52 protein-coding genes, 1 tRNA gene and 2 pseudogenes (1 of these 55 cut by a window edge) are annotated in these 56122 nt (G+C 57.6%); 38 read left to right on the top strand and 17 right to left on the bottom strand.

The genetic code is table 11. From position 1 onward, the window contains the following. From NHF56_RS12325 to NHF56_RS12305, 5 genes are all read left to right on the top strand, one after another. Positions 1-1395 carry the 3' portion of an FAD-binding oxidoreductase gene (locus NHF56_RS12325; protein WP_252804704.1) on the top strand. Its footprint begins 42 nt before the window's first position, so only the last 1395 of its 1437 coding nucleotides appear in the window; its start codon lies off the left edge, out of view; its stop codon occupies positions 1393-1395. Further along, positions 1392-2708: an FAD-binding protein gene (locus NHF56_RS12320; RefSeq protein ID WP_252804702.1), complete on the top strand. Its 1317-nt coding sequence runs from the start codon at positions 1392-1394 to the stop codon at positions 2706-2708. The genes NHF56_RS12325 and NHF56_RS12320 overlap by 4 nt, the downstream gene beginning before the upstream one ends. A 16-nt stretch (positions 2709-2724) precedes the next feature. Then, a complete protein-coding gene (locus NHF56_RS12315) occupies positions 2725-3096 on the top strand; it encodes a hypothetical protein (protein ID WP_252804700.1) in 372 nt (123 codons plus the stop codon). A 37-nt stretch (positions 3097-3133) separates the two neighbouring features. Beyond that, complete coding sequence (gene glcF, locus NHF56_RS12310) at positions 3134-4432, top strand: glycolate oxidase subunit GlcF (RefSeq protein ID WP_252804698.1); 1299 nt, start codon at positions 3134-3136, stop codon at positions 4430-4432. 306 nt (positions 4433-4738) lie between these two features. Continuing rightward, positions 4739-5674, top strand: coding sequence for an NAD-dependent epimerase/dehydratase family protein (locus NHF56_RS12305; RefSeq protein WP_252804695.1), 936 nt, complete (start codon positions 4739-4741; stop codon positions 5672-5674). On the opposite strand, the gene hisG is transcribed toward NHF56_RS12305, so the two are convergent. The 3 genes from hisG to hisS form a co-directional block, all read right to left on the bottom strand. Further along, positions 5671-6366 carry an ATP phosphoribosyltransferase gene (gene hisG / locus NHF56_RS12300; RefSeq protein WP_252804693.1) on the bottom strand — a complete coding sequence of 232 codons (696 nt, stop codon included), beginning with the start codon at positions 6364-6366 and terminating at the stop codon, positions 5671-5673. The two genes, NHF56_RS12305 and hisG, sit on opposite strands and share 4 nt — an antisense overlap. Beyond that, positions 6363-7484 carry an ATP phosphoribosyltransferase regulatory subunit gene (locus tag NHF56_RS12295; RefSeq protein WP_252804691.1) on the bottom strand — a complete coding sequence of 374 codons (1122 nt, stop codon included), beginning with the start codon at positions 7482-7484 and terminating at the stop codon, positions 6363-6365. Before NHF56_RS12295 ends, hisG begins: the two co-directional genes overlap by 4 nt. Before the next feature lie 195 nt (positions 7485-7679). Next, positions 7680-9290, bottom strand: a complete 1611-nt coding sequence (gene hisS / locus NHF56_RS12290; RefSeq protein WP_252804689.1) for a histidine--tRNA ligase — start codon at positions 9288-9290, stop codon at positions 7680-7682. Between the two features lie 191 nt (positions 9291-9481). On the opposite strand from hisS, the gene NHF56_RS12285 reads away from it, so the two are divergent. The 5 genes from NHF56_RS12285 to NHF56_RS12265 all read left to right on the top strand — a co-directional run bounded on the left by NHF56_RS12285 (position 9482) and on the right by NHF56_RS12265 (position 13824). Next, on the top strand, positions 9482-10594 hold the full coding sequence (locus tag NHF56_RS12285; RefSeq protein WP_252804687.1) for a glycosyltransferase family 4 protein: 1113 nt from the start codon (positions 9482-9484) through the stop codon (positions 10592-10594). A 125-nt stretch (positions 10595-10719) separates the two neighbouring features. After that, the gene (locus NHF56_RS12280) at positions 10720-11430 is read left to right on the top strand and encodes a hypothetical protein (RefSeq protein ID WP_252804685.1); all 711 of its coding nucleotides are present in this window, start codon (positions 10720-10722) and stop codon (positions 11428-11430) included. Between the two features lie 12 nt (positions 11431-11442). Next, a complete protein-coding gene (locus tag NHF56_RS12275; protein ID WP_252804683.1) occupies positions 11443-12150 on the top strand; it encodes an HAD family hydrolase in 708 nt (235 codons plus the stop codon). A 5-nt stretch (positions 12151-12155) separates the two neighbouring features. Beyond that, a complete protein-coding gene (locus tag NHF56_RS12270; RefSeq protein ID WP_252804681.1) occupies positions 12156-12824 on the top strand; it encodes a DNA-3-methyladenine glycosylase I in 669 nt (222 codons plus the stop codon). Positions 12825-12894: 70 nt separating this feature from the next. Beyond that, complete coding sequence (locus NHF56_RS12265) at positions 12895-13824, top strand: DMT family transporter (protein WP_252804679.1); 930 nt, start codon at positions 12895-12897, stop codon at positions 13822-13824. A 14-nt stretch (positions 13825-13838) separates the two neighbouring features. On the opposite strand, the gene NHF56_RS12260 is transcribed toward NHF56_RS12265, so the two are convergent. Continuing rightward, positions 13839-14468 (bottom strand): DNA-3-methyladenine glycosylase I, encoded by a 630-nt coding sequence (locus tag NHF56_RS12260; protein ID WP_252804677.1) that lies wholly within the window; start codon positions 14466-14468, stop codon positions 13839-13841. A 172-nt stretch (positions 14469-14640) separates the two neighbouring features. On the opposite strand from NHF56_RS12260, the gene NHF56_RS12255 reads away from it, so the two are divergent. Beyond that, positions 14641-15414 carry a L,D-transpeptidase gene (locus tag NHF56_RS12255; RefSeq protein WP_252804675.1) on the top strand — a complete coding sequence of 258 codons (774 nt, stop codon included), beginning with the start codon at positions 14641-14643 and terminating at the stop codon, positions 15412-15414. Positions 15415-15599: 185 nt separating this feature from the next. After that, positions 15600-16292 carry a L,D-transpeptidase family protein gene (locus NHF56_RS12250; protein ID WP_252804999.1) on the top strand — a complete coding sequence of 231 codons (693 nt, stop codon included), beginning with the start codon at positions 15600-15602 and terminating at the stop codon, positions 16290-16292. A gap of 79 nt (positions 16293-16371) precedes the next feature. On the opposite strand, the gene NHF56_RS12245 is transcribed toward NHF56_RS12250, so the two are convergent. Then, the gene (locus tag NHF56_RS12245; protein WP_252804673.1) at positions 16372-16815 is read right to left on the bottom strand and encodes a DoxX family protein; all 444 of its coding nucleotides are present in this window, start codon (positions 16813-16815) and stop codon (positions 16372-16374) included. 249 nt (positions 16816-17064) lie between these two features. Between NHF56_RS12245 and NHF56_RS12240 the strand changes: the two genes are divergently transcribed. Continuing rightward, positions 17065-17769, top strand: a complete 705-nt coding sequence (locus NHF56_RS12240) for a glutathione S-transferase family protein (RefSeq protein WP_252804671.1) — start codon at positions 17065-17067, stop codon at positions 17767-17769. 16 nt (positions 17770-17785) lie between these two features. Here NHF56_RS12240 and NHF56_RS12235 read toward each other — a convergent pair whose 3' ends face one another. The 3 genes from NHF56_RS12235 to groES all read right to left on the bottom strand — a co-directional run bounded on the left by NHF56_RS12235 (position 17786) and on the right by groES (position 20940). Then, positions 17786-18238, bottom strand: a complete 453-nt coding sequence (locus NHF56_RS12235; protein WP_252804669.1) for a hypothetical protein — start codon at positions 18236-18238, stop codon at positions 17786-17788. Between the two features lie 700 nt (positions 18239-18938). Then, complete coding sequence (groL, locus tag NHF56_RS12230; RefSeq protein ID WP_252804666.1) at positions 18939-20576, bottom strand: chaperonin GroEL; 1638 nt, start codon at positions 20574-20576, stop codon at positions 18939-18941. Positions 20577-20643: 67 nt separating this feature from the next. After that, a complete protein-coding gene (gene groES, locus NHF56_RS12225) occupies positions 20644-20940 on the bottom strand; it encodes a co-chaperone GroES (RefSeq protein WP_252804664.1) in 297 nt (98 codons plus the stop codon). A 240-nt stretch (positions 20941-21180) separates the two neighbouring features. On the opposite strand from groES, the gene chrA reads away from it, so the two are divergent. Next, positions 21181-22551, top strand: a complete 1371-nt coding sequence (gene chrA / locus NHF56_RS12220) for a chromate efflux transporter (RefSeq protein ID WP_252804662.1) — start codon at positions 21181-21183, stop codon at positions 22549-22551. A gap of 26 nt (positions 22552-22577) precedes the next feature. Here chrA and NHF56_RS12215 read toward each other — a convergent pair whose 3' ends face one another. Continuing rightward, complete coding sequence (locus NHF56_RS12215) at positions 22578-22730, bottom strand: hypothetical protein (RefSeq protein ID WP_252804660.1); 153 nt, start codon at positions 22728-22730, stop codon at positions 22578-22580. A gap of 168 nt (positions 22731-22898) precedes the next feature. Between NHF56_RS12215 and NHF56_RS12210 the strand changes: the two genes are divergently transcribed. The 8 genes from NHF56_RS12210 to NHF56_RS12175 all read left to right on the top strand — a co-directional run bounded on the left by NHF56_RS12210 (position 22899) and on the right by NHF56_RS12175 (position 31327). Continuing rightward, entirely contained in the window at positions 22899-23747 is an 849-nt protein-coding gene (locus NHF56_RS12210) for a TIGR01459 family HAD-type hydrolase (protein ID WP_252804659.1), read from the top strand. Positions 23748-23755: 8 nt separating this feature from the next. Beyond that, the gene (locus tag NHF56_RS12205; RefSeq protein ID WP_252804657.1) at positions 23756-24736 is read left to right on the top strand and encodes a bifunctional riboflavin kinase/FAD synthetase; all 981 of its coding nucleotides are present in this window, start codon (positions 23756-23758) and stop codon (positions 24734-24736) included. 167 nt (positions 24737-24903) lie between these two features. Further along, complete coding sequence (locus NHF56_RS12200; protein ID WP_252804655.1) at positions 24904-25332, top strand: YeeE/YedE family protein; 429 nt, start codon at positions 24904-24906, stop codon at positions 25330-25332. Beyond that, entirely contained in the window at positions 25332-25775 is a 444-nt protein-coding gene (locus NHF56_RS12195) for a DUF6691 family protein (RefSeq protein ID WP_252804653.1), read from the top strand. Before NHF56_RS12200 ends, NHF56_RS12195 begins: the two co-directional genes overlap by 1 nt. Positions 25776-26070: 295 nt before the next feature. Then, positions 26071-29025: an isoleucine--tRNA ligase gene (gene ileS, locus NHF56_RS12190; RefSeq protein WP_252804651.1), complete on the top strand. Its 2955-nt coding sequence runs from the start codon at positions 26071-26073 to the stop codon at positions 29023-29025. Between the two features lie 154 nt (positions 29026-29179). After that, positions 29180-29794, top strand: coding sequence for a hypothetical protein (locus NHF56_RS12185; protein ID WP_252804649.1), 615 nt, complete (start codon positions 29180-29182; stop codon positions 29792-29794). A 211-nt stretch (positions 29795-30005) separates the two neighbouring features. Continuing rightward, positions 30006-30692, top strand: a complete 687-nt coding sequence (locus NHF56_RS12180) for a GGDEF domain-containing protein (RefSeq protein ID WP_252804647.1) — start codon at positions 30006-30008, stop codon at positions 30690-30692. A gap of 152 nt (positions 30693-30844) precedes the next feature. Then, entirely contained in the window at positions 30845-31327 is a 483-nt protein-coding gene (locus NHF56_RS12175; RefSeq protein WP_252804645.1) for a GNAT family N-acetyltransferase, read from the top strand. Here NHF56_RS12175 and NHF56_RS12170 read toward each other — a convergent pair. After that, positions 31324-31752: a nucleoside deaminase gene (locus NHF56_RS12170; protein ID WP_252804643.1), complete on the bottom strand. Its 429-nt coding sequence runs from the start codon at positions 31750-31752 to the stop codon at positions 31324-31326. The two genes, NHF56_RS12175 and NHF56_RS12170, sit on opposite strands and share 4 nt — an antisense overlap. An 89-nt stretch (positions 31753-31841) precedes the next feature. On the opposite strand from NHF56_RS12170, the pseudogene NHF56_RS12165 reads away from it, so the two are divergent. From NHF56_RS12165 to NHF56_RS12155, 3 genes and pseudogenes are all read left to right on the top strand, one after another. Next, positions 31842-33221 (top strand): annotated as a pseudogene (locus NHF56_RS12165) (pseudouridine synthase); the annotation flags it as partial. A 10-nt stretch (positions 33222-33231) separates the two neighbouring features. Next, positions 33232-33789 (top strand): 16S rRNA (guanine(966)-N(2))-methyltransferase RsmD, encoded by a 558-nt coding sequence (gene rsmD, locus NHF56_RS12160; RefSeq protein ID WP_252804641.1) that lies wholly within the window; start codon positions 33232-33234, stop codon positions 33787-33789. A gap of 5 nt (positions 33790-33794) precedes the next feature. Next, on the top strand, positions 33795-34676 hold the full coding sequence (locus tag NHF56_RS12155) for a patatin-like phospholipase family protein (RefSeq protein ID WP_252804639.1): 882 nt from the start codon (positions 33795-33797) through the stop codon (positions 34674-34676). A 168-nt stretch (positions 34677-34844) separates the two neighbouring features. Here the strand turns inward: NHF56_RS12155 and NHF56_RS12150 are convergent, their stop codons facing one another. Further along, positions 34845-36620 carry a monovalent cation:proton antiporter-2 (CPA2) family protein gene (locus tag NHF56_RS12150; RefSeq protein WP_252804638.1) on the bottom strand — a complete coding sequence of 592 codons (1776 nt, stop codon included), beginning with the start codon at positions 36618-36620 and terminating at the stop codon, positions 34845-34847. A 115-nt stretch (positions 36621-36735) separates the two neighbouring features. Between NHF56_RS12150 and NHF56_RS12145 the strand changes: the two genes are divergently transcribed. From NHF56_RS12145 to lpxK, 6 genes are all read left to right on the top strand, one after another. Beyond that, positions 36736-38082 (top strand): TldD/PmbA family protein, encoded by a 1347-nt coding sequence (locus tag NHF56_RS12145; RefSeq protein WP_252804636.1) that lies wholly within the window; start codon positions 36736-36738, stop codon positions 38080-38082. A gap of 16 nt (positions 38083-38098) precedes the next feature. Next, positions 38099-38905, top strand: coding sequence for a 3'(2'),5'-bisphosphate nucleotidase CysQ (locus NHF56_RS12140; RefSeq protein WP_252804634.1), 807 nt, complete (start codon positions 38099-38101; stop codon positions 38903-38905). A 63-nt stretch (positions 38906-38968) separates the two neighbouring features. After that, the gene (locus NHF56_RS12135) at positions 38969-39205 is read left to right on the top strand and encodes a DUF4170 domain-containing protein (RefSeq protein ID WP_252804632.1); all 237 of its coding nucleotides are present in this window, start codon (positions 38969-38971) and stop codon (positions 39203-39205) included. A 75-nt stretch (positions 39206-39280) separates the two neighbouring features. Beyond that, the gene (gene waaA, locus NHF56_RS12130) at positions 39281-40588 is read left to right on the top strand and encodes a lipid IV(A) 3-deoxy-D-manno-octulosonic acid transferase (RefSeq protein ID WP_252804631.1); all 1308 of its coding nucleotides are present in this window, start codon (positions 39281-39283) and stop codon (positions 40586-40588) included. A 6-nt stretch (positions 40589-40594) separates the two neighbouring features. Beyond that, a complete protein-coding gene (locus tag NHF56_RS12125) occupies positions 40595-41296 on the top strand; it encodes an HAD family hydrolase (RefSeq protein WP_252804629.1) in 702 nt (233 codons plus the stop codon). 93 nt (positions 41297-41389) lie between these two features. Continuing rightward, the gene (lpxK, locus tag NHF56_RS12120; RefSeq protein WP_252804627.1) at positions 41390-42430 is read left to right on the top strand and encodes a tetraacyldisaccharide 4'-kinase; all 1041 of its coding nucleotides are present in this window, start codon (positions 41390-41392) and stop codon (positions 42428-42430) included. 6 nt (positions 42431-42436) lie between these two features. On the opposite strand, the gene NHF56_RS12115 is transcribed toward lpxK, so the two are convergent. Then, on the bottom strand, positions 42437-42667 hold the full coding sequence (locus tag NHF56_RS12115; RefSeq protein ID WP_252804625.1) for a DUF2093 domain-containing protein: 231 nt from the start codon (positions 42665-42667) through the stop codon (positions 42437-42439). A gap of 231 nt (positions 42668-42898) precedes the next feature. Between NHF56_RS12115 and ppdK the strand changes: the two genes are divergently transcribed. Continuing rightward, complete coding sequence (gene ppdK / locus NHF56_RS12110) at positions 42899-45586, top strand: pyruvate, phosphate dikinase (RefSeq protein WP_252804623.1); 2688 nt, start codon at positions 42899-42901, stop codon at positions 45584-45586. 7 nt (positions 45587-45593) lie between these two features. Here ppdK and NHF56_RS12105 read toward each other — a convergent pair whose 3' ends face one another. Continuing rightward, entirely contained in the window at positions 45594-46037 is a 444-nt protein-coding gene (locus tag NHF56_RS12105) for a hypothetical protein (protein ID WP_252804621.1), read from the bottom strand. Positions 46038-46265: 228 nt separating this feature from the next. Here NHF56_RS12105 and NHF56_RS12100 point away from each other — a divergent pair, with 228 nt between their 5' ends. Next, positions 46266-47180: a DUF1499 domain-containing protein gene (locus NHF56_RS12100; RefSeq protein WP_252804619.1), complete on the top strand. Its 915-nt coding sequence runs from the start codon at positions 46266-46268 to the stop codon at positions 47178-47180. Here NHF56_RS12100 and NHF56_RS12095 read toward each other — a convergent pair. Both NHF56_RS12095 and NHF56_RS12090 read right to left on the bottom strand, forming a co-directional pair. Continuing rightward, positions 47177-48091, bottom strand: a complete 915-nt coding sequence (locus NHF56_RS12095; RefSeq protein WP_252804618.1) for an MBL fold metallo-hydrolase — start codon at positions 48089-48091, stop codon at positions 47177-47179. The genes NHF56_RS12100 and NHF56_RS12095 overlap by 4 nt on opposite strands. Next, positions 48088-48174: pseudogene (locus NHF56_RS12090) on the bottom strand (cupin); the annotation flags it as partial. The pseudogene NHF56_RS12090 and the gene NHF56_RS12095, both read right to left, overlap by 4 nt. 150 nt (positions 48175-48324) lie before the next feature. Between NHF56_RS12090 and NHF56_RS12085 the strand changes: the two are divergent. Next, positions 48325-48399 (top strand) — tRNA-Gln (locus tag NHF56_RS12085). A gap of 121 nt (positions 48400-48520) precedes the next feature. After that, positions 48521-48697 carry a YegP family protein gene (locus tag NHF56_RS12080; RefSeq protein ID WP_252804616.1) on the top strand — a complete coding sequence of 59 codons (177 nt, stop codon included), beginning with the start codon at positions 48521-48523 and terminating at the stop codon, positions 48695-48697. Positions 48698-48761: 64 nt separating this feature from the next. On the opposite strand, the gene mutL is transcribed toward NHF56_RS12080, so the two are convergent. After that, complete coding sequence (gene mutL / locus NHF56_RS12075) at positions 48762-50561, bottom strand: DNA mismatch repair endonuclease MutL (RefSeq protein ID WP_252804614.1); 1800 nt, start codon at positions 50559-50561, stop codon at positions 48762-48764. 332 nt (positions 50562-50893) lie between these two features. On the opposite strand from mutL, the gene NHF56_RS12070 reads away from it, so the two are divergent. Further along, complete coding sequence (locus NHF56_RS12070; protein ID WP_252804610.1) at positions 50894-52618, top strand: response regulator; 1725 nt, start codon at positions 50894-50896, stop codon at positions 52616-52618. Positions 52619-52958: 340 nt separating this feature from the next. After that, positions 52959-54251 (top strand): bifunctional diguanylate cyclase/phosphodiesterase, encoded by a 1293-nt coding sequence (locus tag NHF56_RS12065; protein WP_252804608.1) that lies wholly within the window; start codon positions 52959-52961, stop codon positions 54249-54251. A gap of 109 nt (positions 54252-54360) precedes the next feature. Here the strand turns inward: NHF56_RS12065 and NHF56_RS12060 are convergent, their stop codons facing one another. Then, positions 54361-54552: a DUF2735 domain-containing protein gene (locus tag NHF56_RS12060; protein ID WP_252804606.1), complete on the bottom strand. Its 192-nt coding sequence runs from the start codon at positions 54550-54552 to the stop codon at positions 54361-54363. Between the two features lie 395 nt (positions 54553-54947). Here NHF56_RS12060 and NHF56_RS12055 point away from each other — a divergent pair, with 395 nt between their 5' ends. Beyond that, positions 54948-55982: a glutamine synthetase beta-grasp domain-containing protein gene (locus NHF56_RS12055; RefSeq protein ID WP_252804604.1), complete on the top strand. Its 1035-nt coding sequence runs from the start codon at positions 54948-54950 to the stop codon at positions 55980-55982. Positions 55983-56122 lie beyond the last annotated feature (140 nt).

Below are 56122 nucleotides of genomic sequence, written 5' to 3'. Positions count from 1 at the left end.
CTCGAACGCCGCAAACAGATCGTGGATGATCTCACCGACCTGCTGCCCCCGGGCACGGTGATTTCCGACAAACACGAACTCGTTCCCTTCGAAACCGATGGCTTCATCGCCTATCGCCAATTGCCACTAGTGGTAACACTTCCGCGCACCACGGAAGAAGTATCGAAAATCCTGAAATATTGCGCCAGATACAAATTGCCGGTCGTCCCGCGCGGGGCGGGTACGTCGCTGTCCGGCGGTGCCATCCCCCAAGGCGACGCTGTGGTGGTTGGCCTTTCACGCATGAACCGCATCCTCGATATCGACTTTGAAAACCGCGCCGCCGTTGTTCAGTCCGGCGTCACCAATCTGGCGATTTCGGATGCGGTTTCCGCCGACGGCTTTTTCTACGCGCCTGATCCGTCTTCACAGCTTGCCTGCACCATTGGCGGCAATATCGGCATGAATTCCGGTGGTCCGCACTGTCTGAAATACGGTGTCACCACCAACAATCTGCTCGGCGTCAAAATGGTGCTCTTCGACGGCACGATTATCGAACTCGGCGGCAAGGCGCTGGACAGCGCCGGTTATGATCTCTTGGGCCTGGTTTGTGGTTCCGAAGGACAGCTTGGTATTGTTACAGAAGCGACCGTGCGACTGATAGCGAAAGCCGAAGGAGCGCGGCCCGTTCTCTTTGGTTTCGAAACCTCTGAAGGGGCCGCAGCCTGCGTTGCCGATATTATCGGCGCGGGCCTCATCCCGGTCGCCATTGAGTTCATGGACAAGCCGGCAATAGAAATCTGCGAAGCCTTCGCCAAGGCCGGTTATCCGCTGGACGTCGAGGCGCTGCTGATCGTCGAGGTGGAAGGTTCCGAGGCCGAGATGGAAACCATGCTCGCCGCAGTGATCGAGATCGCCAAACGCCACGGCGTGAAAACCATCAAGGAAAGCCAGTCGCCCACCGAAGCTGCGCAAATCTGGAAGGGCCGCAAGTCCGCCTTCGGTGCCACGGGTCGCATTGCCGATTATATCTGCATGGACGGCACCGTTCCGCTTTCCAAACTCACCGAAGTTCTGCGCAAGACCGGCGAAATCGTCGCCTCCTACGGCCTGCGTGTCGCCAATGTTTTCCATGCAGGTGACGGTAACATGCATCCGCTGATCCTCTATAATATCAACGACCCGCAAGATGCAGCAAAGGCCGAGGAAGCGGGCAATGATATTCTCAAACTCTGCGTCGATGCAGGCGGTTGTCTCACCGGCGAACACGGTGTGGGTATCGAAAAGCGCGATCTGATGCGCCATCAATATTCCGAAGCCGATCTCAACCAGCAGATGGCCGTGCGCGCCGCCTTTGATCCCGACTGGATTTTGAACCCCTCGAAAGTCTTTCCGCTGGAGGGACGCCCGCAATGAGCGATATCATGACGCCGCAAAGCGAGGATGAAGCCGCAAGCCTCATCCGGGAGGCCGCGAATACGGGAGCGCCTCTGAACATTTTTGGTGGTAACACGCGCTCCGGGTTCGGGAATATCCCTTCTCCCCTTGGGGAGAAGGTGGCCGAAGGCCGGATGAGGGGTTCTCAATCGAGCGCTGAGGGAACCCCTCATCGCCTCGCTTCGCTTGGCACTTCTCCCCAAAGGGAGAAGAGGGAGCCATTGGCGCTCTCATCACGTGGCCTCAGCGGCATTGTCGCCTACAATCCTGCCGAAATGACCTTGACGGCTAAAGCTGGAACGCCGGTTGCGGAAATTGAAGCCGCGCTCGCCGATGGCGGTCAGGCCATGATGTTTGAACCCGCCGACCATCGCATGATGATGGGTACGGAAGGTACGCCCACCATTGGCGGCATATTCGCGGCCAATGTTTCCGGCCCGCGCCGTATTGTGTCTGGCGCCGCGCGCGATGCTCTTCTCGGCGTGCGTTTCATCAATGGTCAGGGTGAGGTCATCAAGTCCGGCGGGCGGGTGATGAAGAATGTCACCGGGCTCGATCTCGTCAAGCTGCTGGCTGGTTCTTACGGCACGCTCGGACTGATCACAGAGGTCACATTCAAGGTTCTGCCGGCACCGCGGGCGGAAGAAACAGTCGTCGTTTCCGGTCTCAATGATGCCGAGGCCGCTCATTGCATGGCCGCGGCCATGGGCACCACATGCGAGGTATCGGGTGCTGCCCATCTGCCGGAAAGCGTGCGCTGGCTCTTCGGCCAGAACGGCCTGCCGGACGGCCCCGCCACCATATTGCGGGTCGAGGGCCTGCCTGAATCGGTCGCGGCCCGCGCCCAAAAGCTCGCTAACGCGATGTCGGTTCATGGCCCGGTTTCGCAGCTTGATAGCGGCGACAGCCAGCAGCTCTGGCGCGAGGTGCGCGATGTCACGCCCTTTGCTGAAGATGGCCGTTGCCGCCCGCTCTGGCGTGTTTCGGTTGCCCCGATGGCCGGTCATCAATTGCTGGCCGCATTGCGCCTGCAAACGGGCGTCAACGCCTTTTTTGACTGGCAGGGCGGTCTCCTGTGGCTGCAGATGGAAGCAGACGCGGAAGCAGACATGATCCGCAGCTTCATCTCCCGTCTCGGCGGTGGGCATGCTACGCTTGTTCGCGCCAGACCGGAGGTGCGCGCAAGCATCGCCACTTTTGAACCGCTGGAAAAGAATGTCGCGACGCTCTCGCAGGCGGTCAAAACCAAGCTCGATCCCATGGGCGTGCTCAATCCGGGCCGCATGGGCTAAAAAAGGAGGATATGCAATGTCGGAAAATCAGCCTCAGTCATTCGATGCGCAAGGCCTGCTTGAGCCGGGCAAAAGCAATATCCAGCTCATTTACGCGCTTTATCTGCTCGGTTTCATCGTCGGCATCACGCCGCTGATTGCGGTCGTTCTCGCCTATCTCAACCGCGGCAAGGCAAGTGGCATCTATGAAAGCCACTACATATGGGCCATCCGCACCTTCTGGATCGGTCTGCTTTTTGCGCTCATTTCGGGCGTGCTGACACTGATTGTGATTGGTGTGCTGGCAGCCATTGCAACGGCAGTCTGGATGATCGTGCGCTGCGTCATCGGCCTGCAGAAAATCGGACGCAATGAGGCGATTGACAACCCGCAAAGCTGGCTGATTTGAAGCCGGGCAATTTTATCGAAAGCGTGATGGTCTAACCGTGCAGACAAACTTCTCTCTTGCCCAGCTTGCTGATCCTGAGATCGCGGATGCTGAAAAGATCTTGCGCAAATGCGTGCATTGCGGGCTCTGCACGGCGACCTGTCCCACCTATGTGACGCTTGGCAACGAGCTGGACAGCCCGCGCGGGCGCATTTACCAGATCAAGGATATGCTGGAAAATGACCGCCCGGCGGACGAAAAGACGGTGACGCATATCGACCGCTGTCTGTCCTGTCTTTCCTGCACCACCACCTGTCCCTCCGGTGTCGACTATATGCACCTGATCGACCAGACCCGCGCCTATATCGACAAGACCTATAAACGTCCGTTTGCCGACCGTTTCGTGCGCGGTGTTCTGGCCTTTGTCCTGCCCTATCCGGCGCGTTTTCGCCTTGCTCTCAAGGCCGCAAGCCTTGGCCGACCCTTCGCAGGCATCATGAAGCGCATACCCGCCACCAAGGCCTTCGGCCATATGCTGGATCTTGCGCCGAAAAAGGTTCCCGCACCGGACAAATATGTCAGGCCTGGCACCCATCCGGCGCAATCCAAAAAGAGGGCCCGTGTCGCCATTCTCTCAGGCTGTGCGCAGCCGGTCCTCAAGCCAGAGATCAATGCCGCTGCCATCGAACTGCTGACCCGTCTGGGTGTCGAAGTCGTCGCGCCTCAAGGCGAAGTCTGCTGCGGTTCGCTCACCCACCATATGGGCAAGGAAAAGGATGCATTGGCCAATGTGCGCGCCAATGTCGATGTTTGGACGCGCGAGATTGAAACCGGTGGTCTGGACGCCATCATCATCACCGCATCCGGCTGCGGCACCACCATCAAGGACTACGGCCACATGCTGGCCCGCGATCCCGCCTATGCCGAAAAGGCCGCGCGTGTGGCAGCGCTGGCCAAGGATGTGACCGAATATCTGGCGACGCTCGATCTGCCGGAAGGAAAGAGCGAAGGCCTGACTGTGGCTTATCATTCCGCCTGTTCCATGCAGCACGGCCAGAAGATCACCGATCTGCCCAAGCAGCTTCTCCAGAAGGCCGGCTTCAAGGTCAAGAGCCCTGCCGAAGGCCATCTCTGCTGCGGTTCGGCCGGCACTTACAACATGCTGCAGCCCGAGATTTCGGCGGAACTCAAGGTCCGCAAGGTGCGCAACATCGAAGCCACCAAAGCCGACCTCATTGCCACCGGAAATATAGGCTGCATCACCCAAATCGCCACTGGCACCGCAATGCCGATTGTGCATACGGTGGAATTGTTGAACTGGGCCTATGGCGGCAAAAAGCCAGCGGAACTGCACTAGGTCACGGACCCATAAATGAGGTTGTTTTGGTAAGCCAAATTTGGTCAGCGACTAGGCGCAAGGGCGCAGGAAATGCCGATCATTTTCAAGCCGTTGCAACGCAGTGGCTGATCAAATTTGGCTTATCCGGAGGACGGTAAAATGACTGCAATCTGCAACGTCAATGGTTTCAACCGGGCCGCAAGGCCCGCTTTTCAACCATTTCCTAGCATATTTTTGTCATTTTGCCGCCAAAACAGCCTCATTTATGGGTCCGTGACCTAAAGCCCTCTCGGCGAACCGGCAATATGCAGGGAAGGATGTTTCTTGGATAGCGTAATTGTGACCGGTGCAAACGGCTTTGTTGGTCGCCATCTTTGTGGCCGCCTTTCCAGTGACGGAAAGCCGTTTCTGACCCTTGCACGAAGCAGTCAGCCGGAAGACGGCAGCGGTATATTTGATGTCCAGAATGGAAAAATAGAGTTGGCCTGGCCAAAGATTGAGGCAGGTCAGGTGACGACGCTCTTTCATCTTGCAGCATTGGCCCACCGGCGCAGCGACGACAAAGGCGAATTGCACAGGGTCAATGTCGAAGCGGCGGTGAAGCTGGCCCAGTTGGCGGCAGAAAACGGTGTCAGACGCATTGTTTTCATGTCCTCAATCGGGGTTCACGGCGGAGCAACGCCGCCGGGAAAACCGTTGACTGAAGAAAGTCCGATAAATCCGCATACGCCTTATGCCGCCTCAAAGGCCGAGGCTGAAACGGCATTGGCTGAAACCTGCCGAAAGCGGGACCTTGAATTGGTCATCGTGCGCGCGCCGATGGTCTACGGACACGGAGCAAAGGGAAGTTTCAAACAGCTCGCTTCAGCCTTGAAAAAAGGCATTCCGCTGCCTTTGAAGAGCACTGGAAACTTGAGAAGCTACATCGGCGTTCAAAATCTGGTCGATTTCCTGATCCATGCATCCGAGTGCAAGGAAGCGGCCAACCAGGCATTTCTTGTCTCGGATGGTGAAGATGTTTCGACAACTGATTTTGTGCGGAAACTGGCGGGCGCAATGGGCGTGAAGCCGCGGCTTTTTTATTGCCCACCGGGACCTGCAATGCAGCTTCTGGGGCTTCTGAAAAAGGGCGACATGGCCCAGAGCCTTTATGGCTCATTACAGCTTGATGATTCCAAAGCGCGGAATATTGCGGCGTGGACGCCGGGATTTTCAATGACAGAGCAACTGAACAACGCTTTTCGCGAGCAGGGCGCTTAAAGAACCCTGCGCACCGCTTCGATAATCTTCTGCACGGTCGCATTGCCCTCATGCTCCGGCTTGCGGGCGCGCACCAGGCAGGCTTCCGATTTCAGGATCACGCCGTCATCAAGCACCTTCAGGTGGTTGGCGCGCAGTGTGGAGCCGGTGGAAGTGATATCAACGATGATATCGGCTTGTCCCGCAGCCGGTGCGCCTTCGGTTGCGCCGAGGCTTTCCACGATCCGGTAAAGCTGGATGCCGTGCAGGGATGAAAAGTGCTGTTGGGTAAGCCGCCAGTATTTTGTGGCAATCTCCAGCCGACGCCCATGCTGAGCGCGGAAATCGGCGGCAACGTCACCCAGATCGGCCATCGTATCGACATCCATCCAGATTTCCGGCACGGCGACGATCACGTCCGCCCGACCAAATCCGAGGCGGGCCTCAAAGGCAACGCGCGAATCGACTTCAGCCCATTCCTCGCGCATCAGGTCTTCGCCCGTCACGCCGAAATCAACCAGACCGCTGCCCACCTCGCGGGAAATTTCAGAGGCCGAAAGAAAGGCGATTTCCACATCGTCCCAACCGTCCACGCGGCCGCGATAGGAGCGGTCATTGCCCACACTCTCAATCTTCATGCCCGCGCGCTCGAAGATTGCCGAGGCATCGTCCTTCATGCGGCCCTTGGAGGGCAGTGCAATGGTGATCGTCATAGCACGGCTCCTTGTTGCGCCTCGATCCGGTCGAGCCAGAGCGAGAAGCCGACAGCGGGAATATGGTCTTTCGCGCCAAGCAGGGTGAGCATGCGGTCGTAACGCCCGCCGCCCACGAGCACTGCGCCGCTGGGTGAAATGAGCTCAAACACCAGCCCGGTATAATAATCGAGCGGTCGGCCAAAGGCCGCGCGATAGGTAATGCGCTCCAGCGAAACACCTGCATTGGCAATGGCCGCAGCGCGCGCATCAAACCGCGAAATTGCCTTTTCCAGTTTCAGGCCCGCCGCATCGGCAAAGCCCGAAAGGGCTGCGGGAGCCTCTGCAAAGGGAACCTCAAGGGCTAGAAATTCCTCCAGTGCGGCAAGCGCCTTGGGGTCCAGTGTTGCATTGGCAAGCCTGCGCTTTTCAGCAAGCCGCGCGGCAATTTCTTTTGGCGTGCGCGAGGCATTGGTGAGATAGCCGGTCGCCTCCATGGTTTCGGCAATCTGCGCGGCAATGCCGTCCAGATCACCTTCTGCCAGCATGGCTTCGATTTCGCTTGAAAGCGGCGAAACGTGGCGGGGTGCTGCCAACTCTTCCAGCAGTCGCTTCAGCTTGGCCGTATTGCCAAAAGCCTGCACCAGCCGCTTCTGCCAGCCATCGGGAAGGCCAAGCGCTTTGACAACAGCCTCGAAAACCGCCTGATCGCCCAGCATCACGGTAAAGGGCGCGCCGGGCAGGGCAAGCTTGATGCAGGAGACGGCGTCATAAACGGCGCGTGCATCGGCACTGGCAAGATCCTTGTCGCCCAGGTCTTCGATCCCCGCCTGATAAAACTCATTGCCGCCCTCGCGTCGCTGGCGGAAAACCTGACCCAGATAGGCATAGCGCTGCGGCGTGCCGGTGGCGGTTTCAATGTGGCGCAGACAGACGGGAATCGTGAATTCCGGCCGCAGACACAGGCTTTCACCCGTCTCGCTCTCCGTCAGAAAAATCCGCCGCCGCAGGTCTTCCCCGGTAATATCCAGAAAGGGTGCCGCTGGCTGGATGACGGGCGTATCAACGCGCAGCGCACCCGCTTTCTCAAACAGCGCGGTCAGGTCGGATGCAATGGTCGGCAGGCTCGTTGCTGGCATGATCAGGCCCCACCCTTCCTTCTCCCCTTGGGGAGAAGGTGCCCGGAGGGCGGATGAGGGGTTTTCAAAAGACAGCGATGAGAACCCCTCATCCGGCCTTTCAGGCCACCTTCTCCCCAAGGGGAGAAGAGGGGGGAACCGGCAGAGATCAAGCCCGGCTCCATAACCGTTGTCGTATCAAAAACTGCGTTCATCTCAGCCCTGCCGCTTGCGGTCTTCAGCTTGGGCGGCCAGTATTTCCTTCACCTTGGCCACCAGTTCGGCCTCGGGAACGATCTCCTGGGCCACGCGGGCCTCGCGCCATTCGGTATTGTCGGTAATCTCGCCGGAAAGCCGCTTGCCCTCGATCAGGTCCTTGATCTGCACAACGCCCTCAGCACGTTCGTCGCCACCCTGGATGATCGCAATCGGGCAGCCGCGGCGGTCGGCATATTTCAGCTGGTTGCCAAACTTTTTCCAGTTGCCCTGATACATCTCGGCGCGAATGCCTTCATTGCGCAGCGCCTGGGTAAAGCGCTGATAGCGCCCCATGGCCTCAGAATCGCCATCCATCACGGTCACCAGAACCGGCTCGATCACCTCGGAGGCCCCAAGCTTGCCAAGGTTCTTCAACGCCGTCATCAGACGCGAAACACCAATGGAAAACCCCGTGGCCGGAACCGGCTGACCCATGAAACGCGACACAAGCCCATCATAACGCCCGCCACCGCCGACAGAGCCGAAGACAACCTTCTCGCCCTTTTCATTGGTGACCGCAAATTGTAACTCTGCCTCAAAAACTGGACCGGTATAATATTCCAAGCCCCGAACGCATGACGGATCTATTTTTATTCGGCGACTTTCATAGCCGCTGGCCGCAAAAATTTCAGCCATCAAAAGGAGTTCCTCTGCTCCCTGACGACCTAAATCGGTTTCGGCGGCACTCAACAAGCTCCGGCAGTCTTCGATGTTGTCTGCATAAGACGATGGCTCTGAATCGCCTGGGTTGGAATAAAACGGCTCCATATCTTCGATGTTTCGAGAGCCATCGTCATCGACCCAAACGGCTCCAGAAGCAGCAAGAATAGTGACTAGCAATCTGTTTATTTGGCCTGTTTCAAGTCCTGCACCTTTGGTAAAATCGCCACTCTCGTCCTTGCGACCTTCACCGAGCAACAACCTCACACCTTCCGGTCCAAACTTATCCAACTTATCAATCGCCCGCAGCACCGTCAGCCGCCGCTCAGCATTCTCCTCGCCACCAAGCCCAATCGCCTCCAGCACCCCATCCAGAACCTTCCGGTTATTCACCCGGATCACATAATCCCCGCGCTGGATACCCAGCGCTTCCATCACATCGGCCATCATCATGCACATTTCGGCATCGGCCTGCACGCCGGGCGCACCAACGGTGTCGGCGTCGAACTGCATGAACTGGCGGAAACGGCCCGGTCCGGGCTTTTCGTTGCGGAATACGTAGCCCGCGCGATAGGTGCGGTAGGGAAGCTGGATTTCGTTGAAATTCTCGGCCACATGGCGGGCAAGCGGCGCGGTCAGATCGTAGCGGAGCGACATCCACTGATCATCATCATCCTGCAGCGAGAACACGCCCTCATTCGGGCGGTCGCTGTCGGGCAGGAATTTGCCGAGCGCATCGGTATATTCGAAGAGCGGCGTTTCCACCGGGTCGAAGCCGTAGCGCTCGTAAACCTCGCGGATTTTCGCGGTCATCTCGTTGACGGCGCGGATATCGGCAGCCTGACGGTCCACAAAGCCGCGCGGCAGGCGGGCTTTCAGCTTCTGTTGCTTTTTCTTCTTGTCGCTCATGGGTGGTTTCGCCTGAGAAGTAAGTGCTTGGTGATCATCGTATTGTGGCGATGCTCTAACGGATTGCGGCGGGAGGGACAAGAGTTTGGCACCCCAATTGGCGCGCCTTCTGCCCCCGCTTTCGCTTTTTCGTGGTCCGGGCAGCCAGTTTCGGCGAGACTGCCGATGTCTGCTGATTGATTCGAGATACCATGCATATCTTTTTCTTCGACCTGATTGATGTTCCCTACAACCCGCACACGCCGGGACAGGCTGCCCTGGGCGGAACCCAGGCCGCAACGGCATTTTTGACGGCAGCACTTGTCAGGAAAGGGGTGCAGGTCACGCTCTGCAATGCCAGCCCGCAGGAGGCAATGGTCGAGGGCGTCCATGTCACGCCGCCGGGACCAGCCGCCATGGCGCTGGCGCAACAGGCCGATATGGTGGTGATAATCGGCACGCCGGTTGCCAAACAGCTCACGGCGCGCCTTTCTTTCAATGGCCCGCTTGTGCTCTGGAGCCATCTTGCCACCAATCAGGCCGTCAACCGCCCCTTGGCCGAGCCGGATGAACAGGCGCTGTGGGATGCCATTGTCACCGTCAGCCAGTGGCACCGCAGTGATCTCGTCAACGGGTTCAAGCTTCGCGCAGATCGTGTCCACGTGATCGGCAATGCCATTGCGCCGTTTTTCAAAAGTATCGAGATCGCCCCCGCCTGGTTCGAGACCGGCGAACCGCCAACCCTGATCTATTCCAGCGCACCCTTCCGCGGCCTGCAGATTCTCCTCGATATTTTCCCCACCATCCGCGCCAAGGTGCCGGACGTCCGGCTGAAGGTGTTTTCCAGCCTCAAAATGTATCCCTCCATGCTGCAGAATGGAGAAGACCCTTACCGCTTTCTCTATGAACTGGCCCGTGCGCTGCCGGGCGTCGACTATGTGGATGTCTTGCCGCAAAATGAGCTCGCCGCTGAGATGGCAGGTGCAGCGGCCTTCACCTATCCCGCAACGATTGAAGAAACCGCCTGTATCGCGGCCATGGAGGCGATGGCGCTGGGTGCCATGCCGCTCACCACCGATATCGGCGCATTGAGCGAAACGACCGCCGGTTTCGGCGAACTCACCCCGGCGGGACTGGGCGGTTACCAGCTTCTTTATGCCTATGGCGACCTGGTGGCGGATGCCTTGAACATGGCACGCAGCAATCCGGCAAAGGCGGCAGAGACGCGTGCACGTCAAATTGCCTTTGCACGGGAAACCTATTCCTGGGATGCTCGCGCCGGGGAATGGATCGCCTTTGCCGAAAAACTGATCGCAGGGCGATAATCCGAGCTTGACATGATTTTGCGCTGCGCTTTGCGGTCTGCTATCGTTTGACCCGCACCCGCCCTGCAATATCAACCTGTTAGGTTGTGCGATAGGGCCAAACATATTGCAAAGGAGAGGCCAGCTTGCTTCTGGAGGCAGCGCATTACACCTTGGCGATGGCGCTTTCCAAACGCCGCAAGGCCGATGAGGTGCGCGATGCGGTATCATTGTGGTCGCGGGCGCGGCGGTGCTTCCGCGCATGGCGTCCGCATGAGGAGGCCTGCCGCGTTTTCGTGCGCGACCATGTGGAGAAAATGGCGCCGCGCCGCACGGTGGCGGTTCTGGGCTCCGGGCTCTTGCGCGATGTGCCGATGAATACGCTGTCGAAAATGTTCGACAAGGTCTACCTTTACGATCTCGTTCATCTGCCATCAGTCCGGCTCCGCGCATTCCTGCGCGGCTGGCGCAATGTCGAATTCGTTGAATGCGATCTGGCAGACGAGGTGAACCTCGATTTTCTGAAAAAGATGCCTGACGTCGATCTTGTCATCTCCGCCAACCTTCTGTCGCAAATGACTGTTGAACTGCTGGATGATGGCCTGAGGCTTGAGGCCGAAGATCTGGCGCGCGCCCATATGGCCAATCTTTTCATGGGGCCGTGGAAAGGCTGCCTCCTCTCAGACATTATCTTTGAGGAGAAAGACCGGCAGGGCGCGGTCATCAAAAGCGGCGACCTTCTGGCTGGCGTGGAACCCCCCGCCGCCGATCAGATCTGGCACTGGACAGTGGTTCCCTTCGGTGAGGTCGATGATCAGCACGAAACGGTGCATACCGTGATTGCAGTCTGGAAATAGGAATTCTGGGTTATGAGTTCGCGTTACATCACCACCCTCGGAATCGATGCCGACGATACGCTCTGGCAAAACGAGCAATTTTTCCGCTTCACCGAAACGCAGTTTCAGGCGTTGCTCGCTGATTATGCCGAAGGCGATCATATTGCCGAGCGCCTGCTGGAAGCGGAAAAACGCAATCTCCAGCACTATGGTTTCGGCATCAAGGGTTTCACGCTTTCGATGATTGAAACGGCGATCGAGGTAACGGAGGGAGCCGTTCCCGCCAGTGTCATCGAGCAGATTTTGAACACCGGCCGCGATATGCTCTCCCACCCGGTGGAAACACTGCCGCATGTGCCGGAAACACTGGAGCGCCTCGCAAATGATTATGTGCTGGTTCTGATTACCAAGGGCGACCTTTTTGACCAGGAGCGCAAGCTTGCCCAATCCGGCCTTGGCGAATTGTTCAAGGCGGTGGAAATCGTCTCCGACAAAAGCGCATCCACCTATCGGCGCATCTTCCGCGATATCGGCAGCGGCCCCGAAAGGGCGGCCATGGTGGGCAACTCGTTGAAATCGGATATCGTGCCGGCCATCGCCGCCGGCAGTTTCGGCATTTACATCCCGCACGAATTGACCTGGGCATACGAACATGTCGAGCCGCCGCGAGAGACGCCGCGGTTCCGGGAAATTGTTGATTTTGCCGAATTGCCCACGCTGCTCGGCACGCTGGAGACGTGACGTTTATGCACACATTTGAAGAAATCTGGAATATTGCCGTCAGCCGCAAAGGCAGTGCAGCGGAAGTGGAAAAACAGCTGCAAATGCCGAAGTCGTCAAAGGAAATCGAAGAGACCCCGGACGACCGCTATCTGGCCCTGATGACGCGCTGCATTTTTCAGGCAGGCTTCAACTGGAAGGTCATCGAGGCTATGTGGCAGGGCTTTGAAGAGGCGTTTGACGGTTTCGACATCGCCCGTTGCGCCATGCTGCATGATGAGGATTTCGAGCGCCTCGTCTCCAACAAGGCCATCGTGCGCCATGGGCCGAAGATCAAGACCGTACAGGAAAACGCCCGCTTCATCGGTGGAATCGCCGATGAACACGGCTCCTTTGGCAAATTCCTCGCTGCATGGCCGGCGGACGACTATATCGGGCTGCTGGAACTGCTGAAAAAGAAGGGCGCGCGGCTCGGCGGCAATACCGGCCAATATTTTCTGCGCTTTTCAGGTGTGGAAAGTTTCATCCTGTCGCAAAGTACAGTCAACCGGCTGATCGCCGAGGGCGTGGTGGACAAACAGCCAAGCGCGAAAAAGGACATGGTTGCCGTTCAGGCCGCCTTCAATGAATGGCGCACGCAGTCTGGCCGTTCACTCACCGAGATCAGCCGCGTTCTGGCGATGAGTATCGATTGAATTCTGTGCACCGATCTGATTTTGTTGTTGCGCGAGCGAATTCTGCTTCGCGCTGTCTTCAGGAGATCACATGACCACCTCACCGACCGGGGGCAACCTGCGGCGCACCGAAAACCTGCGCGGCGTCATCCTCATGGCCATGGCCTTTCTGTCACTGTCCGTCTGCGACATGCTGGCAAAGCTCGCCACGAGTGAGTTTCCCCCCTTGCAGATTGCCTGGACGCGACAGCTTGCGCTTCTCACAGGCGTACTGATTGCCCTGTCGTTTCGCGGACCCATCCTCCTCAAAACGAAAAATCCGGGCATGCAGGTGGCGCGCGGGGCGCTCGCCGTTACGTCTGCGGTGTGCTTCATCTTCGGCGTCAAATATGTGCCGCTCGCTGATGCGGTGGCTGTCACCTTCGTCGCGCCATTTGTTGTCACCGCCGTTAGCGGTCTGCTGCTGGGCGAAAAGGTCGGGCCGCGCCGCTGGACGGCTGTCATTTTCGGCTTTATCGGCGTGCTGATCATTCTGCGCCCGGGCTTTGGCACAGTGCATCCTGCAGCGCTGCTTCTTGTTCTGGCTGCAACCGCCTTTGCCATGCGGCAGGTCTTGTCACGCCGCCTGGCCGGTGTCGACAAGACCGGCACAACTGTTGCCTACACCGCGCTGGTCAGCGTCTTTCTGCTGTCCCTGCCGCTCGCCTTTGTCTGGCAGACGCCGGTGAAAGGTGAACATATCCTCTGGCTTGCCGGCATGACACTGGCGGCTGCCATGGGCGAAATGTTCCTGATCACGGCTCTGGAAATCGGCGAGGCAGCCGTGCTGGCACCGGTTCAATATTCGCTTATCATCTGGAGCACGCTGTGGGGCTGGCTGGTCTTCGGTGACCTCCCGGACATGTGGACAGGTGTGGGTGCCGCCGTCATCGTGGCAACCGGCCTTTATATTTTCCAGCGCGAGCGGACCGTTCAACGCAAAAAGCCGCGTCCGGAAGACATCAACACGAGTTCGATGTAGCCGCACAAGCCTCTTTACGGGCGCTGAAAGGCCAGCCTCGCCGCCTCGAGCTTCTGTCGGCAGAAGCAACCTTCAATATGGTCGTTGACCATACCCATGGCCTGCATGAATGCGTAAACGGTGGTCGGGCCGACAAAGGTCCAGCCGCGCTTCTTGAGGTCTTTCGAAAGCCGCTTTGAAGCCTCCGTCACCGGATTTGCTTTCAGCGTCGCCCAATCCATGGTCGCCGGGCGTTCCGCTGCAGATGGTTCGAAAGACCAGAAATATTTGGCCAGCGAACCGAATTCGTTACGCAGTTCAATCGCCCGCTTCGCATTGTTGATCGTGGAGGTGATCTTGCCGCGATGACGAATAATGCCGGCATCCGTCACCAGCCGCTCCACATCGGCTTCGTCAAACTGCGCCACCTTGTTGAAATCGAAACCGGCAAAGGCGGCGCGAAAGTTTTCGCGTTTGCGCAAAATGGTGAGCCAGGAAAGACCGGACTGAAAGCCTTCGAGGCAGATTTTCTCGAATAGGCGATGATCGTCGTCGACCGGATAGCCCCATTCTGTGTCGTGATAGGCGATGTAATCGGGAAGTTCACCCGGCCAGAAGCATCGATGTTTTCCGTCGGCTCCGACGATAATACCCTCAGCGATCATGCGCGCTCCCATTCATTGCCCGTTTGTTTACCAACCCTTAGCCAATTCGCCAAACCCGTTGTTAACCCTGCCGAAACCTTTCCGCGTCCGGCCACATTTTCACGAAGTTTTATTTACCATTGTCCTTCTAGGTTCTTTCCACCCGAAAACGGCGAAAAGTAGTGAGTCCGCCATGTTCAAGAATCTCTTTGCCTGCCTTATGGCAGCTGCAACGCTTGCGTCTGTCTCAACGGTTGATGCGATCGCCTCCGACCGCTACGGCCAGCGACCGCCCGTTGTTGTTGGTGACAGTCTGACCGCACCTTGGATCAACCAGCTTGGCCGGCGCACCCGTGTGGTTGCGCCCATTTCCGGCGCTCCGTCCATGCGCCAGGTCGCGCCTGTACAACAGGGCGCAGCCGTGAACGGTCGCCGGATTATTCGCTATGCGCAACCGCAGGCACAGCCCGTGTCGATCAATCGCCAAGCCGCCCAGCAGTCCCGCCAGATGGATCCGCGCTTTCTTCCGCAGGTGGTTGATTACCAGACCAAGGAAAAACCGGGCTCCATCGTGATCGATACGAATGAGCGTTTTCTCTATCTCGTCATGGCAAACGGTAAGGCCAAGCGCTACGGCGTTGGCGTCGGCAAGCCGGGCTTCGAATGGGCCGGCACGCACACGGTTTCCTCGAAAAAAGAATGGCCGAGCTGGACGCCGCCGAAAGAGATGATTGCGCGCGAAGCGGCTAAGGGACATTACCTGCCGAACCATATGGAGGGTGGCCCCGCCAATCCGCTCGGCGCGCGCGCCCTTTACCTCGGCAGCACCCTCTACCGCATTCACGGAACCAATGCGCCCTGGACCATTGGTTATGCCGTCTCGTCCGGCTGCATCCGCATGCGTAACGAAGATGTGATTGATCTTTATGGCCGCGTCGGCGTTGGAACCAAAGTCAGGGTTATTTAGTCTTCAAGACACAATGGTCACAGGCAATTGGGGCCTGAAGAACCATGACAAATGCCTGCGGTTCGCCGCGGGCATTGTTGCGTCTGATGTCGATCTCCGTGCAGGCCATTTTTTGTTGGCTTGATTTGCCGCCCACATACGTTAGCGTTCCAGTTGGGATAGGTTGGTTGGAATTTGGAGAGGGAATTATGAAAAGAACAGGTCTCAGACTTGCCACCCTGTGTTTATCCGTGGCGATTGTTGGCTCCGCCTCGGCTGCGAGTGCCGCCATGTCTGCACAGCAGCCAGTGTCTGCCAGGAGTGATGTGGTTCAGGTTGCTGTTCAAAAGACGGTCAAGCCTGAGTTCAAGCGTCGCATGGTGCGTTTTGAAACAAATGAAGCCCCCGGCACGATCATTGTCGATACGCAAAACAAGTTTCTCTATCACGTGAACGGCAAGAACCGCGCCATGCGCTATGGGATTGGCGTCGGCCGCGAAGGCTTCGGCTGGTCCGGGACGGTGAAGGTCTCACGCAAGGCCGAATGGCCCGGCTGGACGCCGCCGCCTGAAATGATCGCCCGCGAACGTCGTAAAGGCCATATCCTGCCTGCCTATATGGAAGGTGGAGAAGACAATCCTTTGGGCGCGCGCGCTCTATATCTCTACCGCAGCAGCGGTGATTCCGGTTATCGCATCCACGGAACAAACCAGCCGTGGTCCATCGGCCAGAACATGTCGTCCGGCTGCATCCGGATGATGAACAAGGATGTCGAGCACCTCTACGAGCGTGTGCCAGTCGGCACCAAAGTCATCGTGATCGGGCCGGATGGTAAGAGCGGCAAAGTCAGGTTCAATGACAAGGGTATCGACCTGTTGGGCACCCTCTTTGGCGGTTGATGCTTTGAACCTCCAAGAGAATGAAAGAAAAGGGGCCGCGTGGCCCCTTTCGATTTTTTCGAGTCTGCAGGCCTTCAAATCAGGCGGTGGCCGGCTTGGAAGCGCCCTTCCGCGCATCGACCGACAAAGCGCCGGGGCCGTATGTTGCAAGCAGAATGTAAGCGCCTGCCAGTGTCAGGTTCTTCATGACCATGATCTGGTTCAGCATGTTGATCCAGCCGAGCGCGCCTTCCGGCCAGCCTTCGACGGCAACAGTGCCGGTGTGAAAAACGAGGCCGGTGAAAACGCAGAAGAGCGCGAGAGCCCAACCGGCAATCTTCGTCTGAAATCCGACAAGCACGGCAGCGCCTGCCAGAAGTTCAAAAAGGCCGGCAAGGTAGGTGAGAGCGGTAGCCGCCGGCAAACCGGCACCTGCAATCATGCCAGCGGTGCCGGCAGGGTCGGCAAGCTTGCCCAAGCCGGACATGATGAACATGAAGGACAGTAGAATGCGAGCGACGAGCAAGATGTATTTCGTTGACATGATTGTCTCCTGATGTGTCTGAACACCTTTTATTCGAGAACGGCAGTCAAATAAATCACCTAGGCAGTCGACATATTGTCTCTAATTTATGAACAATGTGGGCAGGCTAACGGCTGAACCGCTGAAGGTAAGCGCGTATCGCTGACAGAAACGTGAGGGATGGCAGCGTTGAAGAAGACGATTGAACATGCCACTGATGTGAGGACAAACAGCTTTTTTTGAATTCGAGACAGTACCCAAGGAGCCATGATGTCCGATTTATCAGCTTTTCCGATCACTGAGCGTTGGCCTGCAAACGATTCAAGCGTCATTCAGCTTTATTCCCTGCCGACGCCAAACGGTATCAAGGTATCAGCAATGCTGGAGGAAGCCGGTCTTGCTTATGAGCCGCATCTGGTCGATTTCGGCAAGAACGACCAGATGACGCCTGAATTCCTCTCGCTCAACCCCAACAACAAGATCCCCGCGATCATCGATCCCAACGGTCCCGGCGGCAAGCCGCTTGGCCTGTTTGAATCCGGGGCGATCCTGCAATACCTCGCCGAAAAGTCCGGCAAATTCCTGTCGAGTGACCCGGGGGAAAAATATGAGACGCTCTGCTGGCTGCATTTTCAGATGGGCGGTGTCGGTCCCATGTTTGGCCAGCTCGGTTTTTTCGTCAAATTCGCCGGCAAGGACATTGAAGACCCGCGTCCGCGCGAGCGTTATGTCAATGAGACAAAGCGACTTTTGGGCGTTCTGGAGGGTCGAATGAAAGGCCGCGAATGGATCATGGGTGATGCGTTCACCATTGCCGATATCGCAATCCTGCCCTGGCTGCGCGCGCTCGTCGGTTTTTACGAGGCCGGTGATCTGGTGGAGTTCGATACGAATCCATCGGTCAAGTCCTGGCTTGAGCGCGGCTTTGAGCGTCCGGCCATGCAGCGGGCGACCAATATCCCGGCGCGCGGATAAGCGTTGTTTTTCACTTCTACTGCAGGGCCGCTTTCATATCCTGACCGCGGCCTTGCAGCTTGAAGCCTGGAAAAATGAAGACGCCATGGATCTTGCCCATATCGCTGTTCTGCAATCCCGTGGATTCACCGATGCAGAAAACAGGGCGGCGGATTTCGTTGCCCAGATGAATCATCGTGGAGTAGCAAAACGATGAATTGCGCGTTGTGGCCTGTTCGAGAATGTTTAATAGCTGATGCCGGTCTTCAGGATCGTAGCAGCGGATCAATGTCAGCAAGCCGCACTCGCTTTCCTTCAGGCCGTGCATGTCCGTGGTCAGTTCGCCAAGTCTGATCAGTCCGTTGCGAAGATTGCCGGTCCAGGCTTCGCTTGCGCAAAAATGAGACAGTACTTCCGTGTTCGGCAGATGGCCGCGTTCGATTGAGCCCGTCTGCGACTCTAATCCATCCAGAGACGTTATTTTAAACACAAGAAACCGCCCCACGTGTTTCTGTATTGCAAATCAATTGATTGCTTCAGAATGACCAAATTGGATTTTTATATAAACGCACAAGGTGTGCTTTTATCTTCAATTTCGCGTCTTCCGCAACATTGCCGAGCAATATTTTTCACATTTTATGAGGGAATTAACTTGAGAGAAACTGAAAAATTGCGTTCTGACAGGTTTATGGAGGGTTTTGAATTTATCATAGGCGCTCGATTGTGCCAATTTGAAACAATGTAATTGGGAGCTGACCTGCCGGCAGTTTTGCCGGCTGGCCGTTGAAGGATGCCAAACCATAGAGAGAGGCATCAAAACAAGCTGTAAAGCGACCGTCTCATCGCCCATAACGCGTGCTTTCTCAATCACGAATTATAGTGATGGCACCCCGCGCGTTCGCGTCTGAACCACTTTAGATCATGGGCGCAAAAGAAAAGGGCGGCCCGAAGACCGCCCCCAACATGTACCGATGCAAATCGGATAACTTCATGCCCATGCCGCCACTTTGGGCCGCTTGGCGGCCCAAAGCACTTTAGATCATGGGCGAAGCTTTATGTGCATTCTGTGTTAGGGCTTGCGCCCAATCACATCATGCCCATGCCGCCACTTTGGGCCGCTTGGCGGCCCAAAGCACCTAAAGATCATGGGCGAAGCTTTATGTGCATTCTGTGTTAGGGCTTGCGCCCAATCACATCATGCCCATGCCGCCCATGTCGGGCATGCCGCCGCCAGGCATCGGAGCGTCCTTCTTCGGAAGCTCGGCGATCATGGCTTCGGTGGTGATCAGGAGCGAAGCAACGGAGGCTGCGTTCTGCAGAGCCGTGCGAACAACCTTGACCGGGTCAACGATGCCCATGGTGATCATGTCGCCATATTCGGACGTCTGAGCGTTGTAACCGTAGTTGTCGTCGTTCTTTTCAAGGATCTTGCCAACCACGATGGAAGCCTCGTCACCAGCGTTGCTGGCGATCTGGCGAACCAGAGCCTGGAGCGCACGGCGAACGATGTTGATACCAGCTTCCTGGTCGTCGTTTTCGCCCTTGGCGGCGATCTTCGTGGAGGAGCGGAGCAGGGCAACGCCACCACCGGGAACGATGCCTTCCTGAACAGCAGCGCGCGTTGCGTTGAGCGCGTCGTCGATGCGGTCCTTCTTTTCCTTCACTTCGACTTCCGTTGCACCGCCAACGCGGATTACGGCAACGCCGCCAGCGAGCTTGGCAAGACGTTCCTGCAGCTTTTCGCGGTCGTAGTCGGAAGAGGTTTCTTCGATCTGCGCCTTGATCTGGGCAACGCGGCCTTCGATTTCAGCCTTGGCGCCAGCGCCGTCAACGATCGTGGTGTTTTCCTTGGTGATGGAAACCTTCTTGGCCTGGCCGAGCATGTCGAGCGTGACATTTTCGAGCTTGATGCCGAGGTCTTCGGAAATAACGGTACCACCGGTCAGGATCGCGATGTCTTCCAGCATGGCCTTGCGGCGGTCGCCGAAGCCAGGAGCCTTGACAGCAGCAATCTTCAGACCACCGCGCAGCTTGTTGACAACCAGCGTTGCCAGAGCTTCGCCTTCAACATCTTCAGCGATGATGAGGAGCGGCTTGGAGGACTGAACAACCGATTCCAGAACCGGCAGCATGGCCTGCAGGTTGGAGAGCTTCTTTTCGTGAAGAAGGATGTAGCAGTCGTCGAGATCTGCAACCATCTTTTCCGGGTTGGTGACGAAGTAAGGCGACAGGTAACCGCGGTCGAACTGCATGCCTTCAACGACTTCGAGTTCGGTTTCAGCGGTCTTGGCTTCTTCAACCGTGATTACGCCTTCGTTGCCAACCTTCTGCATGGCTTCAGCAATGTCGAGACCGACCTGCTTGTCGCCGTTTGCCGAAATCGTGCCAACCTGGGCGACTTCTTCAGAGGTGTTGATCTTCTTGGCCTTTGCGGCGAGATCCTTGACGACTTCCGAAACGGCCAGATCGATACCGCGCTTCAGGTCCATCGGGTTCATGCCGGCTGCAACAGCCTTCTGGCCTTCGCGAACGATTGCCTGGGCAAGAACGGTTGCAGTGGTGGTGCCGTCACCGGCGATGTCGTTGGTCTTCGAAGCAACTTCGCGGACCATCTGTGCGCCCATGTTCTCGAACTTGTCTTCCAGTTCGATTTCCTTGGCGACGGAAACGCCGTCCTTGGTGATGCGCGGTGCACCGAACGACTTGTCGATAACGACGTTACGACCCTTCGGGCCGAGTGTGACCTTCACTGCATCTGCGAGAATGTCGACGCCCTTAAGCATCCGTTCGCGAGCAGAGCGGCCGAATTTGACTTCTTTAGCTGCCATTTTGAAAACTCCCGGGCTTCAATGGCCCATTTTCAAGCTTCGATTAGGTTCAACGTTAACGGCGTGATCAGCCGATAATGCCCATGATGTCGGCTTCCTTCATGATCAGAAGGTCTTCGCCGTCGATCTTGACTTCAGTACCGGACCACTTGCCAAACAGAACGCGGTCGCCGGCCTTGACGTCGAGGGCTACAACTTCGCCCTTGTCGTTGCGAGCGCCGTTGCCGACAGCGACGATTTCGCCTTCAGCGGGCTTTTCCTTGGCGGTGTCGGGAATGATGATGCCGCCCTTGGTCTTTTCTTCGGATTCCACACGGCGTACAACAACGCGGTCGTGGAGCGGACGGAAAGAAATGTTTGCCATTCTCTTGGATCCCTCACTCAAATGACATTACGCAGGTATGAATTGCCTGCCTTGGATGTTTGTTAGCACTCACTCCTGAAGAGTGCTAACGGCCACGGAGATAGGAGCGGTGCGATAGAGAGTCAAGCGTTCTCGCCAAAAAAAATCGACATCGGAACGTAAGTCCGCAACGCGGTTAACGCGAGCAATGACCGACATAATAATGTGTCGAATGTCTGTTATCATGGGACGATTACAGAAATGTCACCGGTCCGCATGTCCCCAACAGAGCCCCTGAAACGCCAAGGCACAATTCATCCTGATGCGTCCGAATCCTTTCGTGTATGGGTCAAAATAGGCCTCCTGAGCTTTGGTGGCCCCGCCGGCCAGATCGCCCTCATGCATCGCATCGTGGTGGAGGAAAAGCGCTGGCTTTCGGAGGAAAAATATCTGCATGCGCTGAACTATTGCATGCTGCTGCCCGGTCCAGAGGCGCAGCAGCTGGCAACCTATATCGGCTGGCTCCTGCATGGCTGGCGCGGCGGGCTCATTGCTGGATTGCTGTTCGTACTGCCCGGCTTTTTGGTCATCCTGGCGCTTTCAATTGCCTATGCCACCCTGCATCAAAGTGTCTGGCTGGCCGCACTCTTCTTTGGAATGAAAGCGGCCGTACTTGCCATTGTCGCCGACGCTTGCTGGCGCATTGGCCGGCGTGCGCTGAAAACACCGCTTCACATTTCTGTTGCCGTCGTCTCCTTCATCGCGCTTTTCTTTTTCAATGTGCCGTTTCCTGCCGTCGTTCTCGCCGCGGGCGTCATTGGTTTCCTCTTGGCAAACCCAACTCGTTCCCGGTCTGACGAGATAAAGGGGGCGAGCACTGAAAACGAGGCGCACCGCCTTTGGCCGCGCCAATTGCTGCAGGCATTGGTCTGGACCGTGATTTGGCAGGCACCCTTCGCCTTCCTTCTGATCTTTGCGCCGCAGGGCGCTTATTCCGATATCTTCGCGTTCTATTCCAAGATGGCGCTGGTCACATTCGGCGGTGCCTATGCGGTCCTGTCCTATGTCGCGCAGATGGCGGTCGAACATTATCACTGGCTCAAACCCGGCGAGATGCTGGATGGCCTGGCGCTGGCCGAAACGACGCCCGGTCCTTTGGTTCTTGTTCTCAGCTTCACAGGCTTTCTCGCCGCATTCAGGGATGCCGGCGCGCTGCCGCCTCTGGCCGCAGGTGTGGTGGGTGCCTTCATCACCGCCTGGGCAACCTTCGTTCCCAGTTTCATCTGGATTCTCGCCGGCGCACCCTATGTCGAACGCTTGCGCAGCAGACCGGCGCTGTCAGCCGCACTGTCCATGATCACCGCCGCCGTGGTCGGTGTCATCCTCAATCTCGCGGTATGGTTTGCGCTCCACGTCCTTTTTGCCGATCTGCAGAGCTGGTCGCCCGTCTTTGCAGGCGGATGGCTGCACGTGCCATTGCCTCAATGGGAAAGCCTGAACCTTCCGGCGCTCGTGCTGACGGCCGTCGCATCAATCCTGATTTTCGGGTTTAGGCGCGGGGTTCTGACCGTTCTCGGTCTATGCGCTTTGGCGGGGCTTGTATTTCAGGCTGTTCTCGGTGCCCAGATCTGATGCGCCGGGCACCGGGTGATTGCTTGTCAGTTTTTCTCGACGGAGACACCGCCTTCGCCGATCTTCAGGCTCACGGTCCCGTCATCTTTCTGCTGATCGTAAATGTAATAGCCCATGCCCGCGATAACGACGACAAGGGCCCCGACAATGAAATAAAGTGCGTTTGATTTGGATTGCATGTTGAATTCCGCTTTTGATTTCAATCTCCGACGCAAAGTAAATGCATCAACAAAGAAGAAGTTCCCGCAGCGTTGCATTGTGGGCGGCGGCATGAGTCGCTTTTTCACTTGCCAAGCGCCCGCCCGTTTGCGATTTGAGCTGCGTCCAGGAATGCGAAGGTGAGGCGAATGGCCGACAGAATCGATAATCTTTCCGAGGTTTGCGGCAATTACGACCTCATCCTATGCGATGTCTGGGGCGTGCTGCACAACGGGATCGATGCATTTCCTCTGGCCGGCGAGGCACTCTCCAAGGCCCGCGCAGGCGGCACCAGTGTCGTGCTGATTACCAATTCGCCGCGTCCGCAGGATGGCGTGACGGCTCAGCTGGAACTGATCGGCGTTCCTTCAAGCGCCTATGACCGCATCGTCACCTCTGGCGATGTGACCCGCCACCTGATTGCCGAAGGCCCGGACAAAGTCTTCCTTCTGGGCCCGGAGCGCGACATGCCGCTTTTCGACGGTCTTGACGTCGAGGTCGTCGGCGCGCAAGAGGCGACGTCCGTGGTCTGCACCGGCTTTTTTGATGATGAAACAGAACAGCCGGAAGATTACCGCGATATGCTCGCCGATTTCATCGCACGCGATGTGCCGCTCATTTGCGCCAATCCCGATCTCATCGTCGAGCGCGGCCACCGGCTCATCCCCTGTGCAGGCGCGGTTGCCGCGCTTTACAGCCAGATGGGCGGCGAGACGCGCATTGCCGGCAAGCCGCATTCGCCGATCTACGTAGAGGCTATGGCCGTTGCCCAGGAGGTCAGGGGGCCGGTGGACAAATCGCGCGTCCTGGCCATCGGCGATGGCATGCCGACTGATGTGCGCGGCGCGCTGGATGCCGGGCTCGACCTTCTCTATATCAGCGGCGGCATCCATGCGGGCGAATATACGGTTGCCGGCAAGACGGATGAACAGGCGCTCACCGCATATCTGGCAAGGGAAAAGGCAAGCCCGAAATGGTGGATGCCCCGATTGGCGTGAATGGTGATATGACAGTCTTTCATCGCAACGAAGAGAGAGAGCCACTGCCCGACCACCTGAAAGGGGGCGTCGTCGCAATCGGTAATTTCGATGGTGTGCATCGCGGTCATCAGACGGTGCTCCAACGCGCCCTTGATGAGGCTGAAAAGAAAGACTGTCCGGCGCTCGTTTTGACATTCGAACCGCACCCGCGCTCAGTCTTCAATCCCGATAAGCCGGTGTTTCGCATCACGCCCGCACCTCTGAAGGCAAGGCTGATCGAGGCTCTGGGCTATCACTGCGTTGTCGAATACCCCTTTGATCGGTCTTTTTCCCAGCTGTCAGCCGAAGCGTTCATAACCTCCATACTCAGAGACTGGCTGCATGCCGCCCACGTGGTCACCGGTTTCGACTTCCATTTCGGCAAGGGCAGGGAAGGTGGCCCGGCCTATCTCATGGAAGCCGGCAAGCGCCACGGTTTCGGCGTCACTTTGGTCGATGCTTTCCGAGATGAAAACACCGATGTGATCTCATCAAGCCGCATTCGCAATTGCCTTGTCGAAGGTGACCTGAGCCTCGCAGCCGGGCTTCTGGGTTATCGGTACACGGTTGAGGGCGAGGTGATCCATGGCAAGAAATTGGGCCGCACGCTCGGTTTTCCAACCGCCAATATGGTGCTGCCGGAAGGGGCCGAACTGAAGCCGGGTATCTATGCCGTTCGCCTGCGCCGGGCAGACGGCACGCTGCACGATGGCGTTGCAAGCTATGGCCATCGCCCGACAGTCGACGATGAAGGCGCAGCCCTTCTGGAAACCTTCGTTTTCGATTTCGACGGTGACCTTTATGGCGAGCAGGTCGCGGTGTCCTTCTTCGGCTATCTGCGCGAAGAGCTGAAGTTCAACGGGCTGGAAGCGCTGGTCGATCAGATGAATATCGATAAGGAAGAAGCGCGCGGCCTTCTCTCCGGCGTCAAGCCTTTAAGCGCGCTGGACGAAAAGATCTGCTTCTGACGCCGGAAAAAGCTTTTCGGCTGCGCCAGATACAAATTCCAATTTATCTATACGTCAGGAAAAAGCATTTCCCGGCCTGGTCCAAAAACATAACGCCAATCCTATGTTTTGTCCGGCCAGGCCTTATCATTGATTTCAATCTTGAATGAATGTGCGGAGTGATACGCATGACTCAGTTTACCCCCATTCTCTCGCTCGGCGGCGGCCTACTGATCGGGCTGGCTGCCGTGGCGCTTATGTATTTCTGGGGCCGGATTGCCGGTATGACAGCGATCATCGGTGGTATTCTGCCGCCGTTTGACCGTGACTGGGCATGGAAAGCAACCTTTTTGGCAGGTGCTATTTCCGCACCTGTTCTGCTGCAGGCTGCCGGTCAGCAGATCGAATATGATGTGCCGGTCTCGACAGCCGCTCTCATTATTGGCGGCATTGTCACCGGTATCGGCGTCACCATCGGTTCGGGCTGTACCTCTGGCCATGGCATTTGCGGCATTGCCCGATTTTCCAAGCGCTCCATTGTCGCGACGGCCACCTTCATGGTCTTCGGTTTTGTGACCGTCTATCTCATCCGCCATGTTCTGGGAGGTGCAATCTGATGCGCTACCTTATCGTTTATCTCATCGGAGCCCTCTTCGGAACCGGCATCGCCTTTTCAGGCATGGCCAATCCGGCAAAGGTGCTGAACTTCTTTGATGTCATGGGGCCATTTGACCTGAGCCTGCTTCTGGTCATGGTCGGCGCACTTTCGGTCGCCATTCCAGGCTATGCGCTGATTTTCAGAAAGCGCAACAAGCCGGTCTTTACCGGTGAATTCGTGTTGCCCAAGGCAAAGCTGGTGGACGCCAAGCTGGTGGGTGGGTCGGCCACGTTCGGCATTGGCTGGGGCATTGCCGGTTTCTGCCCCGGTGCGGCCATTCCCGCCCTCGGTCTTGGCCATAGCTCGGCTTTCATCTTCGTTGCCGCTTTGCTGGTTGGAATTGCCATTGCGCGTTTTGCAACCCGTGTGGAGTTTTTCACGGCAAGCCGTCAGGCAAGCTGAGTTGGGAGGCCGCAACCGCGGCCTCTTGCCCGCTCTTCAGGTGAGTGCACAAACTTTGGCATCCCCTCTTTTATTTTCTCGCAAAAACGCCTAAACACCCGGCGTTATGACAATGTGCCGGTTGATATTTTCGATCCGAATTATTGGCCCGGCCCTTTGAGGCGCTCGTTTTCGAGCCTGCCCGAGGGTCCGGGATTTTGGCGCTTGTTTCCCGCGCCCCCTCACTATTCTTCAAGAATCCAATGATCATGGCGCCTATAAATATGGCGCAACCAGATGAACGGCCTGAAAACAGATGACCGAGACCAACGATAAAGTTGACTATTCCGAAACGCTCTACCTGCCGAAGACGGATTTCCCCATGCGTGGCGGCCTGCCGCAAAAAGAGCCGGAAATCGTCGCCCGCTGGGGCGAAATGGACATGTATAAAAAGCTGCGCGCCTCCGCGAGTGGCCGCCCGAAATACGTGCTCCACGATGGCCCGCCCTATGCCAACGGCAACATCCATATCGGCCACGCGCTGAACAAGATCCTGAAGGATGTCATCACCCGCTCCTTCCAGATGCGTGGTTTCGATTCGAACTATGTTCCCGGCTGGGACTGCCACGGCCTGCCGATCGAATGGAAGATCGAGGAAGCCTACCGCGCCAAGGGCAAGAACAAGGACGAAGTCGAAATCAACGAATTCCGCAAGGAATGCCGTGAATTTGCGCAAGGCTGGATCGACGTTCAGACCGAGGAATTCAAGCGTCTTGGCATCGAAGGCGATTTCGAAAAGCCTTATACGACAATGGATTTCCACGCCGAAGCCCGCATCGCTGGCGAACTGATCAAGATCGCCAAGATGGGCCAGCTCTACCGCGGCTCCAAGCCGATCATGTGGTCGGTGGTCGAGCGCACCGCGCTGGCAGAGGCGGAAGTGGAATATCACGAGGTCGAAAGCGACACGATCTGGGTGAAGTTTCCGGTGGTGGAACTGACGGCTCCCGCCGATGCCGACGCGCAATCGGCTGAGCGCAATCTCGGTGCATTCCATCCCGATTTGCTGGATGCCTATGTCGTCATCTGGACGACCACTCCATGGACCATTCCCGGCAACCGCGCGATCTCCTATTCGTCGCGCATCTATTACGGCCTTTATGAAGTCACTGCCGCCGAAAACGATTTCGGTCCGCAGCCGGGCGAGAAGCTGATCTTCGCCGATGCACTGGCAGAAGACTCGTTCAAAAAGGCCAAGCTTGAATTCAAGCGCCTGCGCGATGTCAGTGCTGATGAACTTGGCGCAATCACCTGCGCCCACCCGCTGGCTGACCTCGGCTACGACTTCCAGGTGCCGCTCTTGGATGGCGATCACGTCACCGACGATGCCGGTACCGGCTTTGTGCACACCGCACCTTCGCACGGTCGCGAAGACTTTGAAGCCTGGATGGACCGGGTGCGCGAACTCGAAGCCCGCGGTATCGACACCAAGATCCCGTTCCCGGTTGGCGACGATGGTTTCTACACCGAAGATGCGCCCGGTTTCGGCCCCGATGCCGAAGGTGGTCCTGCTCGTGTGATGGATGACAACGGCAAGAAGGGCGACGCCAACAACCGCGTCATCAAGGCGCTCATCGACGCCGACAAGCTTTTCGCCCGTGGCCGCATCAAGCACGACTATCCGCATTCCTGGCGCTCCAAGAAGCCGATCATCTTCCGCAACACGCCGCAATGGTTTGTCTATATGGACAAGGATTTCGGCGATGGATCGACACTGCGCACGCGCGCGCTGAAGGCCATCGATGACACCCGCTTCGTACCGGCCATCGGTCAGAACCGCCTGCGCGGCATGATCGAGCAGCGCCCGGATTGGGTTCTCTCGCGCCAGCGCGCCTGGGGTGTTCCAATCGCCATCTTTGCCAAGGAAGATGGAACGGTTCTCGTTGATGACGAGGTCAATGCACGCATCCTGGAAGCCTTCGAGGCAGAAGGAGCCGATGCCTGGTTTGCGCCGGGCGCGGCAGAGCGTTTCCTGGGTTCCAAATACGACCCTGAAGAATGGAAGCAGGTGCGCGACATTCTCGACGTCTGGTTCGATTCAGGATCGACCCACACGTTCACGCTGGAAGACCGCCCGGACCTCAAATGGCCGGCGGATGTTTATCTCGAAGGCTCCGACCAGCATCGCGGCTGGTTTCATTCCTCGCTTCTGGAAAGCTGCGCCACCCGTGGCCGTGCGCCTTACAACGCCGTCGTCACCCATGGTTTTACCATGGATGAGAAGGGCGAGAAAATGTCGAAATCCAAGGGCAACACCGTTGTCCCGCAGGAGGTGATGAAGCAGTTTGGTGCCGATATCCTGCGCCTCTGGGTGATGACGACGGACTATTCGGAAGATCAGCGTCTGGGCAAGAACGTGATCCAGACCAATGTCGATACCTACCGCAAGCTCAGAAACACCGTTCGCTGGATGCTCGGCACGCTGGCGCATGACAAGGGCGAGGATATCGCGCTTGCCGATATGCCGGAGCTGGAGCGGCTGATGCTGCATCGGCTTTACGAACTCGATAAGCTGGTGCGTTCAGGCTACGACAATTTCGATTTCAAGAAGATCACCCGCGCTTTGACCGATTTTGCCAATATCGAGCTATCGGCCTTCTATTTCGACGTCCGCAAGGATGCGCTTTATTGCGATGCGCCGTCATCCATCAAGCGCCGTTCGGCTCTCTTCGTCATCCGCAAGCTCTTCGATTGCCTGGTGACCTGGCTCGCCCCGATGCTGGTCTTCACCATGGAAGAAGCCTGGCTCTCGCGCGATCCAAATGCAGAATCGGTGCACCTTGAGCAATTCCCGGATGTTCCAGCCGATTGGCAGAACGACGCGCTCGCCGCCAAGTGGAGGAAAATCCGCGAAGTACGTTACGTCGTCACCGGCGCGCTGGAAGTCGAACGCCGCGAAAAGCGCATCGGCTCGTCGCTGGAAGCAGCGCCTGTCGTTCACGTGGCCGATCCGGACCTCTATGCCGCACTGCAGGGCCAGGACTTTGCAGAAATCTGCATCACATCCGATATCGTGGTCGATAATGCAGAAGGTCCATCCTCTGCATTCCGTCTCGATGATGTGGCCAAGGTTTCTGTCGAGCCTCAATTGGCCGAAGGCAGAAAATGCGCGCGTTCCTGGAAGGTCACCAAGGACGTGGGCTCCGATGCGGAATACCCCGACGTATCTGCCCGTGATGCCGCGGCCCTGCGCGAGCTGGCCGCCGGCTAAGCCCGCATTTATTGATAAAAGCAAAGGATATACCGGATGAATTGCCTTTTGTGGCCTCATCCGGTATTTTCCGCCCGAAAATGGCCGGATTTACGGAGCAGGGCTTCGTAAGCTTGAGGGCGTTGGCGGAAAAACCGCCGGAGGTTTGGGATTTATGAAGCATTTGTTCAGAGTTGGTACCGGGCTGTTTATCATTGCTGCGGGCACGTTTCCGTTGGCAGGTTGCATGAGCCCGACCTACGGCACGGACAAGTCTGCTGCCGAACAGTTGCTTGACGATGTGGGCAACGCCGTCGCTGTTGGCGCGCCACAGGAAGAAAAGAACATCGCTTACAAGCCGCGTCCGGAGCTTGTCGTGCCGAGCGAGAGCCAGTTGGCTCTGGTCGAGCCGCAGCAATCGCTTGCCAACCGCGAAAACAATCCGAACTGGGTCGAAAGCCCCGAGGAACTGCGCAAGCGTCTGCGCAAGGAAGCAACCGAAGCTAACGATGGTGATCGCGCCAACACCCTGATTCGCCAGAAAAGCACCATGAGTCAGCTTGGCGTGCAGCAGCAGAAGGACGCCTACAGCCAGCAGCGCAACGCCCAGGGTGCAAGTACGGGTCGCCGCAGTTTGGTCGATCCCCCGAAGGACTATCGCCGCGTTTCCGATCCGTCTGTTCTCACCGATCTCGGCGAGAGCGAAAAAGTGAAGGAAAAGCGCCGCAAGAAAGAGGCCGAAGCCGCCCAACAGGGCAAGAAGTGGTGGGATCCCCTCAACGTGTTCTAATAATGGGCCTTCGGGCCCATTTTCTTTTGGGAAAAATTGTCTGACGCCATGCGCCCGGAAACCTTCTGTTTAGGTTTGGCGGAATAGGAAGGGGGGCATGTTTCAGTCCCCTTTTTTTAAGATTTTCTTCAAAGCGAGCGCCGCGGGAATTATCTCTGCCGGCCTTTCTCTATTGCTTTGCCTTGCGATCAACCGCGTGGTCGGGGGCACCATGGGTCCCGTTGCCCTGTCTCTGGCAATCCTGTGTCCGCTTTTCATAGGCGGCCCGATGAGTGCGGTGCAGTTTCTCGCCCTTCACCGAACAAAGATGGCCCGCATGGCCGCCGACGAGGCCAATCAAAAGCTCGAAGCCATGCATGCTGAGTTGATGAGCCTTCACAGCGAGCTTGTGGAAACGAACCGGCGCGACAGCCTGACCGGCATCTTGAACCGCGGCGCTTTCATGGGCGAACTCGCAAAGCTATCAGCCGCGGAGAAGGCCGGCGCTTTGTTCGTGCTGGATGCCGATCATTTCAAGTCCATCAACGACAATCACGGACATGTGGAAGGCGACCTTGTGCTCAAAGCCTTGACGGCGGCAATCGCCGCCAAACTGCCCCAAGGCGCTCTCTTCGGGCGTATCGGCGGTGAAGAGTTCGCCGTTTTCGTCTCCGCCCTCAGCACACATGCCGCCTTCCACCATGCAGAAAACATGCGCCTCAATGCGGAGACCGTGAGGCTTTATACGCGCGCGGGCGACCTGATCTGCCCGACAATCAGTCTGGGCGGCGTTCTGCTCACCGGTCGTTTCGACGTGTCGGAGGCCATGCGCATTGCCGACACCAATCTTTATCGGGCAAAGAGCGAAGGGCGCAACAAGACGGTTATCGGCAATCTGGCGCTCGCAAAGGCTTCTTGAGCACTGAGGTAAAGCTCAACGAGGCCATGGTCCCGCGCGGGCCCGGACTTGATGCGCTTACAGGAATCCGTTTACGGGTCTATCGATCTTTTTGGAGGCGGAATATCAACGCCGCGCCCCACAATATGAAGAAATGCATTTGAGGAGACAATATGGACCATCCAAACATCAGGGCCGCCGTTCCCTCCGACGCGGAGACGATTTTCGGCTTCATCTGCGATCTGGCCGAATTTGAAAATGCGCGCCATGAGGTGGAGACCGACATTGCCGCAATCACCGAAACAGTGTTTGGCGAAAATTCGGTCTGCGATGCATTGATTTATGAAGACGAGGGCAAGCCGCTGGCTTTTGCGCTCTGGTATTACACCTATTCCACCTGGCAGGGCCGGGCCGGGCTTTATCTCGAAGATCTCTATGTTTCGCCGGATGCCCGTGGCCGTGGGATCGGCAGCACAATTTTGAAATACCTGGCAAATTACGCGCTGGAAAAGGGCTACGGACGCTTCGAATGGAGCGTGCTGGATTGGAATACGCCCGCCATCAAGACCTATGACGCCACCGGTGCCAAGCCGCAGAGCGAATGGATACGCTACAGGCTATCCGGCACTGATTTGCAGGATTTTGCCAAAGCCTAACGCTTCTCCTGGAAAAACGCCTTGAGGATCGCAGCCGATTCCTGTTCGGCAAGGCCCGAATAAACCTCCGGCGCATGATGGCAGGTCGGCTGGCTGTAAAACCGCCCGCCGTGGTCGACGCCACCGCCTTTTTCATCCTCTGCGCCATAATAGAGGCGGCGGATGCGGGCAAACGAAATTGCCGCTGCACACATGGCGCAGGGTTCGAGCGTGACATAAAGATCAGCACCGGTCAGGCGTTCTGAACCAAGCTTTGCAGAAGCCGCACGAATGGCCAGAACCTCGGCATGCGCCGTCACATCGTTCAGTTCGCGTGTCCGGTTTCCGGCAGAGGCAATCACCTCTCCATCCAGAACAAGCACGGCGCCGATCGGCACCTCATGGCGTTCTGCCGCCCTGCGCGCCTCCTCCAGTGCCAGTTCCATATAGCGATTTGCAGCCACCCGAATGATAAACCCTCTTAACCAAATGCTCATGAACTGATAGGACACGGCAAACGAACAGGCAAATCCAAATGAACAGCAACGACAAGAACAAACGTCCCGGCGGCAAACCGTCCGGCGGCAAGGGCAAGCCATTTTCCGGCGCTCGCAAGGACAAGCCATCCTTTGGCGCTGCAAAGGGCAAGGAAAAGCCGTCCTTCGGCCCGCGCAAGGACAAGGCCGCATCCGGCCCGCGCCGCGACAAGCCGACAGGCGCAAAATCCGCGCCCCGCACCGAGAATGTGAAAGCCGAAGCTGCGACTTTGCCACCCGAACGCATCGCCAAATTGCTGGCCCGTGCAGGCGTTGCCTCGCGCCGCGATGTGGAGCGCATGATTGTCGAGGGGCGCGTGAAGCTGAATGGCAAGGTGCTGGAAAGCCCCGCGGTCAACGTCTCCTTTGCCGACAACATCGAGGTCGATGGCGAGCCGGTCAAAGGCATCGAGCGCACACGTCTCTGGCTCTACCACAAGCCTGCAGGCCTCGTGACCACGAATTCCGATCCCGAAGGCCGTCCAACGGTCTTTGACAATCTGCCCGAGGGTCTCCCGCGCGTCATGTCCATTGGTCGCCTCGACATCAACACCGAAGGCCTTCTGCTGCTCACCAATGATGGCGGGCTTGCCCGTGTTCTGGAACTGCCCACCACCGGCTGGCTGCGCCGTTACCGCGTGCGCGCACATGGCACCGTCACCCAGGCAAAGCTGGATGGTTTGAAGGATGGCATCGCCGTGGATGGCGTTCTCTATGGCGGCATCGAAGCCACGCTCGACCGCGAGCAGGGCTCCAATGTCTGGCTCACTATGGGGCTTCGCGAAGGCAAGAACCGCGAAATCAAGAACGTGCTTGGCGCTTTGGGTCTCGAAGTCTCGCGCCTCATCCGCATTTCCTATGGCCCCTTCCAGCTCGGCAACCTGAAGGAAGGCGCGGCCATGGAAGTGCGCAGCCGCATGCTGCGCGATCAGTTGGGCGCACGCCTGATTGAAGAGGCTGGCGCGAATTTTGATGCGCCGATCTTCGATCACAAAGGCAATGTCCTTGCCGATGACGAGGCTGAGGAAAAACGCAAGCCCGCTGACCGTGGCTGGAAGCCGCGCGAGCGCGAAGGCGATAGACGCGAACCTGCCGGTGAAAAGCGCGAGCGCTTTGGTGACAAACGCGAACAGGGCGGCGACAGGAAAGACCGTTTCGGCGACAAGCGCGAGCGTGCCTTGAGCCGTCTCGACACCAAGAAGAGTTCCGACAAACCGGAAAAGAAGCCGCAGCAGGGCCGTGCCTCGCGCGCCTCCAATGTGTGGATGGCACCCGGTGCCAAGCCTTTGGGTCCGAAAAAGACGGCCAAACAGGCCAGCCGCGCCAAGGAGCAGGCGCGATCCGATATGAAGAAGGACGCCAAATCCTCAAGCGGCAAGGGAAAACGCGATGCGGATCGTCGGCGGTGAGTTTCGCGGACGCTCGCTCCGCACGCCGAAATCCAATGACATCAGGCCGACCACCGATCGCACGCGGGAAAGCCTGTTCAACATCTTGTCCCACGCCTATCCCGAAGCGCTGAACGGCGCGCGCGTCATGGACCTGTTTGCCGGCACGGGTGCCGTTGGCATCGAGGCGCTGTCGCGTGGCTGCCGCTTTGCCATCTTCGTGGAAATGGGCGTCGAGGGCCGCAGCCTGCTGCGTGAAAACACCATGGCGCTCAACCTGCAGGGCCGAACCAAGATATTCCGCCGCGACGCCACCGATATGGGTGTTTGCGCCAATATGGAGCCGTTCCAGTTCCTGTTTGCCGATCCGCCCTATGGCAAGGGGCTGGGTGAAAAGGCGATTGCATCGGCCATTGCCGGCGGCTGGCTGGCCGATGGTGCCCTTGTTATTCTGGAAGAGCGGGCCGATATTATACCTGAAAATCTGCCAAAGTGCCGCCTGCTGGAAGAGCGGGCTTTTGGTGATACTAAAATGCATTTTTACCGCTACGAGGCATAAGACCCATGGCAATCTCAAACGCACTGGCGCCGATTGAGGTAGACAAAGGCAGCTTTCCCCGCGTTGCCGTCGCCTTCGGCGGGGGTGGTGCCCGTGGTCTTGCGCATATTCACATCATTGAAGCGCTGGATGAATTGGGTATCAGGCCTGTGGCGATTTCCGGGTCGTCCATCGGCGCAATCATGGGTGCGGGCTGGGCAGCAGGCATGTCCGGGGCTGAAATCCGCGATTACACGGTCGCCACATTGGGCAACCGCAACGAGGTGGTAAGCCGTATCTGGAAAATGCGGCCCATGACCATGAAAGATGCCATGAATGGCGGCTTTCGCTTCGGCCAGTTCAACCTCGAGCGCATTCTGAAAGGCTTCCTGCCGGAGGCCATTCCAGACGATTTTTCCGAATTGCAGATCCCGCTTCACATAACGGCAACAGATTATTACGGCCAGCGAGGCGTCCTGATCGATGAAGGCGACCTCTATACCGCCATTGCGGCTTCTGCCGCCCTGCCGGCTGTGTTCAGGCCCGTTTCGCTCAACGACCGTTACATGATCGACGGCGGTATCTATAACCCGGTCCCCTATGAGTGCCTGATGGATAAGGCCGATGTGGTGATCGCCATTGATGTCATCGGCGGGCCGGAAGGCGATGGCGAGACCATGCCGAACCGGATCGACAGCCTGTTCGGGGCATCGCAATTGATGATGCAGTCGATTATCGAGGCCAAGATGCAGTTTTCCCGCCCGCATCTCATGTTGAAGCCGGACGTGCACCGTTTCCGCGTGCTTGATTTCCTGCGCGTGAACGAGGTGCTGGAAGCATCTGCCGGGGTCAAGGATCAGCTCAAGACCGATCTCGACGCCCTTCTGGCTTTCCGCGAAAAGGCCTGAAAGCTTATATTATAGCCCGATCCTCTAGCGCGGTTCAGCTTTTAACTGAAGCGCTCAAGGCCACAAGCGTGGCCCGGCGCTAATGCGCCGCCCCAGTGGAGCATTGCGCAAAGCGCAATTGGCGTGAGCGAAAAAATGTAGACTGTTTCAGTCAAAAACTGAAACAGTCTAGCCGATCTCGTCGTGCTTTTTCGGCGGCACCAGCGGTTCCGGTTTGACCGGGCGTTTGTGCAGCAATTCATTGCCTGCCCCCAGCCCCTGTGCGGCCTGCAGCGAAAGGCGCGTTTCATCCCGTTCGCGAATGTCGTCGGAAATCGCGATTGCGGTATCTTCATCCACACCAAGCCCTTCCAGCGTCTTGCGCCCGAAGAGAAGCCCGGATTCAAACGTTTCCCGCGCTTCATAGGTCACGCCGCGCGCACGCAATGACAATGTGTGGACCCGGTCATAGGCGCGGGCATAGATCCTCGCATGCGGATATTCAGATTGGATGAGATCGACAATACGGTCAGTGGTCACCTGTCCATGAGTACAGATTGCAACGATCTTGGCACGTTCAATACCGGCGGCTCTCAGCACATCCTTGCGTGTCCCGTCTCCGAAATAAATCCGGAAACCGAAACTGGAGGCCTGTTTGATACGGTCGGCGGAATGCTCGATGATTGTCACATCGCGGCCGCCGGCCAACAGCACCTGTGCCGCAATCTGTCCGAAACGGGAAAACCCGATCATCAGGACATCCGAACCCGCCCCCTCGAAACTCTCCTCAATTTCTTCCACGCCTGGATCGGTCGAAATAAAGCGCTCAAGCTTGGCAACCAGCGGCGTCAGCGCCATGGAAATAATGACAATCGAAATGAGGATCGAAGACACTTCGCGGTTGATCACGTAGTCCGAGACAGCAGCGGAAAACAGCACGAAGCCGAATTCGCCGCCCTGCGGCAGAACCAGCGAAATGCGCGCTGCGTCGGCAAAGCTGGAGCCCGTTGTGCGACAGACGAGATAGATCACCAGCGATTTGACCGCCATGACCACCGGCACCGCCGCCAGGATCAGCCAGAAATTATCAACGATCACATCGATTTCCAGCGACATGCCGATGGCCATGAAGAAAAGCCCGAGCAGAATGCCGCGAAACGGCTCCACATTGGCTTCCAGTTCATGCCGGAAGGTCGATTCAGCGAGCATCACGCCGGCCAGAAATGCGCCCATGGCCATGGAAAGGCCAGCAAGCTCAACCACAAGCGCTGCCGCCATGACCGTCAGCAGGGCGCTTGCAATCATCGCCTCGCGCGCACCGGATTTGGCAATGATCTGAAAGAGCGGATTGAGCAGATAGCGCCCGGCCACGATGATGGCCACAATGGCAGCGAGTGCAATGGCAAAATCTCTGATGGGATTGGGAATATCTTCAGGGGTTGCCCCGCGCGCCAGAAGCGGAATGATGGCCAGGAGCGGAATGATCGCCATGTCCTGGAACAGAAGCAGCGAAAAGGTGCGCCGCCCATAGGTGCTGTTTAAGTCGCCGCGCTCTTCCAGAATTTGCAGCGCGAAGGCGGTTGACGACAGCGCCAGCCCGAAACCGACGATGATCGCACCGCGAATGTCCACATAGCCCGAGCGAAGCGCAAAGGCGCTGAGCACCGCGCCGGTCAAGACGACCTGCATGGCCCCGAGCAGAAAAATATCCCGCCGCATCTGCCAGAGGCGTGACGGTTTCAGTTCCAGCCCAACGACGAAGAGCAGAAAAACGACACCGAGTTCGGAAAAGCCCAGGATATCCTCAGCGTCCGAGATGACGCCCAGCACCGGTCCGATGACGATGCCCGCTGCCAGATATCCCAAAATTGTGCCGAGACGTAAAAACTTGAAAAGGGGTGCGGCAACAACCGCGCCTGCTAGAAGCAGGATGGCTTCGAAGAAAAAGCCGTGCGTCTCTGGCATGTAATCAATGTCCGTTCGTGCTCAAAAAAACCGTGTTCCGGGCGCAAATCGCGATTCACGCCCTTGATGCAATGTGTAGTGCACAATAAATCCAGCCAAAAGGAAAGGATGAATCATGCCCGCCGAGAACTCTTCCGAAGCCCTGCTGGACCGTGCAAGCCAATTGATAGACCTGGCGCGCGCCGCTGGCGCCGATCAAGCCGATGCGGTGGTCATGCGCTCCCGCTCCAATTCGGTGTCGGTGCGTCTTGGCAAGGTTGAGGGTACGGAATTATCCGAAAGCGATGATTTCTCCCTAAGAGTCTTTGTTGGCAAACGTGTGGCAAGCGTATCGGCCAACCCGGGATTTGATTTGAAGGCGCTCGCCGAACGGGCCGTCGCCATGGCCAAGGTCTCGCCGGAAGACAAATTTGCCTGCCTTGCCGACGAAGCCAATCTGGCAAAATCCTACCCCGATCTGGAGCTTTACGATGCGACAGAGGTTCCAACCGCTGAACTGACGGAAAAGGCGCTTGCTGCAGAAGAAGCAGCCCTTGCCGTCAACGGTGTCAGCAATTCGTCCGGTGCAGGTGCCGCCGCCGGCATGGGCGGTCTCGTGCTTGCAACCTCCCACGGTTTTGCCGGCAGCTATATGGCCTCGCGTTTCAGCGTTTCGGTATCGGTCATTGCCGGCGAAGGCACGGCCATGGAGCGCGATTATGATTTCGACAGTTCGCTCTATTATGGTGAACTGGAAGACCCCGCGACCATCGGCAAGCGCGCCGGTGAGCGTGTCATCAAACGCATCAATCCGCGCCAGATGGACACGATGAAGGGTCTCACCGTCGTATTCGATCCGCGCGTGGCGCGCGGTATCGCAGGCCATATTGCCGGTGCCATCAACGGCGCCGCCGTTGCCCGCAAGACCTCATTCCTGCGCGACAAGATGGGCCAGCAGGTGCTCAAGTCCGGACTGAACGTCACCGACGATCCGCTGATCGTGCGCGGCTCTTCCTCGCGCCCTTTCGATGGCGAAGGCGTGAAGGGCGAGCGCATGGTGATGATCGAGGACGGTGTGTTGCAGAATTGGTTCCTGTCAACCGCCACCGGTCGCGAACTCGGTCTGTCAACCAACGGCCGCGGCGTGCGCGGCGGCGCATCCGTTTCGCCGTCATCAACGAATTTTGCGCTGGAGCCTGGCAATGTCTCGCCGGAAGAGCTGATCCGTTCCATTGGCACCGGCTTTTATGTCAATGAAGTCATCGGCCAGGGCGTCAACATGGTAACCGGCGAATATAGCCGAGGAGCCTCCGGTTTCTGGATCGAAAACGGCGAAATCGCCTATCCCGTATCCGGTGTCACCATTGCATCGAACCTCAAAACAATGTTCATGAATCTCACACCTGCAAACGACATCGACCGCAGCTATGGTACAGCTTCGCCGACATTGGCGGTCGAGAACATGACGCTTGCGGGTCGCTGAGCAAGGACGACCAGTTTTGTCTGATCCCGAAATTGAGAGATGGAAGCAAGATCTTGCGCTTTTGCTTGAAGCAGCAAATGCCGCAGGCGAGGCTGCCATGTCCTATTTTCGCAAGGAGCCGGATGTCTGGTGGAAGAACGAAGGCCAGTCACCGGTTTCAGCCGCTGATTATGCAGCCAATGACATTCTCTTTGCCGCATTGCGCAAAGCGCGCCCCGACTACGGCTGGCTTTCTGAGGAAACCCTTGATGACGGCGCACGTCTCGCACACGACACGCTTTTCGTGGTCGATCCCATCGATGGCACACGCGCTTTCGTGAATGGCAAGCCGGTCTGGTGCGTCAGCGCCGCTGTTGTTCACCGCGGAAGACCCGTGGCGGGTGTTCTCGCAGCACCTGCACTGTCAGAAGTTTACACGGCCTATCGCGGTGGTCCGGCATTGATGAACGGCATTGAGATCAATTGCGCCACCAATGATGCGAGCCCAAGCGTGATTGCCGCGCCCGAAGATGCGTTTCGCAATCTGCGCGAAGAGTTTCGCGCCAATGCGGTGCGCTCAGCCCATGTGCCGTCGCTCGCCTATCGCCTCGCCATGGTGGCCAATGGCAGTTTGCACGGCACGCTCGTCAAACCCAACAGTCACGATTGGGATTTGGCAGCCGCCGAGCTGATCCTTGAAATGGCCGGCGGCGGTCTGCGCGACCGTTCCGGCGCGTTGATAGAATATAACCATTCTAATGTGAAACACGGTTTTCTCTTCGCAGCCTGCGGAGACCAGCTTTCGCTGTTGCAAACTGCGCTCGCTGGCTTTGAAGACCATTGACCTTTTGCTACAAATGCGACACACCGCAGGCGCGGGAGGAGCAACCCAGAGGCAGGAGATATCATGTCTGGTGAAACTGGCGACAAACAGTTGTTGCATCTTGTATTCGGTGGCGAACTGAAGAGTCTCAAGGATGTTCAGTTCAAGAATCTCGAAGAACTCGACATTGTTGGCATATTCCCGAACTATCAGGCCGCGCTCACCGCCTGGCGGGGCAAGGCGCAGCAGACCGTGGATAACGCGGAAATGCGCTATTTCATCGTGCATATGCACCGTCTTCTCGATCCCGAGAGCGCCTGATCAACTTTAACAGCGGCTGTTTCGGCAAGCCAAAGCGCATAGGCGTGCCTGCTTGAAGCGGCGAGGGAACATTGGATGAGCAACTGGTTCGGCCGGGCAGCATTATCGACCTATAAATGGGCCGGTTTTGCGCTGTTTCCGGGGCTGGTTGTCTATCTGGCCATGCGCACGGCCAAGGGCAAGGAAGATGCCGCCCGCCGGCGCGAGCGTTTTGGCCGCCCCACGCAGGAACGTCCTTCCGGTCCGCTTGTGTGGTTTCATGCCGCAAGCGTGGGAGAGACCACCGCTGTCCTTCCGCTCATGCGCGAAATTCGAAATCGCGGCATTCAGGTCATTCTCACCACCGGTACGGTCACATCTGCCGCCGTTGCCCGTGATCGTGCGCCCGACGGCGTGATCCATCAATATGTGCCGCTGGATATCAAGCCTGCCGTCAGCCGGTTTCTCGATTATTGGAAGCCGGACGCTGCCATCATTGCAGAGTCTGAAATCTGGCCGGTCACGGTTATGGAACTGGGCGCACGCCACATTCCCCAGATTTTGGTGAATGGTCGCCTGTCCGACAAATCCTTTGCCCTCTGGAAGCGCTTGTCGTCTCTGTCCGAAGAGTTGTTTCGCAATTTCGCGCTGGTGATTGCGCAGTCCGAGGAAGACGGCATACGTTACACGGCGCTTGGCGCACTTCCGGTCCTGGTCTCGGGAAACCTCAAGGGCGACAATGACGAGCCGCCCTATAACCCGGAAGACCTCGAGCATTACCGCCAGCAGATTGCAGGTCGCCACACCTGGGCCGCGATTTCCACCTTCGAAGGCGAAGAGGAAATGGCCGGTCGCATCCATCAGCGCCTCAAGCGCAAGAACAACCAACTGACCGTCATCGTGCCGCGCCATCCCGAGCGCGCCGACGAGATTCAGAAAAAGCTGGAAGCGATGGGTCTCGATGTCGCCCGGCGCAGCCATGGCGATGCGGTCACGCGCAGCACGGATATCCTGCTCGGCGATACAATCGGCGAAATGGGGCTCTACCTGAACCTGACGGATATCGTCTTCGTGGGCCGGTCGATGCATGCTGAAGGCGGTCAAAATCCGCTCGAGCCTGCCATGATTGGCTGCGCTGTCCTTTCCGGTGGCAAGGTTCAGAATTTCCGCGATGCCTATCAGCGGCTTGCCAAGAACGGCGGCGCAAAAATCGTTCGGGATGAGGATATGCTGGCCAAGGGTGTGCACTACCTCATGAACAATGACGAGGTGCGCCACAAGATGATCAATGCGGGTCTCGACACGGTGCAGCAGATGCGCGGAGCACTGGAGGCGACGCTGAAAGGCCTGGCCCCTTACATCAACCCGCTCGTCGTCAAATCCTATCTCGACAACAAAGAGTAAGTTGAGATGAAGATCGCCGGCATCCTCTTCGACAAGGACGGAACGCTGCTCGACTATGCCAGGAGCTGGGTGCCGGTGAACCGGCAACTGACGCTCATGGCCGCCGGTGGCGATCAGGCGCTTGCCGATCACCTGATGCGGGTAGGCGGCATGGACCCGGAAAGCGGCGTCGTGCTGGCAGACAGCCTGCTTGCCGCGGGGAACACGGCTGAAATCGCCCGAGGTTTGGTCGATGCCGGTGCAGTTCTTTCCTACGAGGACATGCTCGGCACATTCGATACGCTCTTTGCTTCGGCAAGTGAAATGTCCGTTCCGGTCACCGATCTGAAATCGTTCTTCTCCGGTTTGAAGGCGCGCGGCCTGAAAACCGGCATTGCCTCCAGCGACAACGAACGTTCCATCCGGGCGCTGGCACAGCGCTTCGATTTTCTCCGTGATGTTGATTATATCGCCGGCTACGACACCGGCTACGGTTGCAAACCGGAACCCGGCATGGCGCTCGGCTTTTGCGAAGTCACAGGGCTTGATGCAGGCGCGATGATCGTTGTGGGCGACAACAGCCACGACATGCATATGGGGCGCAGCGCTGGCGCCGGCATGACCATTGGCGTGCTGACCGGCACCGGCACGCGCCAGACGCTCAGCCCCCTGGCCGATCACGTATTCGACGACATCACCAGCCTTCACACCCTTCTCGACGCCGAATAATCGCAAATAAAGCGGGGCTTTGCTTGATTTTTGAGCGCTTTTCGCGCTTTAGCTACGCAGACATGAACGTCCGCGCGGGATAATTGAGTAAATATGGTTTCCGAAACACCGCCTTTCTGGTGGCAGAAATCGAGTTGGCAGGCCTGGCTCTTGTCGCCCTTTTCTTATGCCTATGGTTATTTCGCCGGTCGCGCCATGGCGCGCGCCAAACGCGTGGATGTCGATCTGCCGGTGATCTGTGTGGGCAATTTCACCGCTGGCGGCGCAGGCAAGACCCCGACCGTGATTGCGCTGGCCCGCGCCGCCAAGGCTGCGGGACTGAAACCGGGCATGCTCAGCCGCGGTTATGGCGGCTCGCTTTCAGGCACGACGATTGTCGATCCGCACCATCATCGCGCCAAGGATGTGGGTGACGAGCCGCTGCTTCTCGCCCGCGAAGGGCTGACGGTTATCTCGCGCAATCGGGTCGATGGTGCCGAACGCCTGAAACGGGAAGGCGCAGATATCATCATCATGGATGATGGTTTCCAGAGTGCGCGCATTGCCATCGACTATGCGCTGATCGTCGTGGATGGCAAACGCGGCCTCGGAAACGGCTTCATGCTGCCGGCGGGCCCGGTGCGCGCGCCGTTGAAGCGCCAGATCCTTTATGTCTCCGGCCTCTTGACGGTGGGCGAGGGGGAAATCACCGATACTTTCATTCGCAAGATGGCCCGTGCCGGACGTGCGACCTATCTGGCGAATGTGAAAACCTGCAACGCCGAAACGTTCAAGGGCAAGAAGGTGCTCGCCTTTGCCGGTATCGCGGACCCGGAGAAGTTTTACCGTACGCTTGAGGAGACCGGAGCGGAGATCGTCATCCGACGCTCCTTTGGCGACCATCATCATCTCGCTCACGATGAGATGCGCGCGCTGTTGGACGACGCTGAGCGCGCGAATCTGCAATTGGTGACGACCGCCAAGGACCATGTGCGGCTGCTGGGCCACCACGGTACAGCTGAAGATCTGGCAAAATCCGCACAAGTGCTGGAAATCGAAATGGCATTCGACGATCCGGCAGCGCCCCTCTGGATCATCAACCAAGCTATTGCGGCGTTCCGCAAGCGAAAGATCGCCCGCCCGGCTGCGAAATAGAGTGTTCTAATGTTTCTGCGTCGGCAGGGCACCCGCCCGTTTTTCGGCCTCAAGCGAGGCTGCGGCGTCAACATAGGCTTCCTGGCGGGCGACACTCCAATATTTCAGCTCGTCAATCGGAATCATCTTGCCGGAAATCGCGCAGGTCACGAACGTGCCGGGTTGAAGTATCTGGAAATCGGCATCCAGATAGCGGATCTTGGCTTCCCGCCCGCCGGGCCCCTCAAAACGGTTCATCCCTGCCTCCATGTTGTGTGTCGGCTCTGTGTTACCAAGCAGTGCAACGCTTTTCCAGCGAAAATCAGCTGTTGAAGGCCGTCTGGTTAAACATGATCACGAATAATTTGTGCATTGCAGCATTTTTGTGGGATCAGCCATTTTCTTTTGTCATGCAATCCGTTAGTTTCCTTAGGCTGGTCGGGAGGGGCCTGCAAAACTGGCATGAGGGGAGAGCCGGGTAGGCCGTGAATGCGTAAGTGGACATATAATTTTGGCTTGGGCCGTTCGGAGGGCAGTGCCTCCGATAGCGCCTTGCTGGGCGCAAAGGGCGCGAACCTTGCCGAGCTTGGCAGTCTGGGCTTGCCTGTGCCGCCGGGGATGACAATCATTGCCGATGCCTGCACGTGGTTTCACGAGCACGAATGCCATTTCCCCGACACGCTCTTGGATCAGGTCGCCAAGGGGCTCAATCAGATAGAGGAAAGCACCGGCAAGCGTTTCGGCGCAGCGCACAATCCGCTCTTCCTTTCTGTGCGCCCCGGCACCCGTGTGCCCGTTCCGGGCATGACCGGCACCGTCCTGAATATCGGCTTGAACGATCAGACTGTGCAGGCACTTGCCAAAGAGACCGGTGACGTGGACTTTGCCTGGAGCACCTACCGCCGTTTCATCGCCACCTTTGCCGATCTCGCCATGGGGCTGGACCATGCGGTCTTCGAAGAACTGCTGGAGGAGAAAAGCGGAAAATCCGCGATTGCCAACAATCCCGGCCTGTCCGTCGAACAATGGCGGCAGGTCATTGAAGCCGGCAAAGCGATTGTTCTCGACGAAATGGGCGAGACCTTTCCGCAGGACCCGCAAGAGCAGCTCTGGGCTGTCATCGCCGCGGCCTTCAAGAGCTGGACGGCACCGCGCGCTGAGGCCTATCGAAAGCTCCACAGCATTCCTGTCGATTGGGGAACCGCCGTCAACATTCAGGCCATGGTGTTTGGCAACCGTAACGGCAATTCGATGACGGGCAATGCCATCACCCGCAATCCAAAGACCGGCGCATCCGGCGTCACGGGCACTTTCCTGCCGCGCGCGCAAGGTTACGAGCTTTCAACGGGCGACCGCGCCCCGCACCAGATTTCCGAACGCGGCCGCAAGGAGGCCGAACGCACGGAGATGTCGCTGGAAGCGATGTTGCCGGAAGCCTATGAAACGCTGGAGGAAATGACGCAGAAGCTGGAGCGTCATTACCGCGATGTGGTGGAATTGGAATTTACCGTCGACGACGGTTACTTCTGGATTCTGGAAAGCCGCCTTGCCCGATGTGACATTCGCGCCCGCATGCGCTCTGCTGTCGATATGGTGCATGAAGGGCTGATCAACAGGGAAGAGGCGCTGACCCGCATAGACCCGTTGGAGCTGGAGCAGCTGCTTCACCCCGCAATCGACCCGTCCGTCGAGCGCGAGGTGATCGGCACAGGGCTTCCCGCCTCGCCGGGCGCTGCCGCCGGCGAAATCGTCTTCAATGCGGAAGATGCCGTTCACGCCGCCAAGGAAGGCCGGCGCGTCATTCTCGTCCGCTCCGAAACCAGCCCTGAAGATGTATATGGCATGCATGCCGCAGAAGGTGTGCTGACCTCCAGAGGTGGTCTCACCAGCCACGCCGCGGTGGTCGCCCGCGGCATGGGTATTCCTTGCGTCGCCGGCGCAGGTGCCGTGCGCATTGACGCTGAAGCGGGAACCATGACCAGCATGGGAGTCACGCTCAAAAAGGGTGACCACATCACCATCGATGGCTCCGTGGGCCAAATCATCCGTGGCCAGACCCAGATGGTGCAGCCGGAATTGGCCGGCGACTTTGCCAAACTCATGGAATGGTCGGATGCTGTCCGCCGCATGGGGGTGCGCACCAACGCTGACACCAGCACCGAGGCACGCGTCGCGCGCAAATTCGGCGCGGAAGGCATAGGGCTTTGCCGCACCGAACACATGTTCTTCGAGGAAAACAGGATCAATGTCGTGCGCGAAATGATCCTGGCCGAAGACGAGGACGGCCGTCGCCAGTCCTTGGAAAAGCTGCTGCCCATGCAGCGTTCCGACTTCATCGAACTCTTCGAAATCATGCACGGTCTGCCAGTCACCATCCGCCTGCTCGATCCACCGCTGCACGAATTCCTGCCGAAGGTGGACAGCGATGTGGCCGAAATGGCCGAACGGATGGGGCTTGGTGAAGAAGAACTGCGCCGCCGCATCGAAGCCATGCACGAGTTCAACCCCATGCTGGGGCATCGCGGCTGCCGTCTGGCCATTTCCTATCCCGAGATTGCCGAAATGCAGGCCCGCGCCATTTTTGAAGCCGCAGTTGAGGCGGCCAAGAGCACCGGTGCGCCGGTGGTTCCTGAAATCATGGTGCCGCTGGTCAGCCTGCGCCGCGAACTGGATTATGTGAAAGCGCGCATTGAGCAGGTGGCTGACGATGTCGCGAAAGAAACCGGCGTCTTTCTGAACTACCTCGTTGGCACCATGATTGAGTTGCCGCGCGCCGCATTTCGCGGTCAGGAAATCGCCCAGGCCGCCGAATTCTTCTCATTCGGCACCAACGACCTGACCCAGACCGTTTTCGGCATATCGCGTGATGACGCAGGCGGCTTTCTCACGACCTATCGCCAGAAGGGCATTATCGAGAAAGATCCGTTTGTCTCGCTTGACTATGAAGGGGTGGGCGAAATCATCAAGCTCGCCTCTGAACGCGGGCGAGCCGGACGTCACGATCTCAAGCTTGGCATTTGCGGCGAACATGCCGGCGATCCGGCCTCGATCCATTTCTGCGAGGCAACCGGTCTCGACTATATTTCCTGCTCACCATACCGTGTACCCGTTGCCCGGCTGGCCGCCGCGCAGGCAACGATCTACGAAGGTGCCACGCCCAAAGCTGCCGTTTATTGAACGGTCGTCAGTTGGTGGATTGTGCCTCGCCAGATGCCGTATCCGGCAATGGCCCGATGCGGCCCAGCACGTCGATAAAGGCTGCTGCAAACTTCTCGACATCCTGAAGCTGATCTTTTTTGTTGCTCAGCCGAACCGTCTCGCCTGCATTGTCGAGAAGAATAAAAATGGTCTCATCCACGTCCTTGCCCTCCACCGGCAGCCGCATCGCCGCAATGCGCTGGCAATCTTTGACGAGCCCGGATGCTGGAAGGCCAAATAGATAATCGCCACCAAGTTCGTTGGCGAGCTCACGCACACGCGTCTCGAACGTCTCTGCATCAGCTGAAAAATGGGCGATTCGCGTCGCGATCCGCGCTTTCGCCTTCCAAGTCGCCTGAAAGGAAGATGCCAGATTCTTTTGCCGATCGCTTAAGGCTTCCGCAGGTTGGGCGTTTTCCGAAACTGGCATTTTGTTATCTCCCTGTTGCTTTTTCTGGAGAGCAGAATTGCCGTGCCAAATGGCTATTTTGAGGCGCGCCGGTCAAACCGGTGTGTGTGGTCCGCTGAAGAAAAAGGTGTTTGCCGAACGTGGCTGCACAAAGCGGAACAAACTTGATAAGAAACCAACGTTGAGGCGTCGAATCCTGATAAGACGCCACGCGAAATGCAGGATTGAGACAGGGAGAAGGCGAGGCGCATGGTGGTTCAGTACGAACGGCCCTATTCCTATGCGGCGCATTGGGCGCGCAGGATTGCCTATTTTTCGTTCCTGCTTGCACTGGCTGCCTGGCTCGGACACCGGTTCGGCCCGGTCAACACGCCTGAATTTATAATCATTTCCGTTGTCAGCGTAGCTGTTTCGGCCGTTGCGCTGCTGCTGGCGTTCATCGGCTTTTCAAGCCTTTGGCGGGTGGGTGCCAGAGGTGGCAAGGCCTCCTTTGTTGCCCTTTTGCTCACGCTTCCTGTGCTTGGCCCTGCCATTTACGGCGCCTGGCTGCTTCACGAGCATCCTGCATCCTGGGAAGTCTCGACAGACGTGATCGAAGAACCCCAATGGCTGAAGGTCCCCGATTATGATCAGATGTGGCTTGGCACACGCAAACCCCGCACCGCGGTCGAGTTGCAGGAGCAGTTTCTCTCATATCCGGCCCTGATCGGTCACCGCTATGATGGTGCTTTGGACCGCGTGGTCATCGGTGTGCGCAATGCCGCTGCTGCCGCGCGTCTCAATATCCGCATGGAGAAGCTGCCGGCAGGGTTGGGCGATCTTCCCGCCGAACCGCCGGTCACAAGCGATGAAGGCTCAGAAGCGCCCGAGGATGATTTCGTCGCGCCCATTCCCGCAGAACGGCCCGACAGAGACGTCGCCGCAGGTCCGTCCAACGAGACGTCGAATGCAAACGAGGCTTTCTTTCAAGGCGACACCACGGCCCTCTTTAGCGGCTTGCAATATGACTTTGTGATCAGGCTGCGCGAAGAAGAAGAAACCACGCTGGCCGATATCCGCGTCGCGTCCCGTTATGGCCAGACCGATATTGGTGGCAGCGCCATCGTTGCTGCCCGGTTCCTCAAGGCGCTCGACGCCGAATTGCTCGGAATTGCAGGCGATTAGGCGATTTCATACTCCGCCGAAAGCCGCGGCACGCCTTCGCACCTGACAGCCCCGCGCGTCACAAGGTCTTCCAGATGGGCAAGCACGGAAAGTGATGCCGCACCATGCAAGCGCGGATCGGTGTCGCGGTAAATCACCTTCACCATATTCGCAATGGTCCGATCCCCGGCGGCAAGTCGCTTCAAAATGGCACTTTCGCGCATGCGCCGATGGGTCTTGAGGCCGCGCAGGAATGGTTGAGGATCGTTTACTGGACCACCATGGCCCGGCAGATAGAGCCGGTCGCTCCGACCCATCAGCCGGTCCAGCGATGCCATATAGTCGGACATGGCACCATCGGGCGGTGCCACGATGGTCGTCGCCCAGGCCATCACATGATCGGCGGAAAACAGAATGTCGGTATCTTCCAGTGCAAAAGCCATGTGGTTGGCCGTGTGGCCGGGGGTGGCAATGCCGCGCAGCGCCCATCCATCGCCCTCAAGAACCACGTCATCGGACAGCACAATGTCAGGCGCAAATTCGCTGTCCGAACTTTCTGCAAAAGGGTTCGTCTCCCCCGCAAAGAGCGGCCGCGCAGGGCGATGCGGCCCTTCACCCACGATCAGCCCACCCGTTGCGGCTTTCAGCCGGCGCGAAAGGGGGGAATGGTCCTTGTGCGTGTGGCTGACGGCAATATGCGTCACCTCCCGGCCTGCAAGCGCGCGCATCAGCGCGTCAAAATGTTCATCATTGTCGGGGCCTGGATCAATGACGCAGACTGAATCCTTGCCAACAATGTAGCTATTGGTTCCGTGGAAGGTGAAGGGGCCAGGATTGCGCACGGTAATGCGTTGCACATTGTCTGCCACCATAATGGCTTGCCCATGCGCCGGCTCGAATGCGGTTTCGAATTTTGGGGTATCGTCGCTCATGCCCCCTTATACTCAATTTCGATAAAGGACATAGGCGCTTTTCCGGCGTTGACGACATTATGTTCAGCCCCGGCCTCGCGGCGATGTCTCTCTGTGCGGGCAAGCTAAGGCGAACGGGTGAATGAACGGATGAATATCCGTGAAGAATTCTGTTCAGATTGCGCAAGTTAACCGTTGCCGCGCCGCGTGCTCTTTGCTAAGAGCGCTTCGCAAGTCGCTCAGGCGACAAACGTTGGGGCGTAGCCAAGCGGTAAGGCAGCGGTTTTTGGTACCGCCATTCCCTGGTTCGAATCCAGGCGCCCCAGCCACGATCTCAAGTGTCCTTACCGGTTTGTTTTGATGATGCGGCTATCAAGACGCATCTTGCCAAGTGTTGTGACAACTGGCACTTTTCCTGCTGCGTTATTAACTGGGACAAGGGGGAGTTTCATGGCTCACAAATTCGAAATCTACAAGGACAAAGCTGGCGAATTCCGGGTGCGCTTCAAGTATAACAGCGAAGTGATGTTCTCCACGGAGGGTTATTCCAGCAAGGCCAGCGCGCAGAATGCGATCGATTCGATCAAGAAGAACGGCCCGAACGCACCCATCGAAGACAATTCTTGAGCCGGCTGCAATCCGTTTAGCCAGACTGTCAGTCCGCCGCGAGAACCGCCGGCGGGCTGGTGCTCTAACTGCGCCCAAAGAGCTTTTCGATATCGCTGAGTTTCAACTCGATATAGGTCGGTCGCCCGTGGTTGCACTGGCCCGATCCGGGCGTGGCCTCCATCTGGCGCAGAAGCGCATTCATCTCTTCCAGCTTGAGCCGGCGGCCGGAGCGCACCGAGCCGTGACAGGCCATGGTCGCGGCCAGATATTCCAATCTCTTTGAGAGCGCTGAAGCCGTGTCCCATTCTGCAATTTCATCGGCCAGCTGGCGTATCAATCCATTCGCATCAATCTCGCCCAGCATCGCCGGCGTTTCGCGAACGGCAATGGCACCGGGCCCGAACCGCTCGTAAGTCAGCCCGAATTGCTCAAGCGCCTCGGCATGCTCCATCAGCCGGTCGCAATCTTCTTCTGGCAGATCGACAATCTCTGGAATGAGCAAAACCTGCGAGGGAATGCGCTTTTCGTTCATCGCCTTGCGCATGGCTTCAAAGACAAGCCGCTCATGCGCCGCATGCTGGTCCACGATCACCAGCCCATCGCCAGTCTGCGCCACGATATAGTTTTCGTGCAGCTGCGCGCGCACGGCACCCAGGTTCATGCCCGTGGGGGAGGGCGTTGTTGGCACTTCTGTCTGCGGAATGTCCTCCGCGCGTGCGGATGGTGCTGAAAACGCAGCAAAAGGAGCCTGTGCTTCCGTGACCGGCTCGTCGAAGGACGGTTGCGAATAAGGCCGGTAAGGCGATGTTTGCGGCGACCAGTGCGGCGCAGTCGCGCGTGGTGAAAAGCCGGGGCGGAACGCGCTCATCATCGCAGATGCGGCACTGGTCGATGCGCGCGAGCCCTCGCGTGCCAGCGCTTCGCGGATCGCGCCGATCATCAAGCCGCGAATATGGCCGGGATCGCGAAAACGCACATCCGATTTTGCCGGATGAACATTCACATCCACAAGGGCCGGATCGATGGTGATGGACAAGACGGCGACCGGATAGCGCCCCGAGGGCACGGTCTCGGCATAGGCGGCCCTGAGTGCCGACATGATCTGTTTGTCCTGCACCGGCCTGCCGTTGACGAAGGCATATTGATGCGCCGCGTTGCCGCGGTTGAATGTAGGAATCCCCGCATAACCGCTGAGTGTTACATCATCGCGCTCGGCATTGATTTCGATGGCATTTTCACGAAATTCACGGCCCAGAATTTGCGCAATACGTGCCAGATGATCATCCCCCGTTGCGGGAAGATCAAGCGTATTGCGGTCTGATCCCGAAAGCACGAAATGCACATGCGGAAAGGCAATGGCCATACGCCGGACGACCTCGGTGATGGCTGCATTTTCGGCCTTCTCGGATTTCAAAAACTTCAGCCGCGCCGGCGTTGCGAAAAACAGGTCGCGGACCTCAACGCGTGTTCCGGGATTGGTTCCTGCCGGGCGGATGGGTGTCAGCTTGCCGCCATTGACTGAAATTTCAGCGCCATCGGCATCGCGCATGCGGCTGGTAATCGTCAGCTTCGCCACCGAACCGATGGAGGGCAGAGCTTCGCCGCGAAAGCCGAGCGTGCGGATATCATCGAGCCCGCTATCGAGCTTGGATGTGCAGTGGCGGCGCACGGCAAGTGCAAGGTCAGCGGAGTTCATGCCGCTGCCGTTGTCAATCACGCGCAGCAGGCTCTTGCCGCCGCCAGACGTGGCAATTTCAATGCGCGTCGCACCGGCATCAATCGCGTTTTCAATCAGTTCTTTGGCAGCACTTGCCGGACGTTCGATAACCTCGCCTGCGGCGATCTGGTTGATCAGCGTTTCGGGCAGTTCCTTGATCGGCATATTTATCGGCCTGTTGCTGCAGCATCTCAACCGCAATGAGCAAATTTGCAAGGCGAATGCAAATCGCACGCACGGTTATCAGCATGTTTTCAGGTGCAGAAACAAAAATGCAAATAATTGTCACGTTTAAGCGGCCATTAATGTTCTGCTGCCATTTTCGGTCCTGGCTTGGAATGAAATCAGGTCTCATTCATGTGCGGTCCGCCGCAACGGTGTGCAACCTTTAGCCAGAAGCACGCTTGTTTTGATGAGCTACGGCCTGTTCCATATGCTGCTCTGGCATGACATTTGTATTTTCGTGTCGTCGCGCAGATTTTTGCGGGAGCCAGTGTATGGAAAATGTTGCGTCGCTTGACGTCGACATCCTGAAGGCGGTGATTAACACGTCCTGCGATGCATTCGACCAGGCGGTGTTGGTCTACGACCGCAACGACGCGATCATTTTCGCCAGCAAGCAGATCCTGCGTTTCTTTCCCGTCGATCCCGATGATCTGATGCCGGGAACCGCCATGCGTCATTTGTTGGGTGCAATTTTCGACAGCACCGAGCGCTATCACGACAAGACTGTGCATGTTTCCCGTGAAGACTGGATTGCCCATAGGCTGGCAACGCAATGGAACGAAAAATTCGACAGCGTTTCCCGCTATGGCGCCGACCGCTGGCTTCTTTCAAAGGGCGGTCGTGCAGCCAACGGTATCGGCATTACCGTCCTACAGGATATCTCGGATGCCAAGCGTAGAGAACGAAAGTGGCAGGCGGACATGGACCGCATGGCCTCTGTCGAGGCGCTTCTCGACGACATGCCGTTTCCGCTTTTCATCAAAGATCAGGACCTTGCCTTTATCGGTGTGAACAAGGCCTTCTGCAATCTTTATGGTATCCGGGCCGAAGACGTTTTGGGCCGCACAGTTTGGGACCTGACCGATGGCGCACTGGCGGCCTGTCTGGAAGCCTCGAACCGGAAGGTGATGGAAACCGGAGAGCCGAGCCATATCTTCGAAGAAAAGAAGATGCCGAACGGCGGTCATTGCAAGTTTATCCGTCACGAATTCCGGGTCGGCAAGCCGGAAAACTACCTGCTGATCACGATACTGGACGATGTGACCATGGTTCTCGAGAATGCCATGGAAATGCAGAGCTTCGAGCCGAAGGCTGATGACGCCGAACGTCCTTCGGGCGATGACTTCGAAGCCGCCGGAAAAGAGGCGGGTCCGGCTGCAACAGAAAACGCGACGCGCGACGCTGTGCGCATCCTTCTGGTCTGCGAAGACAAGGATTTCACCGCTCTTTGCACAGAAACGCTTCAGCAATATGATTTTGATGCCTGCGCGGTCATCTCACTGGAAGAAGAAAAGGCTTTTCTGGCAGAGGCAGAGCGATTTTCCTTGTTGCCGCATATTGTTTTGGTGGACGAAAGCTTTGGCGAGGCTCCAGGGGAGATCGCCGCCGAGCACGGCGTTATCGCCATGGCGTTCAACACAGGAAGACCAGTCCATTTTCTCGTCGGTGATATTCTGGCAAACCTTCCGAAATCGGCGGGTGGCCAGATGGAAGAGCCAAGGCCGGGCGATGACGAAGCAATCTTTGCGCCGGCCGGACTGCCGCTCTTCGATGGCCCTGATGATCTACCCATCTACCGCTACAGCGACGTCGAGGTTCTCGTCGTTGAAGACAATCCGGTCAATCAGCAAGCCTTTTCCAGTATTCTCGATGGTCTCGGTATTCATTACCGCATTGCCGCCTCGGGCGAAGATGCGATCGCCATGTTCGAGGAATTGCGTCCCAAACTCGTCTTCCTGGATGTGACGCTGCCGGGGATAAGCGCCTACGAAACCGCCCAGCATATCGCTCTCTTTGATGTGGACAGGCCAACCAGAACACCTGTCGTTGGCGTTCTCACCCATGAGGATGCGGCTGAGGAAGCCGCCTGTGTGGACGCAGGCATGTCAAGCTGCATTGTCAAGCCCATCAGCACAGAAGCTCTGGAGCTTGTTTATTATCGCCACGTCGAAGGTCGCCCGAAGGGCGGGGCAAAAACAAAAGCCAGGTTGCCCTGATTTTGTTTGCCAGAGCGCGCTTCTGCAACCTCGCAGTATTTTCGCTCACCGAACGCTTGAAAGAGCAAGTGCCGCAAGCGCAGGCGACATAGGTTCGTGCAAAGCCACTTGCCACCAGCCTGTAGAATTTAACCAGTAAATTTTGATAGTCTCTCTGTGCGAAAATATTAACAAGTCCAACGTATTGTCTCCGAGAATAAACGCATTCTGCAATAAGGTCGCGTGGGGACTGCGGCCGGAAAGCCAAAAATATCCGTGCAAGCGGAGTAACAGGGCAGAAAGAGTTTGAATGGCGGCGGTGGAAAAACTTGGGGAACCGAGCATAAGTGAGATTGAGTCTATGGCTTATACTGACCCTTTGACGGGTTTGGGTAATCGCTACAGACTTCGTGACAAAGTCAGAACATTGGCTGCCGAACGCGCCGATGATCCGGCACCCTTTACTGTCGGCATTGTCAACCTCGACGGATTCAAACCGATCAACGATCTTTTTGGAATTGCTGCGGGCGATGAAATCCTCTGCCAGGTGGCGCACCGGCTGAAAGCCTGCATGCCCACCGGCGCCACTGTCACACGCCATTCCGGCGATGAGTTTGCCTTCGTACTGCCGCTTCTCTTTGAGCGCACCGGCGCTGAACGTGTTGGCGCGATGTTCAAGGAGGTGCTGTCCGCGCCCTATGATCTCGGAGACCGGCATGTGCGCCTTTCCGCCTCCTTCGGTTTTGCCATTTTCCCTTTCGCCGGCGAAGATTTCGATGACCTGATGAAGAGCGCGGAAACGGCGCTCTATCGCTCCAAGCGCCGCGGCACGGGCAAGGTCACCGTCTATTCCAGCGAAATCGCGCAGGAGATGCGCCGAGCGACGCAAATCGAACAGGCGCTGCGAAATGCCATTATCTCCGACAATATCGAGGTCTATTTCCAGCCGATCGTCAGCTTGAGTGATGACCGCACGGTGGGTTTTGAGGCTCTGGCACGCTGGAACGACCCCGATCTCGGCTTTGTTTCACCGGCCGTCTTTGTTCCCATTGCTGAAGAGCGCGGTTTCATTGACGCGCTGACGGAAGCACTTCTGCGTCGTGCAGCGCAGATGGCCGCCACCTGGCCGAGAGAACTTTTCCTCTCTTTCAATCTCTCATCGGCGCAGTTGACCGACCGTCGGACCAGCCAGATTGTCCGCAGCATCATCAGCAAAGCCGGGCTCGAGCCGGAGAGGCTGGAACTGGAAATCACCGAAACCGCGGTAATGGCCGACGCCGAAATGGCCCAGCAGATCGTGACCGATCTGCGTGAAGCCGGAATCCGCATTGCTCTCGACGATTTCGGCACCGGCCAGTCGAGTCTGGGCCGGTTACGCGACTTCACCTTCGACAAGGTCAAGATCGATCGGGCATTCGTTTGCCGTATTGCCGACGACGAGGCTTCCGAGCACATTATTCGCGCGATCGTGACCATGTGTCAGGGCCTGAACCTGGAAGTTGTTGCCGAAGGTATTGAAGACTTTTCCGAAGCCCTGAAACTCAAGGCACTCGGCTGCGGCATGGGGCAGGGCTATTTTTATGGCCGTCCGATGGACTGCGACGCCACGCAGAAATACCTCGATGAGAAATATCTGAGTTCTGCTGCCGAATAGGGCGTGCTGCTCAAAGTTTTCAAAGCGTCAGGACTTTGGTCTGCAGGCAGACCACAAAAAAAACGCCGCAACAGAGTGCGGCGCATTTTGTCAGTTCATATCACGTCATTCATTGCTTCTTGTGGGAAGCGGCGTCTTTCTCATCGATTGCGTCCTGATGATACCAGCTGTCGGTATCCACGAGGCTGTCAAGCTCACCCCGTTCCAGCGCATCCAGTTCGCGCATTGCGGCTGAACGCACAATCCGGTTAACGGGAAAGGCGTAGATCTTGGCGCTACTTCTTTGATGATCCAATTTCATAATCATCACCTTTCGTTAGAATTGCTGTTTACTTGGACATGGAGAATAACGCATTTCGCCACCATTTGCACCAAGAATGTCCGAAAAATGATGAAATAAATAGCTTATGCCTATTTTGTGTGCACAAATATGCGGCAATTCGCAGCCATTGCCCGGCTGCACTTTTTTGAATCAGCTTCTGGGCATTTTAAATTGGTGGCCGCCTGAAGGGTGAAATCAAGCTGTTGCCGGGAATCGCCAAAAAAATGCGCATTCTTCCGCAAAAAAATCAGTACGCCTCAAAAACTGGCACGCTCTATGCATAGTAGTTGCCGGATTGGGTGTTCGAATGACTCTTTCGCCCTTAACCGTTTGACCCGTTGTCAAATACCATTGTTAAATATGAGAGACACGCAATGACGAAATTTAAGCTCGAGTATATCTGGCTCGATGGCTACAAGCCGGTGCCGAACCTTCGCGGCAAGACACAGGTGAAGGAATTCACGACATTTCCGACGCTGGAAGAGCTTCCGCTTTGGGGCTTCGATGGTTCGTCCACACAGCAGGCTGAAGGCAGCAGCTCCGATTGCGTTCTGAAGCCGGTTGCTTGCTACCCGGACCCGGACCGCAAGAACGGCGTTCTGGTCATGTGCGAAGTCATGATGCCCGACGGCGTCACGCCGCACCCGTCGAACACGCGTGCCACCATCCTGGACGATGATGATGCATGGTTCGGCTTCGAGCAGGAATACTTCTTCTATCAGGACGGCCGCCCGCTCGGTTTCCCGGCACAGGGTTACCCCGAGCCGCAGGGCCGTTACTACACCGGCGTTGGCTACTCCGCTGTTGGCGACATCGCGCGCCAGATCGTTGAAGAGCACCTCGACCAGTGCCTGGAAGCCGGCATCAACCACGAAGGCATCAACGCTGAAGTGGCCAAGGGTCAGTGGGAATTCCAGATTTTCGGCAAGGGCTCTGCCAAGGCTGCCGACCAGATCTGGATGGCACGCTACCTGCTTCTCCGCATCTGCGAAAAGTACGGCATTGATGTTGAATGGCACTGCAAGCCGCTCGGCGACACCGACTGGAACGGCTCGGGCATGCACTGCAACTTCTCCACCAAGTACATGCGCGAAGTTGGCGGCAAGGCTTATTTCGAAGCCCTCATGGACGCATTTGCCAAGAACTGGAAAGAGCACATCGACGTTTACGGCCCGGACAACCACCTGCGTCTGACCGGCAAGCACGAAACGGCACCGTGGAACAAGTTCTCCTGGGGCGTTGCCGACCGTGGCGCATCGATCCGCGTTCCGCATTCCTTCGTCAAGAACGACTACAAGGGCTACCTTGAAGATCGTCGTCCGAACTCCCAAGGCGACCCCTATGCGATTGCCTCGCGCGTTCTGGCAACAATTGCAGAAGTTCCGCTCAAGTCGGAAGCTGCTGCCTGAAGCATTTCCAGCCGAAGCCTTTTTGCTTCGGCCTCGGACAATGCGGCAAAGAACATTAAGAGCGTTTCAAGCAAAACGGTTTCCACCGGAAACGCTCTTGGAGTTTCATGAAGCAAAGAATATTTCCCAAAAAAATATTC

The organism is Rhizobium sp. L1K21 (assembly GCF_024055895.1).
GTDB lineage: Bacteria > Pseudomonadota > Alphaproteobacteria > Rhizobiales > Rhizobiaceae > Ensifer_A.
The sequence above is the reverse complement of the archived record's forward strand: the minus strand, read 5'-3'. Positions and strand labels throughout refer to the sequence as shown.

Bases quoted from the DNA above. Each gene is read 5' to 3' on its own strand.
- NHF56_RS12320 (WP_252804702.1), top strand. From the start codon at position 1,392: ATGAGCGATATCATGACGCCGCAAAGCGAGGATGAAGCCGCAAGCCTC.
- NHF56_RS12315 (WP_252804700.1), top strand. From the start codon at position 2,725: ATGTCGGAAAATCAGCCTCAGTCATTCGATGCGCAAGGCCTGCTTGAG.
- hisG (WP_252804693.1), bottom strand. From the start codon at position 6,366: ATGACGATCACCATTGCACTGCCCTCCAAGGGCCGCATGAAGGACGAT.
- NHF56_RS12295 (WP_252804691.1), bottom strand. From the start codon at position 7,484: ATGCCAGCAACGAGCCTGCCGACCATTGCATCCGACCTGACCGCGCTG.
- hisS (WP_252804689.1), bottom strand. From the start codon at position 9,290: ATGAGCGACAAGAAGAAAAAGCAACAGAAGCTGAAAGCCCGCCTGCCG.
- NHF56_RS12285 (WP_252804687.1), top strand. From the start codon at position 9,482: ATGCATATCTTTTTCTTCGACCTGATTGATGTTCCCTACAACCCGCAC.
- NHF56_RS12275 (WP_252804683.1), top strand. From the start codon at position 11,443: ATGAGTTCGCGTTACATCACCACCCTCGGAATCGATGCCGACGATACG.
- NHF56_RS12270 (WP_252804681.1), top strand. From the start codon at position 12,156: ATGCACACATTTGAAGAAATCTGGAATATTGCCGTCAGCCGCAAAGGC.
- NHF56_RS12265 (WP_252804679.1), top strand. From the start codon at position 12,895: ATGACCACCTCACCGACCGGGGGCAACCTGCGGCGCACCGAAAACCTG.
- NHF56_RS12260 (WP_252804677.1), bottom strand. From the start codon at position 14,468: ATGATCGCTGAGGGTATTATCGTCGGAGCCGACGGAAAACATCGATGC.
- NHF56_RS12255 (WP_252804675.1), top strand. From the start codon at position 14,641: ATGTTCAAGAATCTCTTTGCCTGCCTTATGGCAGCTGCAACGCTTGCG.
- NHF56_RS12245 (WP_252804673.1), bottom strand. From the start codon at position 16,815: ATGTCAACGAAATACATCTTGCTCGTCGCTCGCATTCTACTGTCCTTC.
- NHF56_RS12240 (WP_252804671.1), top strand. From the start codon at position 17,065: ATGTCCGATTTATCAGCTTTTCCGATCACTGAGCGTTGGCCTGCAAAC.
- groL (WP_252804666.1), bottom strand. From the start codon at position 20,576: ATGGCAGCTAAAGAAGTCAAATTCGGCCGCTCTGCTCGCGAACGGATG.
- groES (WP_252804664.1), bottom strand. From the start codon at position 20,940: ATGGCAAACATTTCTTTCCGTCCGCTCCACGACCGCGTTGTTGTACGC.
- chrA (WP_252804662.1), top strand. From the start codon at position 21,181: ATGTCACCGGTCCGCATGTCCCCAACAGAGCCCCTGAAACGCCAAGGC.
- NHF56_RS12215 (WP_252804660.1), bottom strand. From the start codon at position 22,730: ATGCAATCCAAATCAAACGCACTTTATTTCATTGTCGGGGCCCTTGTC.
- NHF56_RS12210 (WP_252804659.1), top strand. From the start codon at position 22,899: ATGGCCGACAGAATCGATAATCTTTCCGAGGTTTGCGGCAATTACGAC.
- NHF56_RS12205 (WP_252804657.1), top strand. From the start codon at position 23,756: ATGACAGTCTTTCATCGCAACGAAGAGAGAGAGCCACTGCCCGACCAC.
- NHF56_RS12200 (WP_252804655.1), top strand. From the start codon at position 24,904: ATGACTCAGTTTACCCCCATTCTCTCGCTCGGCGGCGGCCTACTGATC.
- NHF56_RS12195 (WP_252804653.1), top strand. From the start codon at position 25,332: ATGCGCTACCTTATCGTTTATCTCATCGGAGCCCTCTTCGGAACCGGC.
- ileS (WP_252804651.1), top strand. From the start codon at position 26,071: ATGACCGAGACCAACGATAAAGTTGACTATTCCGAAACGCTCTACCTG.
- NHF56_RS12185 (WP_252804649.1), top strand. From the start codon at position 29,180: ATGAAGCATTTGTTCAGAGTTGGTACCGGGCTGTTTATCATTGCTGCG.
- NHF56_RS12180 (WP_252804647.1), top strand. From the start codon at position 30,006: ATGGGTCCCGTTGCCCTGTCTCTGGCAATCCTGTGTCCGCTTTTCATA.
- NHF56_RS12175 (WP_252804645.1), top strand. From the start codon at position 30,845: ATGGACCATCCAAACATCAGGGCCGCCGTTCCCTCCGACGCGGAGACG.
- NHF56_RS12170 (WP_252804643.1), bottom strand. From the start codon at position 31,752: ATGGAACTGGCACTGGAGGAGGCGCGCAGGGCGGCAGAACGCCATGAG.
- rsmD (WP_252804641.1), top strand. From the start codon at position 33,232: ATGCGGATCGTCGGCGGTGAGTTTCGCGGACGCTCGCTCCGCACGCCG.
- NHF56_RS12155 (WP_252804639.1), top strand. From the start codon at position 33,795: ATGGCAATCTCAAACGCACTGGCGCCGATTGAGGTAGACAAAGGCAGC.
- NHF56_RS12150 (WP_252804638.1), bottom strand. From the start codon at position 36,620: ATGCCAGAGACGCACGGCTTTTTCTTCGAAGCCATCCTGCTTCTAGCA.
- NHF56_RS12145 (WP_252804636.1), top strand. From the start codon at position 36,736: ATGCCCGCCGAGAACTCTTCCGAAGCCCTGCTGGACCGTGCAAGCCAA.
- NHF56_RS12135 (WP_252804632.1), top strand. From the start codon at position 38,969: ATGTCTGGTGAAACTGGCGACAAACAGTTGTTGCATCTTGTATTCGGT.
- waaA (WP_252804631.1), top strand. From the start codon at position 39,281: ATGAGCAACTGGTTCGGCCGGGCAGCATTATCGACCTATAAATGGGCC.
- NHF56_RS12125 (WP_252804629.1), top strand. From the start codon at position 40,595: ATGAAGATCGCCGGCATCCTCTTCGACAAGGACGGAACGCTGCTCGAC.
- lpxK (WP_252804627.1), top strand. From the start codon at position 41,390: ATGGTTTCCGAAACACCGCCTTTCTGGTGGCAGAAATCGAGTTGGCAG.
- NHF56_RS12115 (WP_252804625.1), bottom strand. From the start codon at position 42,667: ATGAACCGTTTTGAGGGGCCCGGCGGGCGGGAAGCCAAGATCCGCTAT.
- ppdK (WP_252804623.1), top strand. From the start codon at position 42,899: ATGCGTAAGTGGACATATAATTTTGGCTTGGGCCGTTCGGAGGGCAGT.
- NHF56_RS12105 (WP_252804621.1), bottom strand. From the start codon at position 46,037: ATGCCAGTTTCGGAAAACGCCCAACCTGCGGAAGCCTTAAGCGATCGG.
- NHF56_RS12100 (WP_252804619.1), top strand. From the start codon at position 46,266: ATGGTGGTTCAGTACGAACGGCCCTATTCCTATGCGGCGCATTGGGCG.
- NHF56_RS12095 (WP_252804618.1), bottom strand. From the start codon at position 48,091: ATGAGCGACGATACCCCAAAATTCGAAACCGCATTCGAGCCGGCGCAT.
- NHF56_RS12080 (WP_252804616.1), top strand. From the start codon at position 48,521: ATGGCTCACAAATTCGAAATCTACAAGGACAAAGCTGGCGAATTCCGG.
- mutL (WP_252804614.1), bottom strand. From the start codon at position 50,561: ATGCCGATCAAGGAACTGCCCGAAACGCTGATCAACCAGATCGCCGCA.
- NHF56_RS12070 (WP_252804610.1), top strand. From the start codon at position 50,894: ATGGAAAATGTTGCGTCGCTTGACGTCGACATCCTGAAGGCGGTGATT.
- NHF56_RS12065 (WP_252804608.1), top strand. From the start codon at position 52,959: ATGGCTTATACTGACCCTTTGACGGGTTTGGGTAATCGCTACAGACTT.
- NHF56_RS12060 (WP_252804606.1), bottom strand. From the start codon at position 54,552: ATGAAATTGGATCATCAAAGAAGTAGCGCCAAGATCTACGCCTTTCCC.
- NHF56_RS12055 (WP_252804604.1), top strand. From the start codon at position 54,948: ATGACGAAATTTAAGCTCGAGTATATCTGGCTCGATGGCTACAAGCCG.